The organism is Streptomyces sp. NRRL S-350 (assembly GCF_000719705.1).
Classification (GTDB): domain Bacteria; phylum Actinomycetota; class Actinomycetes; order Streptomycetales; family Streptomycetaceae; genus Kitasatospora.
In genome coordinates, this window is sequence record NZ_JOHO01000043.1 from 1 (window position 1) to 57,671 (window position 57,671).

Annotated in this window: 40 protein-coding genes, 2 pseudogenes and 1 riboswitch (1 of these 43 running past the window's edge); of the genes and pseudogenes, 8 read left to right on the forward strand and 34 right to left on the reverse strand. The window is 73.1% G+C overall.

The features are described from left to right. Positions 1-115 (forward strand): annotated as a pseudogene (locus IF30_RS0128830) (ATP-binding protein); the annotation flags it as partial. Positions 116-271: 156 nt separating this feature from the next. Here the strand turns inward: IF30_RS0128830 and cimA are convergent. The 4 genes and pseudogenes from cimA to IF30_RS0128855 all read right to left on the reverse strand — a co-directional run. Next, on the reverse strand, positions 272-1,891 hold the full coding sequence (cimA, locus tag IF30_RS0128840) for a citramalate synthase (RefSeq protein WP_030243896.1): 1,620 nt from the start codon (positions 1,889-1,891) through the stop codon (positions 272-274). 474 nt (positions 1,892-2,365) lie between these two features. Then, positions 2,366-3,478 (reverse strand): branched-chain amino acid aminotransferase, encoded by a 1,113-nt coding sequence (locus IF30_RS0128845; protein WP_030243898.1) that lies wholly within the window; start codon positions 3,476-3,478, stop codon positions 2,366-2,368. Between the two features lie 247 nt (positions 3,479-3,725). Next, positions 3,726-4,763 (reverse strand): 3-isopropylmalate dehydrogenase, encoded by a 1,038-nt coding sequence (locus tag IF30_RS0128850; RefSeq protein WP_030243900.1) that lies wholly within the window; start codon positions 4,761-4,763, stop codon positions 3,726-3,728. A 104-nt stretch (positions 4,764-4,867) separates the two neighbouring features. Then, a pseudogene (locus IF30_RS0128855) lies at positions 4,868-5,140 on the reverse strand (Uma2 family endonuclease); the annotation flags it as partial. Between the two features lie 174 nt (positions 5,141-5,314). Between IF30_RS0128855 and IF30_RS0128860 the strand changes: the two are divergent. After that, the gene (locus IF30_RS0128860) at positions 5,315-7,891 is read left to right on the forward strand and encodes a YfhO family protein (RefSeq protein ID WP_158835543.1); all 2,577 of its coding nucleotides are present in this window, start codon (positions 5,315-5,317) and stop codon (positions 7,889-7,891) included. Between the two features lie 60 nt (positions 7,892-7,951). Here IF30_RS0128860 and IF30_RS50370 read toward each other — a convergent pair whose 3' ends face one another. The 22 genes from IF30_RS50370 to IF30_RS0128970 all read right to left on the reverse strand — a co-directional run bounded on the left by IF30_RS50370 (position 7,952) and on the right by IF30_RS0128970 (position 41,899). Continuing rightward, positions 7,952-11,293 carry a S8 family serine peptidase gene (locus IF30_RS50370; protein WP_051711447.1) on the reverse strand — a complete coding sequence of 1,114 codons (3,342 nt, stop codon included), beginning with the start codon at positions 11,291-11,293 and terminating at the stop codon, positions 7,952-7,954. 315 nt (positions 11,294-11,608) lie between these two features. After that, positions 11,609-11,770 (reverse strand): hypothetical protein, encoded by a 162-nt coding sequence (locus IF30_RS48130; RefSeq protein ID WP_158835546.1) that lies wholly within the window; start codon positions 11,768-11,770, stop codon positions 11,609-11,611. 329 nt (positions 11,771-12,099) lie between these two features. Further along, complete coding sequence (gene serA, locus IF30_RS0128875; protein WP_030243907.1) at positions 12,100-13,680, reverse strand: phosphoglycerate dehydrogenase; 1,581 nt, start codon at positions 13,678-13,680, stop codon at positions 12,100-12,102. A 246-nt stretch (positions 13,681-13,926) separates the two neighbouring features. Next, on the reverse strand, positions 13,927-14,925 hold the full coding sequence (gene ilvC, locus IF30_RS0128880; protein WP_030243908.1) for a ketol-acid reductoisomerase: 999 nt from the start codon (positions 14,923-14,925) through the stop codon (positions 13,927-13,929). Between the two features lie 115 nt (positions 14,926-15,040). After that, a complete protein-coding gene (ilvN, locus tag IF30_RS0128885) occupies positions 15,041-15,565 on the reverse strand; it encodes an acetolactate synthase small subunit (protein WP_030057405.1) in 525 nt (174 codons plus the stop codon). Between the two features lie 85 nt (positions 15,566-15,650). Then, the gene (locus tag IF30_RS0128890) at positions 15,651-17,504 is read right to left on the reverse strand and encodes an acetolactate synthase large subunit (RefSeq protein ID WP_030243910.1); all 1,854 of its coding nucleotides are present in this window, start codon (positions 17,502-17,504) and stop codon (positions 15,651-15,653) included. Positions 17,505-17,833: 329 nt separating this feature from the next. Continuing rightward, positions 17,834-20,752, reverse strand: coding sequence for a putative bifunctional diguanylate cyclase/phosphodiesterase (locus IF30_RS0128895; RefSeq protein WP_051711455.1), 2,919 nt, complete (start codon positions 20,750-20,752; stop codon positions 17,834-17,836). A 516-nt stretch (positions 20,753-21,268) separates the two neighbouring features. Next, positions 21,269-24,316 (reverse strand): helix-turn-helix transcriptional regulator, encoded by a 3,048-nt coding sequence (locus tag IF30_RS0128900; RefSeq protein WP_234322879.1) that lies wholly within the window; start codon positions 24,314-24,316, stop codon positions 21,269-21,271. 134 nt (positions 24,317-24,450) lie between these two features. Further along, positions 24,451-24,609, reverse strand: coding sequence for a hypothetical protein (locus tag IF30_RS48135; protein WP_158835549.1), 159 nt, complete (start codon positions 24,607-24,609; stop codon positions 24,451-24,453). Positions 24,610-24,883: 274 nt separating this feature from the next. Next, entirely contained in the window at positions 24,884-26,395 is a 1,512-nt protein-coding gene (gene gatB, locus IF30_RS0128910) for an Asp-tRNA(Asn)/Glu-tRNA(Gln) amidotransferase subunit GatB (protein WP_030243915.1), read from the reverse strand. Positions 26,396-26,477: 82 nt separating this feature from the next. Next, a complete protein-coding gene (locus IF30_RS0128915; RefSeq protein ID WP_030243916.1) occupies positions 26,478-26,738 on the reverse strand; it encodes a hypothetical protein in 261 nt (86 codons plus the stop codon). After that, positions 26,735-28,243: an Asp-tRNA(Asn)/Glu-tRNA(Gln) amidotransferase subunit GatA gene (gene gatA, locus IF30_RS0128920; RefSeq protein ID WP_030243917.1), complete on the reverse strand. Its 1,509-nt coding sequence runs from the start codon at positions 28,241-28,243 to the stop codon at positions 26,735-26,737. The genes IF30_RS0128915 and gatA overlap by 4 nt, the downstream gene beginning before the upstream one ends. 5 nt (positions 28,244-28,248) lie before the next feature. Beyond that, positions 28,249-28,545: an Asp-tRNA(Asn)/Glu-tRNA(Gln) amidotransferase subunit GatC gene (gene gatC, locus IF30_RS0128925; protein WP_030057414.1), complete on the reverse strand. Its 297-nt coding sequence runs from the start codon at positions 28,543-28,545 to the stop codon at positions 28,249-28,251. Between the two features lie 278 nt (positions 28,546-28,823). Further along, on the reverse strand, positions 28,824-30,629 hold the full coding sequence (locus IF30_RS0128930) for a bifunctional diguanylate cyclase/phosphodiesterase (protein WP_107054546.1): 1,806 nt from the start codon (positions 30,627-30,629) through the stop codon (positions 28,824-28,826). Between the two features lie 333 nt (positions 30,630-30,962). Further along, complete coding sequence (gene ligA / locus IF30_RS0128935) at positions 30,963-33,251, reverse strand: NAD-dependent DNA ligase LigA (RefSeq protein WP_030243919.1); 2,289 nt, start codon at positions 33,249-33,251, stop codon at positions 30,963-30,965. Positions 33,252-33,270: 19 nt separating this feature from the next. Beyond that, positions 33,271-34,281, reverse strand: coding sequence for a methionine synthase (locus IF30_RS0128940; protein WP_234322880.1), 1,011 nt, complete (start codon positions 34,279-34,281; stop codon positions 33,271-33,273). A 147-nt stretch (positions 34,282-34,428) separates the two neighbouring features. Next, positions 34,429-36,687 carry a right-handed parallel beta-helix repeat-containing protein gene (locus IF30_RS45690; protein ID WP_078891802.1) on the reverse strand — a complete coding sequence of 753 codons (2,259 nt, stop codon included), beginning with the start codon at positions 36,685-36,687 and terminating at the stop codon, positions 34,429-34,431. A gap of 261 nt (positions 36,688-36,948) precedes the next feature. Next, positions 36,949-37,638, reverse strand: coding sequence for an SDR family oxidoreductase (locus tag IF30_RS0128950; protein WP_030243922.1), 690 nt, complete (start codon positions 37,636-37,638; stop codon positions 36,949-36,951). A 13-nt stretch (positions 37,639-37,651) separates the two neighbouring features. Beyond that, a complete protein-coding gene (locus tag IF30_RS0128955) occupies positions 37,652-38,176 on the reverse strand; it encodes a TIGR00730 family Rossman fold protein (RefSeq protein ID WP_030243924.1) in 525 nt (174 codons plus the stop codon). Positions 38,177-38,214: 38 nt separating this feature from the next. Then, positions 38,215-39,384, reverse strand: coding sequence for an alpha/beta hydrolase family protein (locus IF30_RS0128960; RefSeq protein WP_234322881.1), 1,170 nt, complete (start codon positions 39,382-39,384; stop codon positions 38,215-38,217). 149 nt (positions 39,385-39,533) lie between these two features. Continuing rightward, complete coding sequence (gene mnmA, locus IF30_RS0128965; RefSeq protein ID WP_030243926.1) at positions 39,534-40,670, reverse strand: tRNA 2-thiouridine(34) synthase MnmA; 1,137 nt, start codon at positions 40,668-40,670, stop codon at positions 39,534-39,536. Between the two features lie 47 nt (positions 40,671-40,717). After that, positions 40,718-41,899 (reverse strand): cysteine desulfurase family protein, encoded by a 1,182-nt coding sequence (locus IF30_RS0128970; RefSeq protein WP_030243929.1) that lies wholly within the window; start codon positions 41,897-41,899, stop codon positions 40,718-40,720. 253 nt (positions 41,900-42,152) lie between these two features. Between IF30_RS0128970 and IF30_RS0128975 the strand changes: the two genes are divergently transcribed. After that, on the forward strand, positions 42,153-42,950 hold the full coding sequence (locus tag IF30_RS0128975) for an IclR family transcriptional regulator (RefSeq protein WP_030243930.1): 798 nt from the start codon (positions 42,153-42,155) through the stop codon (positions 42,948-42,950). On the opposite strand, the gene IF30_RS0128980 is transcribed toward IF30_RS0128975, so the two are convergent. Then, on the reverse strand, positions 42,856-43,515 hold the full coding sequence (locus IF30_RS0128980; protein WP_030243933.1) for a trimeric intracellular cation channel family protein: 660 nt from the start codon (positions 43,513-43,515) through the stop codon (positions 42,856-42,858). The genes IF30_RS0128975 and IF30_RS0128980 overlap by 95 nt on opposite strands. 130 nt (positions 43,516-43,645) lie before the next feature. On the opposite strand from IF30_RS0128980, the gene IF30_RS0128985 reads away from it, so the two are divergent. Continuing rightward, positions 43,646-44,932: an acyltransferase family protein gene (locus IF30_RS0128985; RefSeq protein WP_051711450.1), complete on the forward strand. Its 1,287-nt coding sequence runs from the start codon at positions 43,646-43,648 to the stop codon at positions 44,930-44,932. Next, entirely contained in the window at positions 44,929-46,350 is a 1,422-nt protein-coding gene (locus tag IF30_RS0128990; protein ID WP_051711452.1) for an acyltransferase family protein, read from the forward strand. The genes IF30_RS0128985 and IF30_RS0128990 overlap by 4 nt, the downstream gene beginning before the upstream one ends. A 91-nt stretch (positions 46,351-46,441) precedes the next feature. Here IF30_RS0128990 and IF30_RS0128995 read toward each other — a convergent pair whose 3' ends face one another. The 7 genes from IF30_RS0128995 to IF30_RS0129025 form a co-directional block, all read right to left on the reverse strand. After that, positions 46,442-47,506, reverse strand: coding sequence for an ABC transporter ATP-binding protein (locus IF30_RS0128995; protein ID WP_030243938.1), 1,065 nt, complete (start codon positions 47,504-47,506; stop codon positions 46,442-46,444). 34 nt (positions 47,507-47,540) lie between these two features. After that, complete coding sequence (locus IF30_RS0129000; protein ID WP_030243940.1) at positions 47,541-48,611, reverse strand: ABC transporter ATP-binding protein; 1,071 nt, start codon at positions 48,609-48,611, stop codon at positions 47,541-47,543. Continuing rightward, positions 48,608-49,618, reverse strand: a complete 1,011-nt coding sequence (locus tag IF30_RS0129005) for an ABC transporter permease (RefSeq protein ID WP_030243942.1) — start codon at positions 49,616-49,618, stop codon at positions 48,608-48,610. Before IF30_RS0129005 ends, IF30_RS0129000 begins: the two co-directional genes overlap by 4 nt. Before the next feature lie 98 nt (positions 49,619-49,716). Beyond that, positions 49,717-51,480, reverse strand: a complete 1,764-nt coding sequence (locus IF30_RS0129010; RefSeq protein ID WP_030243944.1) for an ABC transporter substrate-binding protein — start codon at positions 51,478-51,480, stop codon at positions 49,717-49,719. Positions 51,481-51,536: 56 nt separating this feature from the next. Beyond that, on the reverse strand, positions 51,537-52,526 hold the full coding sequence (locus IF30_RS0129015) for an ABC transporter permease (protein ID WP_030243946.1): 990 nt from the start codon (positions 52,524-52,526) through the stop codon (positions 51,537-51,539). A gap of 445 nt (positions 52,527-52,971) precedes the next feature. Beyond that, complete coding sequence (locus IF30_RS0129020) at positions 52,972-53,907, reverse strand: enhanced serine sensitivity protein SseB C-terminal domain-containing protein (RefSeq protein ID WP_051711453.1); 936 nt, start codon at positions 53,905-53,907, stop codon at positions 52,972-52,974. Between the two features lie 116 nt (positions 53,908-54,023). Then, positions 54,024-54,833 carry an enhanced serine sensitivity protein SseB C-terminal domain-containing protein gene (locus IF30_RS0129025; protein WP_030243952.1) on the reverse strand — a complete coding sequence of 270 codons (810 nt, stop codon included), beginning with the start codon at positions 54,831-54,833 and terminating at the stop codon, positions 54,024-54,026. Between the two features lie 256 nt (positions 54,834-55,089). Beyond that, positions 55,090-55,193, forward strand: a riboswitch (glycine riboswitch). 230 nt (positions 55,194-55,423) lie between these two features. On the opposite strand from IF30_RS0129025, the gene gcvT reads away from it, so the two are divergent. The 3 genes from gcvT to glyA all read left to right on the forward strand — a co-directional run. Beyond that, the gene (gene gcvT, locus IF30_RS0129030; protein ID WP_030243955.1) at positions 55,424-56,545 is read left to right on the forward strand and encodes a glycine cleavage system aminomethyltransferase GcvT; all 1,122 of its coding nucleotides are present in this window, start codon (positions 55,424-55,426) and stop codon (positions 56,543-56,545) included. A 121-nt stretch (positions 56,546-56,666) separates the two neighbouring features. Beyond that, positions 56,667-57,044 (forward strand): glycine cleavage system protein GcvH, encoded by a 378-nt coding sequence (gene gcvH / locus IF30_RS0129035; RefSeq protein WP_030243956.1) that lies wholly within the window; start codon positions 56,667-56,669, stop codon positions 57,042-57,044. 81 nt (positions 57,045-57,125) lie between these two features. Beyond that, positions 57,126-57,671 carry the beginning of a serine hydroxymethyltransferase gene (gene glyA / locus IF30_RS0129040; protein WP_030243958.1) on the forward strand. Its footprint extends 735 nt past the window's final position, so the window shows 546 of its 1,281 coding nt (coding positions 1-546); the start codon lies at positions 57,126-57,128; its stop codon lies off the right edge, out of view.

A 57,671-nucleotide genomic window follows, 5' to 3' on the forward strand; every position in this document is an offset into this window, starting at 1 on the left:
CCTCCAACTCGGCGCCGACACCCCCGTCATCACCCTCGACGCCCGCCGCCGCGACAGCGCCAAGAGCGCCCTCATCACCCTCGTCGAACACGCCCTGCTGGCGCGACTGCGATGACCGCGCGGCCCCGCGGCCCACGGGACCTGGTACGAAGTCCGGTGGGCCGCGGGCGGGTCGGGCTGGTCGGGCTGGTCGGGCTGGTCGGGCTGGTCGGGCTGACCAGGCTCTGAGGCGCCCGGCGCTGACCCCAGTGAGGGAGCGGGTTCCGGCCGGCTACTCGGTGGGCTCCAGCCCGGCGCGGAGCAGCCCGTAGGTGTACGCGTCCTCCAGGGCCAGCCAGGAGGCGGCGACCACGTTGTCGGCCACGCCCACGGTGAACCAGGTGGTGCTGCCGTCGGTGGACTCGATCAGCACCCGGGTCTTGGAACCGGTGCCGTGCTGGCCCTCCAGGATGCGCACCTTGTAGTCCACCAGCTCGAACGTGGCCAGCGGCGGGTAGATCCCCTCCAGCGCGGTGCGCAGCGCCTGGTCCAGCGCGTTCACCGGGCCGTTGCCCTCGCCCACCGCGATCCGGCGCTCGCCCTTGGCCCACAGCTTGACGGTCGCCTCGTTGCCGGAGACGCCGTGCGGGCCCTGCTCGCTGATGGTCCGCCAGGACTCCAGCGTGTAGAAGCGGTCCCGGCTGCCGCGCACCTCGTCGCGCAGCAACAGCTCGAACGAGGCGTCGGCGGACTCGTAGGTGTAGCCGAGGTTCTCCTGCTCCTTCACCTTGGCCACCACCCGCCCGGCCAGGTCCCGGTCGGTGGAGAGGTCGTAGCCCAGTTCCTTGCCCTTGAGCTCGACCGAGGCCCGGCCGGCCATGTCGGAGACCAGCATCCGCATGGTGTTGCCGACCCGCTCCGGGTCGATGTGCTGGTACAGGTCCGGGTCGACCTTGATCGCGGAGGCGTGCAGTCCCGCCTTGTGGGCGAAGGCCGAGTAGCCGACGTACGGCTGGTGGGTGGAGGGGGTCAGGTTGACCAGCTCGGCGATCGCGTGCGAGATCCGGGTCATCTCCGCCAGCCGGCCCTCGGGCAGGACCCGGCGGTCGTACTTGATCTCCAGCGCGCCGACCACCGGGAACAGGTTGGCGTTGCCGACCCGCTCGCCGTAGCCGTTGGCGGTGCACTGCACGTGGGTCGCGCCGGCGTCCACCGCGGCCAGGGTGTTGGCGACCGCGCAGCCGGTGTCGTCCTGGGCGTGGATGCCGAGCCGGGCGCCGGGCTGGTAGGCGTCGCAGTGGCCGAGCACGTCGGCGACGATCTCCCGGACGTCGGCGGGCAGCATCCCGCCGTTGGTGTCGCAGAGCACCACCACGTCCGCCCCGGCCTGGTGCGCGGTGCGGACCACCGCGAGGGCGTACTCGCGGTTGGCCCGGTAGCCGTCGAAGAAGTGCTCGCAGTCGATGAACACCCGGCGGCCGCGGGAGCGCAGGAACTCGACGCTGTCCCGGACCATCTCCAGGTTCTCGTCCAGCGTGGTGCGCAGCGCCAGCTCCACGTGCCGGTCGTGCGACTTGGCAACCAGGGTGACGACGGGGGCGCCGGAGTTGACGAGAGCGGCCAGCTGCGGGTCGTCCGCGGCCCTGCCGCCGGGCCTGCGGGTGGCGCCGAAGGCGACCAGCTGGGCGTTGGCCAGCTCCAGCTCGGCGGCGGCGCGGGCGAAGAACTCGGTGTCGCGCGGGTTCGCCCCGGGCCAGCCGCCCTCGATGAAGCCGACCCCGAAGTCGTCCAGGTGCCGGGCGATGGCCAGCTTGTCCGCCACCGTCAGGTTGATGCCCTCACGCTGGGCGCCGTCGCGCAGCGTGGTGTCGAACACGTGGAAACTGTCGTCGGTACGGCTGACCTCGGTCATGACCCCTGGTTCTCCGTTCGGGGAGGTTCGTACTGCTCTGGCCGGGTTCCGGTCCGGCTCCACTTCCAGGATCGCGCGCGCGGCCCGGTGTCCCCGAGCCCTTCGTGGGGGCTCCCGGCCGGTCCGGGGTGTGCTCGATGGGGCGGTGCCCAAAAAGCGAAAAGACCCCTCGCGGGTGCGAGAGGTCTGCGCGCGGGTCTGGACGCTGGTGGTCGCTCCGCGTCGGGCCTTGCGGAAGCGGTCACTGCGGACCGGCGCGCCTGCTGCTAATCATCAGCGAAAGCGAGGACACGTCGGCAGTCTGGCACAGGCCCCGGGTTCCGGCCCGCCCGTCTCGCGATGCGGAACGGGCGGGCCGGGGGCGGTCCCGGGGGTCGGCCGGCGCGCGGGCCGGTCGGAGTGCAGGCCGGCCGGAGCGCGGGCGGGCCGGAGTGCGGCGGGCCAGAGTCGCGGGCGGGCCGGAGCGCGGGCCGATCAGACGATCTTGTGCAGCCAGTTGTGGGTGTCGGGGCTCTGGCCGCCCTGGATCGACAGCAGCGCCTTGCGCAGCTCCATGGTGACCGGGCCCGGCTCGCCGGTGCCGACCGTCCAGTCGGCGGCGGCGGACTTCACCGAGCCGACCGGGGTGATCACGGCGGCGGTGCCGCAGGCGAAGACCTCGGTGAGGGTGCCGTCGGCGTTGGCCTGCTGCCACTCGTCGGTGGAGATCCTCCGCTCCTCGACGGCGTAGCCGAGGTCGGTGGCGAGCTGGAGCAGCGAGTCACGGGTGATGCCGGGCAGCAGCGCCCCGGACAGCTCCGGGGTGACGATCCGCGCGTCCTTGCCCTCGCCGAAGACGAAGTACAGGTTCATGCCGCCCATCTCCTCGACCCACCGGTGCTCGGCGGCGTCGAGCCAGACCACCTGGTCGCAGCCCTTCTCGGCGGCCTGGGCCTGGGCGACCAGCGAGGCCGCGTAGTTGCCCGCGCACTTGGCGGCGCCGGTGCCGCCGGGCGCGGCCCGGACGTACTCCTTGGACAGCCAGACCGAGACCGGCTTGATGCCGCCCTGGAAGTAGGCGCCGGCCGGCGAGGCGATGATCATGAAGAGGTACGAGTTGGCCGGGCGGACACCCAGGCCGACCTCGGTGGCGAACATGAACGGGCGCAGGTAGAGGCTCTGCTCCGGCTCGTTCGGAACCCACCCCTGCTCCTGCTGGACCAGCAGCTCGACGGCCTCGACGAAGGTCTCGACGGGCAGCTCCGGCATCGCCAGGCGGCGGGCGGAGGCCTGGAAGCGGGCGGCGTTGGCCTCCGGGCGGAAGGTGGCGATGGAGCCGTCGGCCTGGCGGTAGGCCTTCAGGCCCTCGAAGATCGCCTGGCCGTAGTGCAGCGTCATGTTCGCCGGGTCGATCTCCAGCGGCGCGTACGGGGCGAGCTGGGCGTCGTGCCAGCCCACGCCCTCGGTCCAGCGGATGGTGACCATGTGGTCGGTGAAGACCCGGCCGAAGCCGGGGTTGGCCAGCCGGGCCTCCCGCTCCGCTGCGGGCAGCGGGTGGGCGGAGGGCTTGAGGTCGAACGTGATGGGCGCCTGGGTGGGCGTGCTCATGGCTGTTTCCTTCACCGTGGGGTTGGTCCGGGCCGCCACCGCCGGCGTCACGCTCCGGCGATCGAACGCCGGGATGAACGCACAGCGGCACGGCCCACTGTCGATACTCGCATCCAGAGGGCCGTGCCGAACAGCTGTCCGCTCCTTTGGGAGCTGCAAGCTGCGGTTATGCGGTCCGGCCCACCTGGCCGGAAACCTTGTCGGGTCCGGCCTGTCCGGCCGGAACCCCGCTGTCGGATCCGGCCCGCTACCCGGATACTCGACCGGCGAGCGCGTCGCCGACCTGGGAGGTGCTGCGGGTGCCGGAGCGCTCGGTCAGGTCCGCCGCGACGGCGGCCTCGACCTTGGCGGCCTCGGCGGCGAAGCCGAGGTGCTCCAGCAGCATGGCGACCGACAGCACGGTGGCGGTCGGGTCGGCCTTGCCCTGGCCGGCGATGTCCGGCGCCGAACCGTGCACCGGCTCGAACATGGACGGGAACTCGCCGCTCGGGTTGATGTTGCCGCTCGCGGCCAGGCCGATCCCGCCGGTGACGGCGGCGGCGAGGTCGGTCAGGATGTCGCCGAACAGGTTGTCGGTGACGATGACGTCGAAGCGCTCGGGCTGGGTGACGAAGAAGATGGTCGCCGCGTCGACGTGCAGGTAGTCGGTGGTGACCTCGGGGAACTCCTTGCCGACCTCGGTGAAGATCCGCGTCCACAGGTGCCCGGCGTGCACCAGCACGTTGTTCTTGTGCACCAGGGTGAGCTTCTTGCGCGGCCGCGCCTGGGCCCGGCGGTACGCGTCGCGCACCACGCGCTCGATGCCGTACGCCGTGTTCAGGCTGACCTCGGTGGCCACCTCGTGCGGCGTCCCGGTGCGCAGCGAGCCGCCGTTGCCGACGTACGGGCCCTCGGTGCCCTCGCGGACGACCACGAAGTCGATGTCCGGCTCGCCCGCCAGCGGGGACTTCACGCCGGGGAAGAGGCGGCCCGGACGCAGGTTGATGTGGTGGTCGAAGGCGAACCGCAGCTTGAGCAGCAGCCCGCGCTCCAGCACCCCCGACGGCACGCGCGGGTCGCCGATGGCGCCCAGCAGGATCGCGTCGTGCGACTTCAGCTCCGCCAGCACGTCGTCCGGCAGCGTCTCCCCCGTCCGGTGGTAGCGCCGGGCCCCGAGGTCGTACTCGGTGGTCTCCAGCTTCACGTCGGAGGGAAGCACGGCGCCGAGGACCTTGAGGCCTTCGGCCACCACTTCCTGGCCGATGCCGTCACCCGGGACAACTGCGAGACGAATGGTGCGAGACATGCTCGGACCCTACTCCGCCGTCCCAGGGGCTGACACCTGACGTCCACCATGCGGACGGCCAGGGCGGGGACCGGTCAGATCCGCTCGGGTCCGGTCAGGTCAGGTCAGGCCAGGTCGATCTCGACCGGGAACGGCCGGTCGGCCGTCAACTGCTTGTGGTAGCTGCCGGTCAGGCCATAGGCCCTGGTGGCGGGGTCCAGTTCGTGCACGTATGCGACCGGGCGGCCCTCGTCATCGCTCTCCACTCGCCAGAAGTGCGGGATGCCGGCCGCAGCGTACTTCCGGGGCTTGGTGTCGCGATCCCGCTCCTGCGACTCCCGCGATACCACCTCCACGGCCGGCAGCACGTCCCCCGCCTCGCACATCGTCCGCCGGGGTACGGATCGATGCTCATGGTTCCTTCCGTACGGGCCTCCTGACGGCGCTCTCAGGCCACTCGGCGGAGCCTTCTCGCACGCCACTCCTTCGAGGGGGCGCGGGTGATCAGAGCTGCGCCGGGGGCGCGCTTAGGGTGGCGAGGTTCGGGGTCACCGGCAGAACGGGGCGCGTGGGTGAGGGGCGAGCGACGGCGGGAGGCGCTGGTCTGCGGGGGCGCGGCCGGGCTGGCGATGGGCGGGTACGCGCTGGCGGCCGGGCTGCGCGGGCAGTGGGCCGCCGGGGCGGACGCGGTCGCCGTCCCGTACCACGCCCACCTGTGGGACCTGCTGCACGGGCAGGCCGCCGGGGACCTGCTGTTCGACTGGAACAGCGGGTACGGCGTCCCGTTCCTGGCGGACTTCTTCGCCTACCTGATGAACCCGTTCTCCTGGGCCGCCGCGCTCCTCCCCCGCGACCGCGGCGAACTCGCCGTCGTCCTGGTCACCCTCGCCACCATCGGCCTCGGCACCGCCCTGATGGCCCGGCTGCTCGGCCGCCTCCACCCCGGCCCGCGCCGGCTGCGGGCGCTCGCCGCCGTCGGGTACGGGCTGTGCGCCTGGGTGCTGGACGTCGGCGGCGCCGCGCCGATGTGGCTCTGGGGCCTGGTGTCGCTGCCGCTGCTCGGCCTCGTGGCCGACTGGTGCCTGCACGAGCGGCGCTGGGTGGCCGGCTCGCTGTGCGTCGCCGTCGCCTGGGCCGGCAACCTGTACACCGCCGCCCTGGCCACCCTGATCGCCGGACTCCTGTTCGCCGTGCGGCTGTTCGCCGCCCGGCGGCCGCTGCGCCTCCGGGTCCGGGCCACCGGGAGGGCCGTCACCGCGGTGGCCGCCGGGGTGCTGCTGGCCTCGCCGGTGCTGTTCGTCGCGGTCCGGGCCGCGCGGGGAGCCCAGCCGGAGTCGCCGGTGCAGCCGCTCGGCCCGTCCGGCGTCGGCGGCCACCTCGCCCAGTTGCTGCCCGCCACGCACGGCGGGCCGGCGCTGCCGGACGTGGCGATCGGCCTGTTCGGGCTGCTGCTGGTGTGCGGGCTGCCGTTCAACCGGCGGGTCCGGGCCCGGGAGCGGGCGGTGTGGTGCGCGGCGCTGGTGCTGGTGGTGCTCGTCTTCGTCTGGACGCCGACCGTCCTGGTCTGGCACGGCCTGGCGATCCCGGCGGGCGGCCCGTACCGGGTGGCGTTCGTGCTCAGCGGGCTGCTGGTGCTGGCCGGCTGGGTGTCGCTGGCGCACCGGCCGGACGCCGTCACGCTGCTGGGCGGCGCCGCCGTCGTCGCGGTGATCGCCGCCGTGGCGGCGAGCCGGCACTCGGTGCGCCCCGCCACCTGGGTGCTGCTGACCGTCGGCGGCGCCGTCCTGCTCACCGCGCTGTGGATCCTGGACCGCCGGCACCCCGACCGGCGGGCGAACGCCCTCGCGACCTGGGTGATCGGCGCCGCGGTGCTCGGCAACGCCGTCTGGTCCGGGTACGCGGCGCTCGGCGCGGCGCCCTCCGACGGCGCCCCCTCGGCGGCCGTGCGGGCCGGCCACGCGGCGGTCCGCGAGGCCGACGACTGGCCGCGCGGCCGCAGCGACCCCGGCCCGCACGCCTTCACCCCCAACGACCCGCTGCTGCTGAACGGCCAGGGCGGCGGCTACTTCAGCAGCTACCTGCCGACCGTCACCGCCCTGCTGCTGCACGACCTCGGCGCGGGCTGGACGGCCGGCGGCCGGCAGACCGCGAGCGTCGCCGACCTGGTCGGGCAGGCCCTGTTCGGCGTGCACGCGCACCTGGCGGACGGTCCGCCGCCGGACGGCTTCACGCCCGGCCGGGCCGCCGCACCGCCGCTGGTCACCGTGCTGCCGCCGGACGCTCACCCGGACACCACCTCGGTCTGGTCCCGGCAGGAGTCGCTGCTCGGCAGCCAGGTGTACGACGCCCCGCTGCCCGTCCCGGCCGGCGGCCCCGCGCCCACCCTGCACGGCACGAGCGGCTGGTCGGTGCCGCCCGGCGGGGAGGGCACCGTCCTCACCGCCGCGTGCACGCCCGGCTCGACGGCGTACTTCCACGGCGTCTGGTACCACGGCACGGTCAGCGGTCTCGGCACCGGCTACCGCAGCGACGGCGAGCAGCCCACCACGGCGGTGGCGGTCCACCGGCTGGGCACCGTCCCGGCGGACGGCGTGGTCCGGGTGACGCTGCGGTCCGACACGGTGAGCCAGGTACCCGCGCGCCCGATCGGCTGCCTGCGGGCCGGCGCCCTGGACACCGCCGTCGCCCGGCTCACCGCCACCGGCGCCACCCGCGTCGAGGCCGGCGGGCACAGCCTGGCCGCGACCCTCCCGGCGGGCTCCTCCGGTACGGCCCTGCTCTCGGTCTCCGCCGCCGAGGGCTGGACCTGCGCCGTCGACGGCGGCCGGTACACCGCTCCCACCCCGGTGCTGGGCATGATCGGCGTGCCGCTCGGCCCGGGGGCCTCCCGCGTCGCCTGCGTCTTCCGGCCGCCCGGCCTCACCGAAGGGCTGACCGTCGCCTCCGCGACGGCCGCCGCCCTCGTCCTGGTCGCCGGGTTCGCCTTCCTCCACCGCCGCCGCCCCGCCCACACGCCCCGCCGCGAGCGCCGCCGGTCCGCCGCCGGACGCCCGGCCGACGGCCCGGACGGGCACCCCGGTGACGGCCCGGACGGACGCCCCGCGGACGGCCCGGACGGGCACCCCGGCGGGGCTTCCGGCCGGGCGTAGCGGAACGCGAAGGGCGGCCCGCGGTGGTCGCCGGGCCGCCCTCGTCCACGCTGCCGGGGGTCAGGGCAGGGTCAGCACCTGGGCCCGCCGCCCGCCCGGGTTGAGGTGGTGCACCAGCAGCAGCTTGGTGGCGTCACCTGCGGCACGGTGCACGGCGAGGACGTCGCCGGGGCCGACCGGGGCCAGCACCGCCGGGGGGCCGGTGGGGCCGGCCTGGGCGGCGACGGCCGGGTGCAGGACGTCCAGCGGGACGGCCGGGCGGGTGCCGCGCAGGCCGATGGCGGAGAAGGCCTCGGCCGCGTCCGGGGTGCCTGGGGCGGGGGTGCCGGTCCAGACGCCGTAGTGCACGGTGCTGTGCCCGGGCCCGACGCCGGGCAGGGCGCTCAGCCGGACGGGCAGGACGAGCACGTCGCTGTCCAGCAGCGCGGTGTCGGTGTCACCCCAGCGGGCGTTCAACGGCTGGACGTCGAGTTCGTCCCCGGTCCGGGCGTCGACGGCGCGGGAGACCAGGACGTCGCTGCCGCGCAGCCGGTCGGCCTTGAGGAAGACGTCGGTGGTGCCGTCCCCGTCGGTGTCCAGCGAGACCCGCACGCCGTACAGCCCGACCGGGCTCGCGGCGGGCGCCCACAGCTGCGCGCCCACGTACAGCAGGTCGGAGTCGACGGCCGCGCCGACCGCCCGCAGGTCGGCGGACCGCTCACCGGGGTGCTCGACGCAGACGTCCTGCGCCGGGTCGCCGCCCTCCCCCGCGTCCTCGGGCCGGATGCCCGCGCCCGGCCCGACGGCGGCGCCGCTGCCGACCGGGCAGTCGGCCCAGCGGGCGCCTTCGCCGCCGAGGGCGAGGGCGGTGACCAGTCCGGGTGTCGCGCCGGGCGCGGCGCTGCCGCCGAGCGTGACGAGCGTGCCGTCCCGCGCGGTCCGGACGGAGGCCGTCGCCGCGAGGTCGCTCGCCGGCCGGGGGGCCGCGAACACCGGGACGCGCAGTTGCGGCAGGGTGTCGTCCGCGGCCGGGGTGAGCAGCACCCGCCCGGAGAGTTCGCCCCGGTAGCTGCGCGCCTTGCCGCCCTGCAGGGTGTCGATGGTCGGGTCGGGCGCGCGCCCCAGCTGCCCGGGGACGGACAGCGTCACCCGGACCCGGGCGGCGCCGCCCGCGGGGACGTCGACCCGGGCCGGGGAGACCGCGAACGCGGCGCCGGGCAGTTCGGTGGCCGCCGCGTAGCCGGTGCGGTAGCTCAGCGGCGCGTCGGAGTGGTTGCGGACCTCGATGTCCCGTCCGAGCGAGGTCGGCCCGCCGACCTCGACCGGCCCGAAGGAGACCCCGACGGCGCCTTCCTCGGCGCCGTCCCCCGCCGCGTAGGCGACGGCGGGCGTGCGGACGGCCAGGTCGACCCGGACCCGCCCGGCCCCGGTGCGCTCGGGCCCGTAGACCGGGCCGCCGTGGTCGTCGCCGAGGTGGGTGTCCGCGGTGGTGTTCATCAGTGCGGCCTTGAGCTGCTCGACCGGCCAGTCCGGGTGCGCGGCGCGGACCAGCGCGGCGAGCCCGGCGACGTGCGGGGTGGCCATCGAGGTGCCGCTCTCGCGCTGGCCGCCGGCGCCGCTGCCGACCAGGGCGGACCAGATGCTCTCGCCGGGGGCGGCGAGGTCGGGTTTGACGACCCCGGGCACGCCGAGGCCGCGGGAGGTGAAGTCGGTGAGGGTGTCGGCCCGGGCCGGCTGGTCCTGTGCGACGGAGCCGTGCAGCGGGTTGCCGGGTGCGGCGAGCCGGACCCGCACCGGCCCGGCGGCCGCGGCCCGGCGCAGCCGCTCGCCGTCGGCGCGGGCCAGCAGCGCGGCCGGGATCCGGTCGTCGCCCGCGATCTCGGCGAGGTGGTCGGTGTCGGCGGCGTAGAGCGCGCCGATCGCGCCGGCGTCGGCGGCGTGGTCGGCGCGCGGGCCGGAGTTGCAGGGCCGGTCGGCCTCGGCGGTCTTCCAGGCGAGCACGGCGATCCGGCCGGCCAGTCGCTGCCGGTCGGCGTCGCTGAAGGCGGTGCAGCCGTCCGACTGGTCGGCGGGCAGGGCGAGTTCGCCGGTGACGTCGGCGGTGGACCAGCCCTGGTAGCGCTCGCTCCAGTGTGCCGGGACGACCCCGGCGAGGTCGGCGGGGGCGAGGACGGTGAGGCCGTCCACGTCGGCGTGCCCGTGGACGGAGGCGGCGACGGTGATCGCCCGGGCGGCGGTGCCTGGGCTGCCGCCGATGCCGTACACGTCGCCGTCGTTGCCCGCGGCCGCGACCACGACGGTGCCCAGCGCGGCGAGCCGGTCGACGGCCAGCGCGTCGGTGTCGTCGGTGCTGCCGAAGCGGCTGCCGAGCGAGAGGTTGACGACGTCGAGCCGGTCGGCGAGGTCGCCGTCGCCGTTCGGGTCGGCGGCCAGGTCGAGGGCCTGGGCGAGCCGGTCAGTGGAGCCGTCGCAGCCGAACACCCGGATCGCGTACAGCTGGGCGCCGGGGGCCGCGCCGGGGCCGACCTTGAAGGCGGCCGGGTCAAGCCCGGGCCCGTACGGGCCGGTGTACGGGCGGCCGTCGGCGGTGACGCCGTACCCGGCGGCGGTGCCGGCGACGTGCGTGCCGTGGCCGTTGCGCACACAGTCGAGCGGGTTGTCGCCGGGGTGCGGCACGGGCTGGTGGTGCGGGGAGGCCGGGTCCGGGTCGTAGTCGTCACCGACCAGGTCCTTGCCGCCGACGACCTTGGCGTTGGGGAACAGGGCGGGCGGTGCCGGCTTGCCGCGCTCGACCGAGCGGAAGGCCTCCTCGGTGCCGGGGCCGCCGAAGTCGGCGTGGGTGTAGTCGATGCCGCTGTCGATGATCCCGATCCGCACGCCCTTCCCGGTGTTGCCGCCGGGCGCGGAGCCGCCGGCCCAGACCTGCGGGGCGCCGGTCAGCGGGACGGAGTGGGCGTTGTCCCGCCGCTTGTCGACGATCGGGTGGACGGCCCGGACGCCGGGCAGGGCCCGCAGGGCGGGCAGTCGGTCGGCGGGTGCGCTGACGGCGAGGCCGGTGAGCAGGGTCTGGGTGCGGTAGAGCTCGCGGGCGGCGGGGGCCGCCCGCCGGACGGCGCCGGCGAGCCGGTCGAGCGCGTCCCCGGTCCGGGCCCGCTGGGCGGCGCCGGCCCGGGCGGCCTCCCGGCGGACGGTCTCCGGGGAGCGCTCGGCGCGCCGGGCGCTGTCGGCGGCGCGCTGCCAGGCGGGGCCGGCCGCCTCGGTGGTGAGTTCGAGCAGGACGGAGGCCGTTCGGCCGGCTCCGGGCGCCGGGGCGGACGGCGCCCCTGCGGCGGACGGCCCGGCGGCGAGGGCGACGCTCCCGGCCAGCAGGGCCAGGGTGAGGCCGATCCGGGCGATGGGTCGGCGGACGGGTGGCAGGCGCACTGGGCCCTTTCCCCCGGCAGGGGGGACTGATCCGCACTCCGTGTCGCTGGCGCCCGCCCGCGCGGCCGCCGATCACCCTTCCGGGGGCCCCAAATTAGGATGATCGCGACAGCGGGGGCGAGCAACTTCCCTCGAACGGAACGCGGTTGCACTCTACGGAGTGACGTACCGTCAGCCCGTTCGGAGCAGTAGCCCGATGAACGCCACCCGCGGCGCCGCTCAGCGGCGGCCGCCCGCCAATGGTCGTTCAGCGCCGACTGTTCAGCGCCGACCGTTCAGCGGTGGCCGTTCAGCGGCGACCGCCCAGCGGCGGCCTCAGCGGTGGCCGGTCACGCCGCCGTTGTCCCGGCGGTCCAGCGCGCGCTGGAGGGCGGCGGCCGCGAAGGGGGGCCGCTCGGCGGCCCGGCGGCGGCGCGGGGCGCGGACGGGGGCGGCGGAGGGGGTGGCAGTGGCGTGGCGGTCGGCGGTGGAGGGCATACCGGGCTCCTTGGAAGCGGGCTGCGGAGCAGCGCGGGAGGGAGAAGGAGGTGCCGTGCGCGGCGCGCCCCGAGGGGGCCGGCTGTGCGCGGCGGGGTACGCGCTGGGCAGGGGTCGCCTGCCCGTGACGGCGCACGCGCACACGGGCCGCGCGCCCTGGCTACAGGGGCGGCTCACCGTATGGCCCTTCCACGGTACGACCAGGTCGGGACCGTGTCTGCACGAATACTTGGATTTCCTACTATCTGAGACGGGAGCCTCCCCGGTGAACGCAGCGGGGCCCGGACCGCCGTTCGAAACGGCGGTCCGGGCCCCGCGGGGCGTCAGGTTCAGCCCAGGTCGACCGAGCGCGCGAAGCGGGCGCCGATCTCGGCGGCGATCGCCGTCAGCACCTCGCCCGGGATCTCGCTGTCCACGGTGAGGGAGGCCAGGGCGCCGCCGCCGTCGCGGGCGACCTGCATGCCGGCGATGTTGATGCCCGCGTCGCCGAGGTGGCGGCCGAGCACGCCGACCACGCCGGGGCGGTCCTCGTACTTGAAGAAGGCCATGTGGTCGGTGAGCGCCACGTCCACGTCGAAGGCGTCCACGCCGACGATCTTCTGGATCTGCTTGGGGCCGGCCAGCGTGCCGGAGATGGCGATCTCCTCGCCGTTGCCGAGCGTGCCGCGCACGGTGATCACGTTGCGGTGCTCGGGGCTCTCGCTGGAGGTGGTCAGGCGGACCTCGACGCCGCGCTCCTGGGCGAACAGCGGGGCGTTGACGTAGGACACCGTCTCCGCCACGACGTCCTCGAACACGCCCTTCAGGGCCGACAGTTCGAGCACCTTCACGTCGTGCTGGGTGATCTCGCCGCGGACCTCGACATCGAGCCGGACGGCGACCTCGCCGGCCAGCGCGGTGAAGATCCGGCCGAGCTTCTCGGCCAGCGGCAGGCCCGGGCGGACGTCCTCGGCGATCACGCCGCCCTGGACGTTCACGGCGTCCGGCACGAGCTCGCCGGCCAGCGCGAGGCGCACCGACTTCGCCACCGCGATGCCGGCCTTCTCCTGCGCCTCGTCGGTGGAGGCGCCCAGGTGCGGGGTGGCGACCACGTTGTCGAACGCGAACAGCGGGGAGTCGGTGCACGGCTCCTTGGCGTACACGTCGAGGCCGGCGCCGGCCACCCGGCCCTCGCGCAGGGCGCTCGCCAGCGCCTCCTCGTCCACGATGCCGCCGCGGGCGGCGTTCACGATGCGCACGGTCGGCTTGACCTTGTGCAGCGCCTCGTCGCCGATCAGGCCGATGGTCTCGGGGGTCTTCGGGAGGTGGACGGTGATGAAGTCCGAGACCTCCAGCAGCTCCTCCAGGGTGACCAGCTTGACGCCCATCTGCGCGGCGCGGGCAGCCTGGATGTAGGGGTCGTACGCGACGATCTTCATCCCGAACGCGGACATCCGCTGGGCGACCAGCACGCCGATCCGGCCGAGGCCGACGACGCCGAGGGTCTTCTCGCTCAGTTCGACGCCGGTGTACTTGTTGCGCTTCCACTCGCCCTGCTTGAGCGCGGCGTTGGCCGGCGCGATGTTGCGGGCGACGGAGATCAGCAGGCCGCAGGCGAGTTCGGCGGCGGTGACGATGTTGGAGGTCGGTGCGTTGACGACCATCACGCCGGCCTTGGTGGCGGCGGCCACGTCGACGTTGTCCAGGCCGACGCCGGCCCGGGCGACCACCTTGAGCTTGCGGGCGACGGCCAGCGCCTCGGCGTCGACCTTGGTGGCGGAGCGGATCAGGATCGCGTCGACGTCGGCGATCGCGGTCAGCAGTTCGTTGCGGTCGGCGCCGTTGCAGTGGCGGATCTCGAAGTCGGGGCCGAGGGCGTCGACGGTGGCGGGCGACAGCTCTTCGGCGATCAGTACGACGCCGGCTTTCACAGTGGTCGCAGTGCTCACGACAGTGTTGTCCTTAACTGTCCGGTTCCCCCGGCACGTGGGTGGCGTGGAAGGGAGGGGGAAGGTGGCATGCCGCGTAGGTAGACGCACGACGCTGTGGGCCTGACGCGCACTCGGAAGTGTATCGACGGGCTGGGTGCCAGGCTGCTCCCGTCCGGCGAAATCACCCGGACGAGAGCAGCCTACTTGTACAAGGGAGTTACGGTGCCGAGTCGGCGGGGAAGGCGGTCAGGCCTTCTCGTTGACCCAGCTCATCAGCGAGCGCAGCTTCTTGCCGGTGGTCTCCAGCAGGTGGTCCTCGTCGGCCTTCTTGTACTCGTTGTACTTGGGCAGGCCGGCCTTGTACTCGGCGATCCAGGTGTTGGCGAAGGTGCCGTCCTGGATCTCGGCGAGGACCTTCTTCATCTCGGCCTTGGTGGCGTCGGTGATGATCCGCGGGCCGGTGACGTAGTCGCCCCACTCGGCGGTCTCGGAGACCGACCAGCGCATCTTCTCCAGGCCGCCCTCGTACATCAGGTCGACGATGAGCTTCAGCTCGTGCAGGCACTCGAAGTAGGCGATCTCCGGCTGGTAGCCGGCCTCGACCAGGGTCTCGAACCCGGCCTTCACCAGGGCGGCGGTGCCACCGCAGAGGACGGCCTGCTCGCCGAACAGGTCGGTCTCGGTCTCCTCGGTGAAGGTGGTCTTGATGACGCCGGCCTTGGTGGCGCCCAGGCCCTTGGCGTACGACAGCGCCAGGGCGAAGGCGTTGCCGGTGGCGTCCTGCTCGACGGCGACGATCGCGGGGACGCCGCGGCCCTCCTCGTACTGGCGGCGGACCAGGTGGCCCGGGCCCTTCGGGGCGACCATGCAGACGTCGACGTCCGCCGGGGGCTTGATGAAGCCGAAGCGGATGTTCAGGCCGTGCCCGAAGAACAGGGCGTCGCCGGCCTTCAGGTGCGGGGCGATGTCGGCCTCGTACACGTCGGCCTGGATCGGGTCCGGGACCAGGATCATGATGACGTCGGCCTCGGCCGCCGCCTCGGCCGGGGTGACGACGCGCAGGCCCGCCTCCTCCGCCTTGGCGCGGGACTTGGACTCCGGCTTCAGGCCGACGCGGACGTCGGCGCCGGAGTCGCGCAGGGACAGCGCGTGGGCGTGGCCCTGGCTTCCGTAGCCGATGACCGCGACCTTGCGGCCCTGGATGATGGACAGGTCGGCGTCGTCTTCGTAGAACAGCTCGGCCACGGGGGCACATCTCCTTGCGTGATGGGTGCCGGGTACGCGGTGCCTACCGTATGCGCACCCGGCGGGGGTGTGGGTCTTTGCTTCAGAGGGTGAGACGGTCGTCGTCTCGTGCGGTCTACGCGCTGCGGTCGAGGGCGCGCAGCGACCGGTCCGTGATCGAACGGGCGCCGCGGCCGATGGCGACCAGGCCGGACTGGACCAACTCCTTGATGCCGTACGGCTCCAGCATCCGGAGCATGGCCTCCAGCTTGTCCGAGCTGCCGGTGGCCTCGATGGTCACCGCTTCCGGCGACACGTCGACGGTCTTGGCACGGAACAGCTGGACGATCTCGACGATCTGCGACCGGGTCTCGTTGTCGGCGCGGACCTTCACCAGGACCAGTTCCCGCTGGATCGCAGCGGCCTGGTCGAGTTCGACGATCTTTATCACGTTCACGAGCTTGTTGAGCTGCTTGGTGACCTGTTCCAGCGGGAGGTCCTCGACGTTGACCACGATCGTCATCCGGGACACGTCCGGGTGCTCGGTCGGGCCGACCGCGAGGGAGTCGATGTTGAAGCCCCGACGGGAGAACAGCGAGGCGATGCGGGCGAGCACGCCGGGCTTGTTCTCGACCAGGACGGAGAGGGTGTGCTTGGACATGTGGTTCCTCAGTCGCGCGAGGGGGGCCAGGCGTAGCCGGTCCCGAGCAGGGTGGCGGTGGGCGACGGGCGGGTGGGGGGCGGGGTCACTCCGAGTCGTCCCCGAAGTCGGGGCGCACGCCCTTGGCGAACTGGATCTCGTCGTTGCTGGTCCCGGCGGCGACCATCGGCCAGACCATGGCGTCCTGGTGGACGATGAAGTCGATGACGACGGGGCGGTCGTTGATCGCCATCGCCTGCTGGATGACCGCGTCGAGGTCCTCGGGGCGCTCGCAGCGCAGACCGACGCAGCCCATCGCCTCGGACAGCAGGACGAAGTCGGGGATCCGGGTGCCCTGCGCCGGCGGCTCGATGCCGTCGTGGCCGGGGCCGGAGTGCAGCACGGTGTTGGAGTAGCGCTGGTTGTAGAACAGCGTCTGCCACTGCCGGACCATGCCCAGCGAGCCGTTGTTGATGACCGCGACCTTGATCGGGATGTCGTTCAGGGCGCAGGTGACCAGCTCCTGGTTGGTCATCTGGAAGCAGCCGTCGCCGTCGATGGCCCAGACCGGGGTCTGCGGGCGGCCGGCCTTGGCGCCCATCGCCGCGGGGACGGCGTAGCCCATGGTCCCGGCGCCGCCGGAGTTGAGCCAGGTGCCCGGCTTCTCGAACCGGATGAACTGCGAGCTCCACATCTGGTGCTGGCCCACGCCCGCGGCGTAGATCGCCTCGGGGCCGACCAGCCGGCCGATGCGCTCGATGACCTGCTGCGGCGAGAGACGGCCGTCGGGGGCGGGCTCGTAGCCGAGCGGGTAGGTCCTCTTCCACTCGTCGAGCTTCTCCCACCACTCGGTGTAGTCGCCCTTGTGGCCGGCGTCGAACTCGGCCTGGACGGCGACGATCAGGTCGGCGAGCACCTCGCGGGCGTCGCCGACGATCGGCACGTCCGCCGGGCGGTTCTTGCCGATCTCGGCCGGGTCGATGTCGGCGTGGACGACCTTGGCGTACGGGGCGAAGCCGTCCAGCTTGCCGGTGACCCGGTCGTCGAAGCGGGCGCCGAGGGTGAACAGCAGGTCGGCCTTCTGCAGGGCGGTGACGGCCGGGACGGAGCCGTGCATGCCGGGCATGCCCAGGTGCTGCGGGTGGCTGTCGGGGAAGGCGCCGAGCGCCATCAGGGTGGTGACCACCGGGGCGCCGGTCAGCTCGGCGAGGATCCGCAGTTCGGCGGTGGCCTGCGCCTTGATCACGCCGCCGCCGACGTACAGCACCGGGCGCTTGGCGCCGACCAGCATCTTCGCGGCCTCGCGGATCTGCTTGGCGTGCGGCTTGGTGACCGGGCGGTAGCCGGGCAGTGCGGCCTCGACCGGCCAGCGGAAGGTGGTGGTGGCCTGCAGCGCGTCCTTGGCGATGTCGACCAGGACGGGGCCGGGGCGCCCGGTGGCGGCGATGTGGAAGGCCTCGGCGATCACCCGGGGGATCTCGGCCGGGTCGGTGACCAGGTAGTTGTGCTTGGTGATCGGCATCGTGATGCCGCAGATGTCCGCCTCCTGGAAGGCGTCGGTGCCGATCGCCTTGGAGGAGACCTGGCCGGTGATCGCGACGATCGGCACGGAGTCCATGTAGGCGTCGGCGATCGGGGTGACCAGGTTGGTCGCGCCCGGGCCGGAGGTGGCCATGCAGACCCCGACCCTGCCGGTGGCCTGGGCGTAGCCGGTGGCGGCGTGGCCGGCGCCCTGCTCGTGCCGGACCAGGATGTGGCGCACCTTGGCGGAGTCCATCAGCGGGTCGTACGCGGGAAGGATGGCCCCGCCCGGGATGCCGAAGACGGTGTCCGCGCCGACGGCCTCCAGCGAGCGGATGAGCGACTGGGCGCCGGTCATGGTCTCGACGACGTGCTGGGGAGCGGGAGCGTTGGCGGCCGGGTTGTCCCCGCGGCGGGGGGATGCGGCGTGCTCAGTCATCTGCCTGTCTCTTCTCGGGTTTTGCCGACCCGGTGCTGCGGGCCCCGTGCTGCGAGGGTGGGGTCCCGGTCCGGGCCGATCGCCGGCTCTGCCTCTATCGTCCCGCTCGGTCCGACGGATCGGACGTCCCGGGCGGTCGAGGCCAGGGGTCTTGCGTGGGTGGAACAGCGTCAGTGCAACAAAAAACCCCTCGTGCCCAAGGGCATGCGAGGGGTGGCGCGTCGGTCTGTCACGAGCAGGGCTTGCGAGCCCTGTCAGCCGACGCGCCCGCCAAGTACGAGAATTCGGGTGCGCATGGCAACGACCATCCTCCGGTCCGGGGTGGCGTGTCAAGCAGGTGGGATGACCGTCTCGCCATGCGGACCTCCGCCCGGACCAGTGGCGGCACGGCGTTCGGGCAGGTCAGAGCCGCCGTGGTGACGTACGACACGTCCCGGCGCGGCGTCCGGGCGGCCACTCGTCCGGGTGTCGGGGGCCGGGTGCGCGTGCCGGGCGGCGAACGAGCCGAGCGGCTTGGGCAGCGGGTAGCCGCGGCGGGCCAGCGCCCGGCGCAGCCGGGGTTCGTCCAGCGGCGGGGCGAAGGCGGAGCCCTGGGCCTGTCCGCAGTCGAGTTGCTGCAACGCGGCGACCTGCCGGGGCAGGTCCACCCCCTCGGCGGCGGTGGCCATCCCGAGGTCGTGGCCGAGCCGCAGGGCGTGCCCGGCGAGCGTGCGGGCGAGCGAGGACTCGCCGAGGTCCTGCACCAGCGTGCGGTCCAGCTTGAGGCCGTCGAGGGGCAGCCGGGCGAGGGCGCCGAGCGAGCCTCCGCCGGCGCCGTAGCCGGCCAGCCAGACGCCCACGCCGAGGCGGCGCAACGCGGCCAGTCGGCGGCCGAGTTCGTCGGCGAGCGAGTCCGGCCCCGTCCGGGCGACCTCGATCACCAGCTCGCCGGCCGGCAGCCCGCTGTCGCGCAGCGCGGCGGCCACCGTCTCGTACAGGCCGGGCGAGCAGAGGCGCTCGGCGGAGAGCCGTACGGCCACCGGGACGGGCTCCGGGGCGCCGCGGCCGCGGCCGGTCAGGCCGCGCCGGTCGACGGCCGCGAGGACGGCCTCGCGGACCAGCCAGCGGGAGAACCGGGTGGCCGCGTCGCCGTGTTCGGCGGAGCGCAGGAACTCGGCCGGGGTGAGCAGCAGGCCGCCCGCCGAGCACCAGCGGGGCTGCGCCTGCACGCCGGTCACCGCGCCGGTGGCGAGGTCCACGACGGGCTGGTGGAGCAGGGTGAAGCCGCCCTCCCGGACGGCCAGTCTCAGTCGTTCCTCCAGTTCGGTGCGGCGCTCCAGGTCGGCCCGCATGGCGGGGGTGTAGAGCACCACCCGGCCCTTGCCCTCGGACTTGGCGCGGTACATCGCGAGGTCGGCGTTGCGCATCAGCTCGTCGGCGGCGGTCCTGGGGTCGGCGGCGGGGCCGCGTTCGGGGGTGCCGAAGGCGATGCCGATGCTGGCGGCGACGCTGAGTTCGGCGCCGCCGATCCAGTACGGCGCGGAGAGGGCGACGCGCAGCCGCTCGGCCAGCTCCTGGACCTGCAGGCGGCCGAGCGGTCCGCAGACCAGCGCCGCGAACTCGTCGCCGCCGAACCGGGCGACGGTGTCCCCGGAGCGGACGGCGCCCTGCAGCCGGCGGGCGGCCTGCACCAGCAGTTCGTCGCCGACCTGGTGGCCGGCGCTGTCGTTGACCGCCTTGAAGCCGTCCAGGTCGAGGAAGAGCACCGCGATCCCGGCGCCGGCCGCCGGGCCGGTCCCGCCCTGCTGGCCGCGGGCGCCGAGGGCGCCGCGCAGCCGCTGGGTGAACAGCGCCCGGTTGGGCAGGTCGGTGAGCGGGTCGTGGAAGGCGTTGTGCTGCAACTGGGCCTGGAGCATGACGCGTTCGGTGACGTCGCGGCTGTTCAGCAGCAGGCCGTCGCGGTGCCGGCTGACGGTGGACTCGACGTGCAGCCACTCGCCGCCGCCCGAGCTGATCCGGCACTCCACCCGGGCCGAGGGCTCGGCGGTGCCGGGGACGCGGTGGGCGGTGAGCCGGACCCTGGCCAGGTAGCGGCGGACCTCGGAGAGCACCCGGTCCACGTCCTCGGGGTGGACGAGGTCCAGCAGGTTGCCGCCGACCAGTTCCTCCGGATCCCGGCCGTAGACGCCGAGCGCGGCCGGGGAGACGTAGGACAGCACGCCGTTGGCGCCGGCGATCATGATGACGTCGCTGGAGCCCTGGACGAGGGAGCGGAAGTGCGCCTCCTTGTGGGCGAGTTCCTGGGCCAGCGACAGGTTGTCGAGCAGCATCACGCCCTGCCTGAGGATCAGCGCCAGCCCGACGGTGCAGGCGGCCGCGGCCACCACGCGGTCCAACGCGCGCCCGCCGAGGGCGTTGTAGAGGATGCCGGCGGTGCAGACCGCGGCGGCCGCGTACGGGGTGAGCGCGCTGAAGGTGGTGGCCACCCGGCGGCGCGGCAGGCCCCCGGCCGAGGGGTGTTCGCGCAGCGGGCGGCGCCGGCGCGGCGACCACGGGGCCCAGGCCAGCAGCAGGCTGCCGGAGAACCAGCCGGCGTCCAGCAGTTCGCCGGAGTGGTAGCTGCTGCGCAGCTGCGGGGAGGTGAACAGGGCATCGCACAGCACGGTGACGGCGAGCGCCAGCATGGCGGTGTGCACGGCCGCCCGGTTGCCGTCCCGGCCGCCGAAGCGCAGCCCGACGACCAGGCTGACCAGCAGGATGTCCAGTACCGGATAGCCCAGGTTGAGGGCCAGGCGCAGCGGGGAGCCGTCCTCGCCGGCGGCGATCCGGCCCAGTGCCAGGCTCCAGCTGAGGGTGAACAGCGAGCCGGCGATCAGCCAGCCGTCGAGGAGCAGGCAGAGCCAGCCGGCCGCCGAGCGCGGGCGCTGGGCGAGCACCAGGACGCCGGTGATGGCGAGCGGGGCGAACAGCAGGAAGGCGTACTCGGCGAGCGAGTCCCGCGGCAGCGGGGTGCGCACGACCAGTTCGTACCAGCCCCAGGTGCCGTTGCCGAAGGCGACCATCAGCGAGGAGAGGCCGAACAGCAGCCAGGCCGGGCGGGTGTGGCCGCCGACCGTGCAGCCGTACACCAGGCAGGACAGGGCGGCCGCGAGGGCCGCCGCGGCCAGTCCGAAGTCTCCCATGAAGATGGACAGTTGTCGGGATCCCCAGCCGGTGGCGGCGCCGGTGGCGTAGGCCAGGCAGAGGGCGCCCAGGGCGAGGCCGGGCAGGGCGCGGCTCTCCTGGAGCCGGCCCCACCGGCCGGGGTCGGCGGGCGGGGGCGCGTCGGCGGCGGGCGTGCCGGCGGCGGACGTGTCGGCGGGCGGCGGGCCCGGGCGTCCGGCTCCGGGCAGCACCGTATCGGTGGAGCTCACTCGGCCTCTCCCCCTCCGGCCCGGGGCCTCGCGCCCCGGCCACGGGCCACCGGCCGCGCACCTCTCGGCCGTACGCGGTGGCCTGGTGCCCCGTCAGGACGGCGGCCCAGGGGGTGGGCGGCCTTCCGGCCACCGCACCGCACCGATGCTCCCGAGCTGGACCCTACACCAATTCCGTCACTCAATGACACGCACATTGAACTTAGAGTAATGGCGGAAGGGTGGGGGAATGCCCCCGATTCCGATGGATCGGCCCGGTTGGCGGCGGCGCGCGGGCAGGGGCTCACGCGGCGCGCACGGGAGCACGCGACAGCGCCCCGCCGCCGGATCCGGCCCCGTCGACGGCGGTCCGGCCCGGCGGCGGGGGTGCGTTCAGCGGCCGGACAGGGCCTGATCGTCCGGGAACAGCCGCAGGCGGTGCGCCAGCGCGCCCGCCTCGCCCCGGCCGCCGACCGCGAGCTTGCCCAGGATGTTGGACACGTGCACGCTTGCGGTCTTCGGAGAGATGTACAGCTCCTCGGCGATCTGCCGGTTGGTCCAGCCGCGCGAGAGCAACCGGAGCACGTCCCGCTCACGGGGGGTGAGGTTGAAGGAGTCCCCGGCGGCAGCGGCCGGAGCGGCCGCGGCGGCCGCCCGCTCACGGGGGGCGAGGTTCAGCCCGGCCCGCTCGGCCAGGCCCGCGATCTGCGCCGCCAGCGGCCGGTCGTCCCGTACGGCCGCCAGTTCGGCCGCCTCGCGCAGCAGTTCGGCCGCGGCCTCGCGGCGCCCGGCCCGCACCTCGGCCTCGCCGGCCCGCAGCAGGGCGAGCGCCAGCGGGTACGGCAGGCCGGGCGGCCGCAGCGCCTCGATCGCCGCGGCCCACTGAGCGGGGGTGTCGGCCCCCTCGGCCCGGGCCAGTTCGGCCTCCAGCAGCCGGGCCCAGCCGTGGTGCAGCGGCGCCCGGGGCCGCAGCTCGGCGGCCGCCGCGGCGATCGCGGCCAGCGCCCCGGGGCGGCCCGCCTCGGCCTCCGGCAGGCCGCGGCTGTCCGCCTCCACCGCGGCGGCCTCGACCAGCAGCGGGTAGACGTCGGACTCGTGGCTGAGCCGGCCGTCCTCGGCGAGCGCGGCGAGCAGTTCGGCCCGGGCCTCCAGCGGCCGCCCGGCGACCGCGGCGAGCCGCACCGCGAGCCGGCTGATCGGCACGCTGTGCTGGACCTGGCCGACCCGGTTGGCCGCCCTGGCCTGCGCCAGCATGGTCGCCGCGCCGGGCAGGTCCCCCTTGAGCAGGGTGAGTTCGCCCCGCATCCGGTCCAGGAACTCGGCGTGGGTGCCGCTCAGGCTGGTCAGCTCGCTGGCGGCGAGCACCTCCTCCGCCTCCCGGACCCGCCCGAGGTCGATCAGCGCCTCGACCAGGTTGCCGGTCAGGATGGTGCCGATGTTGCGCAGCAGGCCGCTGCCGTCGGCGAACTCCAGGCCCTCGCGGGCCAGTTTCACGGCGTCCGCGGCCCGGCCCAGCCCGCGCTGCAGGCTGGCGAGGTTGTTGATGCCGCGCAGCAGCAGGTCGGGCACGCCCAGCCGGCGGGCGCGCTCGACCGCGCCGACCAGTTCGGCCAGGCCGCCCTCCGCGTCGCCCTGGACGTCGTAGCGCAGGCCGCCGAGGGTCATCCGGGCGTGCACCTCGACCGAGTGCGCGCCGACCTGCTGGGCGATCCGGATCGCCCGCTCGGCGAGTTCGAGGTGCTCGGGCCCGGGCTTCTTGAGCATCGCCGAGCCGGCGCCGAGCGCGAGCACCTCGGCCTGCACGGCGGACGGCGGCAGGTGCTCCACCAGTCGCAGCGCGTGGGCGATCTCCTCCTCGTCCCCGGAGCGGCGCAGGCTGCCCAGCATCCGGGCCCGGTTGATCCGGAACCAGGCCGCGCGCACCGGGTGCACCGTCTCGTCGACCAGCCGCAGCCCGCGCTTGGCCAGGCTCAGCCCGCGCTCGCGGTCGCCGCAGCGCCGGGCCGCGACCACCGCCTCGGCCAGCACGTCCTCCAGCTGGATCCGGTCGCAGTCCTCGTCGGCGGCCTTGTGGTCGCAGGAGCCGGGCGGGTAGGTCTCGGCCCAGTCGTACGGGCGCAGGGTGTGCGCCAGCACGTCCTCGGTGACCATGTCCCACAGCTCCAGGGCCCGCTCCAGCATGCCCAGCTGCTCGGCGAAGGCGTTGCGGCGCCGGGCGGCGCGGGCGGCGTTCAGGGCGGTCGGCAGGGCGCGGGCCGGATCGTGCGCGTGGTACCAGTAGTTGGCCAGCCGGGCGGGCAGCGCGTCGCCGGGGACGAGCTGCGGCTGCGCCTCCACGGCGAGCGCGAACTTGCGGTTGATCCGGTGCCGTTCGCCGGGCAGCAGGTCGTCCGAGACCGCCTCGCGGACCAGCGCGTGCCGGAACCGGTAGCCCTCGCCCTCGGAGTCCGGGCGCAGGATGTTGGCGCCGACGGCCGAGCGCAGCGCCTCGATCAGCGACTCCTCGTCGTCGTCCAGGACGGCGGCCAGCAGGGCGTGTTCGACGTGCGAGCCGCCCTCGGCGGCGATCCGCACCACCCGCTGGGCCTCCTCGTCCAGGCCCTCGACCCGCACCAGCAGGATGTCCCGCAGGGAGTCGGTCAGGCCGGCGCCGCAGCCGTCGTCGAAGGCGGTGGCCAGCTCCTCGACGAAGAAGGGGTTCCCCTCGGAGCGGCGGTGGATCCGGTCCACCAGCTGGCGCTCGGGGACGGCGGTGCCGAGGATGCCGGCCAGCTGGGCGGCCACCTCGCGGCGGTCGAACCGGGCGAGCTCCAACCGCTGGACGGTGCGCAGCCGGTCGAGTTCGGCGAGGAAGGGGCGCAGCGGGTGCCGGCGGTGCAGGTCGTCGCTGCGGTAGGTGGCGACCAGCAGCACCCGGGAGCTGTGCAGGGTGCGCACCAGGAAGGCGAGCAGTTCGCGGGTGGAGCGGTCGGACCAGTGCAGGTCCTCGACGGCGAGGACGAGGGTACGGTCCGTGCCGAGTCGTTCGAACAGCCTCGCGGTGTGCTCGAACAGCCGGGCCCGGCTGTACTCGTCGTTCGGTTCGCCGTCCGCCTCGCCCAACTCGGAGAGCAGCCGGGACAGATGGCCTTCGCTGCCGGCCGCGGCGGCCTCCAGTTCGGCGCCCATCGAGCGGTGCAGCCGGCGCAGCGCGGCGGCCAGCGGTGCGTACGGGAGGCCTTCGGCGCCCACCTCCAGACAGCTGCCGAGCGAGGTGACCGCTCCCCGGTCGGCGGCCCGCTGCAGGAACTCCTCCAGCAGCCGGGTCTTGCCGACGCCGGCCTCGCCGCCGATCAGGATGGCCTGGGGGCTGCCGGTGCCCGCCCGGCGCAGCGCGTCGGTCAGTTCGGTGATCTCGCTGCCACGGCCGACGAAGACGGGGCTGACCGATATCTGCTGCATGGAGGCGAGCATGCCATAACCGGTGGTGACCGGCCGAGAGGATATCTCCGCGGGCGAACGCCCGGAGGGGGAGACGCCCACTCGCAGCGTCTCCCCCTCCGGGACTCCGTCGGCACCGCCCTGGTGCCGCACCGTCAGCATTCGGTCTGGCGGACGGGCCGGCGCTGGAAGCGGGCCGCCACCGGACGGCGCTGCAGTCGGCGCGCCTCCTTGGCCTCGTGCACCAGCCGCTCGTGCTCGGCGCGGGCGGCGAGCTCGTGGGCCTGTCGCTGGAAGGTCTGGTACTCGATCATTTCGGTTCCCCCTGCGGTTCTCACTGCGTTTCGCTGTCGAGTAAGACTTTCCTCTCCCAGTGGGGGGTGGGGCATCGGGAGCGTGCCGGATCTTCCGGGGCCCGGATGCCTTAGATGGGGTGCCGGAAAAAGTTTGAGGCCCGGTCTCACCCCATTGCAGAGGTGAGACCGGGCCTTAGGCCTTACTTAGAGGGCCTTAGATGCCTTAGGAGCCTTAGGAAGACAGGCGCGGCGAAGGCTGTGCCTACGGGCTGTGCCTGCGCAGCGGCGGTGCCTACTGTCCTTCCACGCCCAGCTTCGCCAGGATCAGGTCCTTCACGCGGGCGGCGTCGGCCTGGCCGCGGGTGGCCTTCATGACCGCGCCGACCAGTGCGCCCACCGCGGCGACCTTGCCGTCGCGGATCTTGGCGGCGATCGCCTCGTTCCCGGCGATGGCCTGGTCGACGGCGGCGCCGAGCGCCGAGTCGTCCGAGACCACGGCCAGACCGCGCTTCTCGACGATCTCGTCCGGCTCGCCCTCGCCGGCCAGCACGCCTTCGATGACCTGGCGGGCCAGCTTGTCGTTCAGCTTGCCCTCGGCGACCAGCGCGGCGACCCGGGCGACCTGCGCCGGGGTGATCGGCTGCTCGCTCAGCTCGGTGCCGGTCTCGTTGGCGCGGCGGGCCAGCTCGCCCAGCCACCACTTGCGGGCCTGGTCGGCCGGGGCGCCGGCCGCGATGGTCTCCTGGATCGGCTCCACCGCACCGGCGTTGAGGACGGCCTGCATGTCCTTGTCGGTCAGGCCCCACTCGGCCTGCAGCCGGGCGCGGCGCACCCGCGGCAGCTCGGGCAGGGCGGCGCGCAGCTCCTCGACCCACTCGCGGGAGGGGGCCACCGGCACCAGGTCCGGCTCGGGGAAGTAGCGGTAGTCCTCGGCGTTGTCCTTGATCCGGCCCGAGGTGGTGGTGCCGTTGTCCTCGTGGAAGTGGCGGGTCTCCTGGACGATGGTGCCGCCGTCGCCGAGCACGGTGGCGTGCCGCTGGACCTCGAACCGGGCGGCCCGCTCCACGCTGCGCAGCGAGTTGACGTTCTTCGTCTCCGAGCGGGTGCCGAACTTCTCGGTGCCGTTCGGACGCAGCGACAGGTTGACGTCGCAGCGCATCTGGCCCTTGTCCATCCGGGCCTCGGAGACGCCCAGCGAGCGGATCACCTCGCGCAGCTCGGCGACGTACGCCTTGGCGACCTCGGGGGCGCGCTCGCCGGCACCGACGATCGGCTTGGTGACGATCTCGATCAGCGGGATGCCGGCCCGGTTGTAGTCGAGCAGCGAGTGGGTGGCGCCGTGGATGCGGCCGGTGGCGCCGCCGACGTGGCTGGACTTGCCGGTGTCCTCCTCCATGTGGGCGCGCTCGATCTCCACGCGGAAGGTCGAACCGTCCTCCAGCTGCACGTCGAGGTAGCCGTCGAAGGCGATCGGCTCGTCGTACTGCGAGGTCTGGAAGTTCTTGGGCATGTCCGGGTAGAAGTAGTTCTTCCGCGCGAACCGGCACCACTCGGCGATCTCGCAGTTCAGCGCGAGGCCGATCTTGACGGCCGACTCCACGCCGACCGCGTTGACCACCGGCAGCGAGCCCGGCAGGCCCAGGCAGGTCGGGCAGGTCTGGCTGTTCGGCTCGGCGCCCAGCTCGGTCGAGCAACCGCAGAACATCTTGGTCTTGGTACCCAGCTCGACGTGGACCTCAAGGCCCATCACCGGGTCGTACGACGCGAGAGCGTCCTCGTAGGAGACCAGGTTCATGACGCTCACAGCGTCCCTTCACTCAAAAGACTTCGGAGGTACGGGCCCGGCCGCCGCTCGCGCGGGGCCGGGCCTGGGCGCTCAGCTCAGCTCAGCCCAGCAGCACGTCGTCGGAGCCCAGCTGACGCAGCTCGCGCACCAGCAGGGCGGTGCCGGTGACCAGCGCGGCGGCGCCGACCAGGGCGTTGACCAGCTTCAGGGTGTCGTTCTCGGCGCGGGCCTTGCGGACGTCCTTGGCGATGGTGACGGCGCCGAAGGCGCTGGTGCCGATGGACAGCCACAGGCCGGGCTTCGAGTGCTTCCACCCCTTGAGCGAAGCGGACTGGGCCTTCGCCTTCTCGATCTTGCTCACAGTGCCGGTGCCTCCTCCAGCAGGGTGTGCCCCCACTTGTCGTTGAGTGCGGCCTCCACGGCGCCGCCCACGCGGTACAGGCGGTCGTCCGCCATCGCGGGTGCGATGATCTGCAGGCCGACCGGGAGATTGTCCTCCGGGGCCAGGCCGACGGGCAGCGACATGGCCGCGTTGCCCGCGAGGTTCGACGGAATCGTGCACAGGTCCGCCAGGTACATCGCCATCGGGTCGTCGGCGCGCTCGCCGATCGGGAAGGCGGTGGTCGGCGTGGTCGGCGAGACCAGCACGTCCACACCGGCGAAGGCCGCGTCGAAGTCGCGCGAGATGAGCGTGCGGACCTTCTGGGCCGAGCCGTAGTAGGCGTCGTAGTAACCCGAGGACAGCGCGTAGGTGCCCAGGATGATGCGGCGCTTGACCTCGTCGCCGAAGCCGGCCTCGCGGGTCAGCGCGGTGACCTCCTCCGCCGAGCGGCTGCCGTCGTCGCCGACCCGCAGGCCGTAGCGCATCGCGTCGAAGCGGGCCAGGTTGGAGGAGCACTCGCTGGGCGCGATCAGGTAGTACGCCGGCAGTGCCAGGGTGAACGACGGGCAGGAGACCTCGACGACCTCGGCGCCCAGCCCGCGCAGCAGCTGCACCGACTCCTCGAAGCGCTGCATCACGCCGGCCTGGTAGCCCTCGCCGGAGAACTCCTTGACCACGCCGATCCGCATGCCGCGCACGTCGCGGCGCTTCGCGGCCTCGACCACGGCCGGAACCGGGGCGTCGATCGAGGTGGAGTCCAGCGGGTCGTGTCCGGCGATCGCCTCGTGCAGCAGCGCCGCGTCCAGCACGGTGCGGGCGCACGGGCCGCCCTGGTCCAGGCTGCTGGAGAACGCCACCAGGCCGTAGCGGGACACCGAGCCGTAGGTCGGCTTGACGCCGACGGTGCCGGTGACGGCTCCGGGCTGGCGGATCGAGCCGCCGGTGTCGGTGCCGATCGCCAGCGGGGCCTCGAAGGCGGCCAGCGCGGCGGCCGAACCGCCGCCGGAGCCGCCGGGGATGCGGGTGAGGTCCCACGGGTTGCCGGTCGGGCCGTAGGCGGAGTTCTCGGTGGAGGAGCCCATCGCGAACTCGTCCATGTTGGTCTTGCCGAGGATGACCACGTCCGCGCCCTTGAGACGGGTCGTCAGCGTGGCGTCGTACGGCGGGATCCAGCCTTCGAGCATCTTGGAGCCGCAGGTGGTGGGGACGCCCTTGGTGGTGAAGACGTCCTTCAGGGCGAGCGGGACGCCGGCCAGCGGGCCCAGCTCCTCGCCCTTGGCGCGCTTGGCGTCGACGGCCTTCGCGGCCGCCAGCGCACCCTCGGTGTCGACGTGCAGGAAGGCGTTGACCTTCTTGTCGACGGCCTCGATGCGGTCCAGGTGGGCCTGCGCGACCTCGACGGCGGACACCTCGCCCTTGGCGATGGCGCCCGCGGTCTCGGCGGCGCTCCACTTGATGATGGGGGTACGGATCGGCTCGGTCATCTCGGTCAGTCCTCCCCGAGGATCTGCGGCACACGGAAACGCTGCTCCTCGGCGGCGGGGGCGCCGGACAGCGCCTGCTCCGGGGTGAGCGAGGGCCGCACCTCGTCCGCGCGCATGACGTTGGTCAGCGGCAGCGGGTGGGAGGTCGGCGGGACGTCCTGTCCGGCGACCTCGGAAACGCGGGCGACCGCGCCGATGATCACGTCGAGCTGCTCGGCGAAGTGGTCCAGTTCTTCGGGCTTCAGCTCAAGACGCGACAGCCGGGCGAGGTGGGCGACCTCCTCGCGCGTGATGCCAGGCATGCAGCGATCCTCAGGGTGAGTTCTGGTGAGGCCCGGCGGTGCCTTGCGGGCGGTGCCGGGCCCGGGCAGGAGCAGCCGGGTTCGGCGCTCCGTCCTCATGGTCTTTGGACCCATCCTATGGGGCCCGGCCCGGCCCCCGGCCAACGAGTGAGCCGAGGCGGCCGTCACCGCGGCCCGCCCGGCGTCTTCCGCCGGTCCGCTGCGGCGGTTCCCCCGGTGCCTCCCGCCGCGTTTCCCGGCACGGTCGCCCCGCGACGCGCCCGCGGCCCCCGCGCCTCCTACTGCGGCCGGGTGCGGGCCCAGTCCTGGGCGCCGGGCGCCTGGATCTCCAACTGCGCGGCCTGCACCGCCTGGACCACGGGCGGCAGCACCGGCGGCAGCACGGGCGGGATGACCGGCGGCAGGACGGGCGGGAGCGCCGGCGGGAGCGCGGGCTGGACGATCGGCTTGCCGCCCTGGACCGGCTGGAACCCGGCGTGCAGCTGGGGCGGCGCCCCCAGCCGCTCCACCGGCGGCGCGCCGGTGCGGTGCACCCGCAGCCAGGCGGTGGCCTGCTCGGCGGGCAGCGCCGCCGACACCAGCCAGCCCTGGACGGCGTCCACGCCCATGCAGTGCAGCCGCTCCCAGGTCTCGTCGTCCTCCACGCCCTCGGCGACCACGGTCAGGCCCAGCGAGTGGGCGAGCTCGACCGAGCAGCGGACCACCGCCGCGTCGTGGTCGTCGATGACCATCCGGGAGACGAAGGAGCGGTCGATCTTCAGCTCGCCGACCGGCAGGCTGCGCAGCCGCACCAGCGAGGAGTGCCCGGTGCCGAAGTCGTCCAGGGACATCCCGACGCCGTAACCGCGCAGCTCGGCGAGGGTGTCGGCGGCCCGCCGGGAGTCGTCCAGCAGCAGCCGCTCGGTGATCTCCAGCTGGAGGGCGTGGGCCGGCACCTGGTGGCGCACGAGGTGGCCGGCGACGCGCTGGGCGAAACCGGGGTTGAGCACGTCGCGCGGCGAGACGTTCACCGCGACCTGCACCTGCAGCCCCTGCTCGCGCCAGCACGCGAGCTGGCCGACGGCCGCCTCCAGGACGTAGTCGGTGAGCCGGGGCATCAGGCCGCTGGACTCGGCGAGCCCCACGAACTCGTCCGGCGAGACCTTGCCCTGCCCGGGCCGCTCCCAGCGCAGCAGCGCCTCCAGGCCGACCACCCGGCCGTCGAAGGCCACCTTCGGCTGGTAGTGCAGCTGCACCTCGCCGGTCTCCAGCGCCCGCCGCAGGTCCCCGAGCAGCCCGATCCGGTACGGGGTGTCGGCGTCCTGGGTCTCGTCGTACTGGGCGACGCCGCTGCAGCCGCGCTGGGCGTGGCCCATCGCGACGTCGGCCCGGCGCAGCAGCGACTCGGCGTCCTGGGCGTGTTGCGGGTAGACGCAGACGCCGCCGCTGGCCTCCAGGACGAGCAGGAGCCCGTCCAGCCGGATCGGGGCGGCGAGCTCGGTGATGAGGGCCTTGGCGACCCGTTCCAGGCTGTCCGGGCAGTTGATGCCGGGCAGCAGGACGGCGAACTCGTCGCCGCCCATCCGGGCCACCATCGGACGGCCGCGGCGGTAGTGCCGGGGCAGTCCGGCGAAGACGTCGTCGATGGACTCCCGGGTGGCGCTGCCGGCCGGGCCGCCGGAGCGCAGTGCCCGGTGCAGCCGGCGGGCGATGTGAACCAGTAACCGGTCACCGGCCGTATGACCGAGTGTGTCGTTGAGTGACCGGAACCGGTCGAGGTCGAGCAGGATGAGACCGACGCTGTGGCCCTGGTCGCACTCGGCGATCGCCTCCTGCGCGGCCAGCAGCAGGGCCTGACGGTTGGGCAGGTCCGTCAGGGGGTCGGTCAGTTGGTCGCGGGCGCGGTCCCGGGCGATCCGCCAGGCCGCGACCAGCACGGCCAGGGGCACCGCGAACAGCGGCAGCAGCTCGGGTTCGTACCGGTAGACCAGGACGGCCAGCGGGATGAGCGGCGCGGCTCCGGCCAGCAGCACGCCGAGCAGCAGGACCGCACCTGCCACCCCCTGCGGCGGGCGTGTGGGCGCACCGCCGGTCGTACGATCCATAAGCCCTGTCCTCCGTCGGGCCCGCCCCGTCAGGCCGCCTTACGGTGAGGCACCGTGCCGGTACCGACAGCTGCCGGGCATGGAGCGACCCCGAGGAGCCCCGGCTCAGCCGGTGCCCCCACCCCTGCTGACATTCTGTTGCGCTCCAGGGTATGCCGGGGTCCACCCGGTGGGCAGACTTTCGGACAACCGGGAACGCGTCCCCGCGCCCGGGTGCCGCGCAGTGACACAATGCCCGCTTTCACTGCACGGCACCCGGTGACGTTGCATCAGGACGATAACAACCCGGATTCGGCCACCCGCCGCTCGGGTCGGCTCCGGAGCGGCTCGGGGTCAGCCCTCGGCGGGCGCCTCCTGGGCTTCGGCGGCCTGCTCCGGCTCCGGAAGTCCCAGGTGGGCCCGGGCGGCGGCCGGTCCGCCGGCCAGCAGCGCGGCGAAGCCGGCGTCGTCCAGGACGGGCAGGCCGAGCTGAACCGCCTTGTCGTACTTGGATCCTGGGTTGTCACCGGCGACCACGAAATCGGTCTTCTTCGAAACCGAACCGGTCACCTTTGCTCCGCGCGAGGTCAGCGCCTCCTTGGCGCCGTCCCGGGTGTGGCCGGACAGCGTCCCGGTGACGACCACCGTCAGGCCCTCCAGCGGACGCTCCGCCTCCTCCTCGTCCGCGAACTCCTCGGTGAACCGGACGCCCGCGGCCCGCCACTTCTCCAGGATCCCCCGGTGCCAGTCCTCCTGGTACCACTCGACCACGGACCGGGCGATGATCGGCCCGACCCCCTCGACGGCGGCCAACTCCTCCTCGGTGGCCGAGAAGATCCGGTCCAGGTCCCGGAACTCCCGGGCCAGCTCCTGCGCCGCGACCGGCCCGACGTGCCGGATCGAGAGCCCGTTGAGGAAGCGCCAGAGCGGACGCTCCTTCACCTTCTGCAGGTTCTCCAGCAGCAGTTCGGTGTTCTTCTTCGGCTGCCCCTTGAGGTTCGCGAAGAAGAACACCTCCTTCTCCTCCCCGGTGACGTCGTCCAGCCTGGGCATGCTCGTCTTCGGATCGCGCACCAGCACCTTGATCGGCAGCAGTTGCTCCATCGTCAGCCCGAAGATGTCGCCCTCGTCCTTCACCGGCGCCTCCGTCGGCTCCAGCGGCTGGGTCAGCGCGGTGGCCGCGACGTAGCCCAGCCCCTCGACGTCCAGCGAGGAGCGCCCGCCCAGGAAGGCGATCCGCTCGCGGATCTGGGCCGGGCAGAACTGGGCGTTGGGGCAGCGCAGATCGATGTCCCCCTCCGACATCGGGCGCAGCTCGGCCCCGCACTCGTGGCAGTGCGAGGGCATCACGAACTCCCGCTCGGTGCCGTCCCGCAGGTCCTCCACCGGCCCGAGGATCTCCGGGATGACGTCACCGGCCTTGCGCAGCACGATCGTGTCGCCGAGCAGCACGCCCTTGGCCTTGACGACCTCCTGGTTGTGCAGCGTCGCGTACTGCACCATCGAGCCGGCCACCTTGACCGGCTCCGCCAGCACCGCGTACGGGGTGGCCCGGCCGGTGCGGCCGATGCCGACCTTGATCTCCGCCAGCTTGCCGGTGACCTCCTCCGGCGGGTACTTCCAGGCGATCGCCCAGCGCGGGGACTTGGAGGTGGCGCCGAGCCGGCCCTGCAGGGCGATCTCGTCCACCTTGACCACGACGCCGTCGATCTCGTGCTCGACCGAGTGCCGCTGCTCGCCGAAGTGGCGGATGAACTCCCGCACCTCGTCGAGCGTCCCGACCACCCGGTTGTGCCTGGCGGTGGGCAGGCCCCAGTCGTGCAGCAGCCGGTAGGCGTGCGACTGGTTGTCGATGTCGAAGCCGACCCGGGCGCCGATGCCGTGCACCACCATGTGCAGCGGACGGGAGGCGGTGATGTGCGGGTCCTTCTGGCGCAGCGAACCGGCGGCGGCGTTGCGGGGGTTCATGAACAGCCGGATCATCGCCCGGGGCCGCTTGCCCTCCTTCGCGCGCTCCTCGTTCTCCAGGCGGCGGCGTTCGTTCTCCGCCACGAACGAGGCGTTGAGCGCCTCGAAGGCCTCGGTCGGGAAGTAGACCTCGCCCCGGATCTCCACCAGTTCGGGGAGGTCGTCGCCCTTGAGGCGGTGCGGGATCTCCTTGATGGTGCGGACGTTGGCGGTGATGTCCTCGCCGACCCGGCCGTCGCCGCGTGTCGCCGCCTGCACCAACTGACCGTTCTCGTACGTGAGGTTGACGGCCAGGCCGTCCACCTTGAGCTCGCACAGGTAGTGGTAGTCGATGCCGTGCAGTTCGGTGGCGACGCGCTCGGCCCAGGCCGCCAACTCCGCGTCGTCCATGGCGTTGTCGAGGCTGAGCAGCCGCTCGCGGTGCTCGACCTCGGCGAACAGCCCGGTCGGGGCGCCGCCGACCTTCTGCGTCGGCGAGTCCGGGGTGGCCAGGGCCGGGTGCTCGGCCTCCAGCGCCTCGAGTTCGCGCATCAGGGCGTCGAACTCGGAGTCGCTGATGACCGGCGCGTCCTGCTCGTAGTACCGGGCGCGGTGGTCGGTGATCTCCTGCGCCAGCTCGGCGTGCCGCCGACGCACCTCCGCCGGGACGTCCTCCCAGCCCTCGACAGCCGTCACCGCAAGCCCTCCTACGTTCTCATTCCGGGTTGTCCACCAGGCTCCGCGCCGCCCGTGCCGCGAGCGACAGCGCCTTGCGGGCGTACGCCGGGGAGACCCCGGCCAGCCCGCAGGTCGGCGTCACCAGCACGCGACGGCCCAGCAGCTCCGGGGCGAACCCGAGCCTGCGCCACAAGGTCCTGACACCCTGGACACTACCGGCCGGGTCGGACACTGCCTGGTCAGTGGCGGGGACGACACCGGCGAGGATCGCCGTGCCCCCTTCGACCGCCTCGCCGAGGTCGTCGTCCGAGCGCTCGGTCAGCAGCGAGAAGTCCAGCGAGATCCCGGCCACCCCGGCGCGGCGCAGCAGCGGGATCGGGACGTCCGGCGCGCAGCTGTGCACGACCACCGGCGCGTCCAGGCTCCCGATCACGCCGCGCAGCACCTCTTCGGCGACCTGCCGGTCCACGGCGCGCAGCCGCTGGAAGCCGCTGGCGGTCTTCACCGAGCCGGTCAGCACGGCGGACAGCGAGGGCTCGTCCAGTTGGAGGACGACGTCGGCGCCCGGGACGCGCTTGCGGACGTCGGCGAGGTGGCGTCGCAGCCCCTCGGTGAGCGAGCCGGCGATGTCCCGGCAGGCGCCGGGGTCGGAGAGCGCCTTCTCGCCGTGCTTCAGCTCGATGCTGCCCGCCAGCGTCCACGGGCCGACGGCCTGGACCTTGAGGGCGCCCCGGTAGCCCTGGGTGAACTCCTCCAGCGCGTCCAGGTCCTCGCCGAGCCACGAGTGGGCGCGCCGGGTGTCCCGGCCGGGGCGGTCGGTGAACCGCCAGCCGCTGGGCTCGGTCTGGGCGAACAGCTCGACCAGGAAGCCGGCCCCGCGCCCGATCATGTCGGCGCCCGGCCCGCGCGCGGGCAGTTCGGGCAGGAACGGCAGGTGCTCAAGGGCTCCGGTGGAGGTCTTGGCGGCCTCCCGGGCGTCGGTACCGGGCAGCGAGCCGACGCCGGTGGCGGCGCCGCGCAGGTCGGGGAAGGGATGTGGGGTGCTCACCCGCCCGAGCCTACTCACGACGACGGCCCCGGTGCCGAGCGCGGGGGCTCGGCACCGGGGCCGGTCGTGCGGGACGGGCTCGGGGCGTCCTGACCGGGGCGCCCCGGTCAGGACGCCCCGGTCAGGACGCCTGGTCAGTACGCCTGGTCAGTACGCCTGGTAGCCGAACTCGTCGACCACGAGGTGCACGGGGGCGCCGCTCGCGTTGTAGAACGAGACCATGCCGTCCTTGACCGGGACGACCACCTGGTTGGGGATGGTCTCGCCGGGCAGGAAGTTGAGGTTCGACGCGTCGGGCGCCGCGTCACCGTGCGGGTAGACGGTGAGGTGGCCCTCGGCGCCCGGCTCGGTGACGGTCACGTTCAGGGTCACCGCGGCGACGTTGGGGATGTCGCCGACCGGGACGTCCACCGTGCCCCACGCCGGGACGGTGCCCGCGGGGCGCGGTCCGGCCTCCCAGTAGGTGTCCTGGCGCGTGTCGAGGATCCGGTACGGCCCGGCCGGGCGGTAGCTGACCTTGCCCTCGGTGGCGTAGTAGCCGGCGAGGTCGGCGATCAGGTGCACGGTGCCGCCGGAGGCGTTGTAGAACGACACCTTGCCGTCCTTGACCGGGACGGTCACCAGGTTCGGGATCGTCCGCCCGGCGGTCCAGTTGAGGTTGGAGGCGTCCGGCGCCTTGTCGCCGTGCGGGTAGACGGTCAGGTGGCCGTCGGCCTGCGGCTCGGTCACCGTCACGTTCATCGTCACGGCCGTCACCCCGGTCGCCGGGACACCGGCCTTGCCGGCCACCGGCAGGTCGACGGTGCCGTACGCCGGAACCGCCTGCGCCGCCGGCACGCCGATCGGCTGCCGGGTGTCCAGCAGACGCGTCGGGCCCTGGGCGTGGAACAGCGAGCCCTTCGGGCTGTAGTAGCCCTCCAGGTCGGCGATCAGGTGCACGGTGCCGGCGGAGGCGTTGTAGAACGACACCTTGCCGTCCTTGACCGGGACGGTCACCAGGTTCGGGATCGTCCGTCCGGCCGGCCAGTTGAGGTTGGAGGCGTCCGGCGCCGCGTCGCCGTGCGGGTAGACGGTCAGGTGGCCGTCGGCCTGCGGCTCGGTCACCGTCACGTTCATCGTCACGGCCGTCACCCCGGAGCCCGGGACACCGGCCACACCGGTCACCGGCAGGTCGACGGTGCCGTACGCCGGAACCGCCTGCGCCACCGGCACGCCGATCGGCTGCCGGGTGTCCAGCAGACGCGTCGGACCGGCCGGGGTGAACGCGCTGCCCACGTCCAGGGACTCGTAGGCACCGCGGTCGCGGATGCCGCTGCCCGTACCGGTGTTGACCACCGTCACGTCGTCCACCGGGGCCCAGCCGCCGCGGTCGGTCGCCAGCATGCCCGGGGCCGACTCGTCCGCCGAGTCGATCCGGTGGTCGACGGGGGCGTCCGGGCCCTTCGGCACGTACGTCAGGGCGACGAAGTCGTGCGCGCCCTGGCCGGTGTTCGCGGTGAGCTGCGCCTGGGTGGTGAGGGCCGCGCCGGCCCAGTCGTAGGCCGCACCGCCGCTGCGCGGGTCGATCAGGTTGTAGTCGACCTTGGTGCCCGCGGTGGCGTTCGCACCGACGCTGATCCCGGTGGCGCCGGCGGGGCTGTCGCAGGCCGCGTTCTGGTTCTTCGCGGTGTTCACCACGTTGTTCTCGACCACCGCGCCGGTCGAGGTGCCGTCCAGCACGATCCCGGCGAAGCAGGGCGAGCTGATGCTGTTGGCCACGACGACGGTGTTCGGGGCGTCCTTGACCAGGATGCCCGTCATGTTGTCGGCGCTGTTGGGCTGGACCATGTTGGTGGTCAGGACCGTCCCGGTGGAGCCGCCGTCGACCTGCAGGAGCGGGCCGGGCGCGTAGCTGAAGGAGCCGCGGGCCCACGTCACCTTGTCGGAGGCGCCGGTGATCCGGACCCCGCCGCCCGAGGCCGCGATGTTGGTGAACGAGACGTCGTGCCCGCCGTCGACCACGACGGCCGGCCGCTGGTTGCCCGCGAGCGCGAGGTTCTCGAACCTGAGGTGGTCGGCGCCCTTGACCACGATGGCGCTGTCCGGGTAGTTCGGCGCGCCGCCGTTGAGCCAGGCGGCACCGCCCGGCGAGTTCGGCTGGGACTGGCTGCGGAAGGTGATCGGGGCGTCGGCGGTGCCGGAGCGGGTGACGGTCACCGCGGTGTCGTTGTAGGCGCCGGCCGCGATCTCGACGGTCTGCCCCGGCTGGACGACCGCCGCGGCAGCCGCGACGTGGCAGAACGGCGCCGACTGGGCGCCGGTACCGCTGTCGGTGCAGTTGGCACTCGCGGCGTTGTTGACGTAGAGCGTGCTGCCGGCTGCGGCCGCGCTGCCCGCGCTGACGGCCGGCAGACCGACCGTTCCCACGAGCAGGGCGCCGACGGTCAGCGCCGTACGAGTTCTGGAAATGGAAGTCCCCCTGGGCACTGTGAAGCGCGATGGCGCTTTCCTACTCCCCCGTGTCCGAATCCGATCGGCCGGAGGGCGGAGCGGATCATCGCACAGCCATGGGGACGGCGCCAACGGGGATTCCCGGGGCGGTCGGACCGTGCGCGAACGGCCCCGCAGCCGAGCGCGGGGGCTCGGCTGCGGGGCCGCTTCCACGGGCGCCCGGGGTCTGCTGCGCCGCTACCGCCCGGGGCGGACGGTGATGTCGGTGATCTCCGCGTCCCGGGAGGCGTCCAGCGCGGCGAGGACCGCCTTGGCGACGGACTCGGGCTCGATCCAGCGGTCGGCGTCGTACTCCTTGCCCTCCTGCTGGTGCACCTTGGCCTGCATCGCCGTGGCGGTGCGGCCGGGGTAGACGGAGGTGACCCGGACACCGCCCGGGTGCTCCTCCTGGCGCAGCGCGTCGGCGAGCGCCTTGAGGCCGTGCTTGCTCGCCGCGTACGCCGACCACTCGGCGTGGGCGTTGAGGCCGGCGCCGGAGTTGACGAACACCACGTGGCCCTTGGCCTGGCGCAGGGACGGCAGCATCAGACGGGTCAGCTCGGCGGGGGCGACCAGGTTGACGTTCAGCGTCTCCTGCCAGGCCTTCACCGGCAGGTCGCCGACCGTGCCCAGCTCGACCACGCCCGCGACGTGGAGGAGCGAGTCCAGCGTGACGGGAAGCGCCTGGTGCCCGAACGCCCAGGAGAGCTTCGCCGGGTCGCCGAGGTCCCCGACGAGGGTGCGCGCCCCGGGGAAGCGCTCGCGCAGTTCGGCGGCGCGCCGGGCGTCACGGGCCAGCAGCCAGAGCTCGTCGCCGCGTTCGGCGAGGCGTTCGGTCAGGACGGCGCCGATGCCGGAGCCCGCGCCGGTGATCAGATGTGCAGCCATGGCCCCGATCCTCTCAGGCCTTGAGCTGCGCAAACACCTCGGCGGGCGTGTCGGCGAAGGTGACCAGGTCGGCGAGCGGCCGGGGCAGGAAGCCCTCGGCGTCCATCCGCTCCAGCTGGGTGCGCAGGCCCGTGTAGAAGCCCTCGGTGTCCAGGACGACCACCGGCTTCTCGAACATCCCGTGCTTCTTCAGCTCCAGCACCTCGGTGAACTCGTCCATCGTGCCCATTCCGCCGACCAGGACGACGATCGCGTCCGCCCGGGACACCAGCTCCGCCTTCCGCTCGGCCAGGTCCCGGGCGACGACCAGCTCGTCGGCGCCGACGTACCCCTTGTGCCGCAGCATCTCGACCAGGATGCCGACCAGCTTGCCGCCCGCCGCCTTCACCCCGTCGGCGAGCAGGCCCATCAGCCCGGCGTCCGAACCGCCCCACACCAGGGTGTGGCCGCCCTCCCCGAGGAGCCGCGCGAACTCGGCGGCGGGGGCGGAGTAGCGGTCGTCGAGCGAGTACGCGGAGCAGAAGACGCAGATGTTCATAGTGCTCACTGGTCTATCACGGCGGAGGCGCCCAGCGGTCACGGCTGTTGGAGGAGCACCTCCGGGTTCGCCGCCGACGGGCCGTCGAGCAGCGGCTGGTGGATCCCCTTCAGGGTCCGGTCGAGGAAGGCGCCGACGTACTCCCGGGTCAGCTGCATCCCGCGCTCCGGTGAGGTGGTCGACCCCGGGGGGAGCGGCAGGCCGGCCTCGGCGGCCAGGACCGGGACGTCCGTGAAGCTTGCGTGGTTGGTGCCCGCGACGGCGAGCCAGGGCTTGTAGCCGGCCCAGCCCGCCCACGTCCGCCCCCAGGACGTGTCCCCGCCGCCGGCGGTGTGGTCGCTCTGCTTCCCGAGCAGGAGGAACGAGCGCCCGTCGAGCCTGTCCGCCGGCACCGGCGGGTAGAACGTCCCGTCCATGTTCACCCCGGCCAGGATCCGCTGGTCCTCGGCCATCGCGGTCAGTGCCGACGCGCCGCCGATCGAGTGCCCGGCCATGCCGATGCGGTCGCGGTCGATCAGGTGCGCCGGCTGCCAGGCCGGGTGCGGCCCGGTCAGCCGGTCCAGGACGAACGACACGTCCTTCGCCCGGCTGTCGGGGAGCGTGTCCGGTGCGCCGCCCTCGCACAGCGCGCAGCCCGGGGTGCTGCCGTCGGCGAGCGTCTCGCCGGAGTCCTCGTGGGTGTGGCCGACCAGGGCCACGACGTAGCCGCGGCCGGCGAGGTCGGTCGCCAGGCCGGTGAGGGTGGCGCGGGGGTTCTCGAAGCCGGGTGAGAGGACCACCAGCGGGAACTTCCCGTTCACGGCCTTCGCACCGGTGTAGGCGTGGGTCCCGGTGGCCGCGAGGTCCTGCGGCCGGATCCCGGCGCCCGCCGGTACCCGCGTCGCCACGAAGCCCTGCGCCTCGCCGAGGGTCATGTAGGGGGCCGGCGCGCCGGTGTCGTGCCGGGCGGGGTAGAACATCGTCACCGCCAGCTCCCGGGGCCCGGCCGCGGGGACCCAGGGGTCGGTGCGGCTCCGGTCGGTCAGGTGCAGCACTTCCTCGCCCGCCGCGTAACGGCCGGTCGGGCGGGGCAGTTCGCCGTGGAAGGCGGCAGGGGTCGAGGCACGGGTGGCGGCGGTCGCAGCCCCCGCCACCGGAACGGGCAGGGCGAGGACGAGGGCTGCGACGGCCGCGATGCGGCGGGACCGGTTCATGGCCTTGGGGTTCATGGCCATGACGTTAGGTTCGGGGCCGGGGCCGCCGCGTCAGCCGGATTGATGCAGTGTCCGCCGGTGGTCATCCGGGAGGATCAGCGGCGTCATCCCCGGGGATGACCGCCCTGCCGCGGGCCCGGTCGCCGTCAACGCCGCCGGGGCGCTCAGGCGTTGACGGCCGGGCGCTCCGTCGTCGCGATGGTGGCGGAGCCGACGACGCGGGTGCCGTCGTAGAGGACGACCGCCTGGCCGGGGGCGATGCCGCGCACCGGGGTGTCGAGCCGGACGTGCAGTTCGCCGTCGGCCACCGATGCGGAGACCGGTACCTCCTCGCCGTGCGCCCGGAGTTGGGCGGTGTAGCGGCCGTCCGCCAACGGCTCGGTGCCGCACCAGCGGGGGCGGATGGCGGTGAGGGCGGTGACGTCGAGGCCTTCGACGGGGCCGACGGTCACGGTGTTGTCGACCGGGGAGATGTCGAGCACGTAGCGCGGCTTGCCGTCGGCGGCCGGGCGGCCGATGCGCAGGCCCTTGCGCTGGCCGATGGTGAAGCCGTACGCGCCGTCGTGTTCGCCGAGCTTGGTGCCGTCGGCGTCGAGGATGTCACCGGTGGCGGTGCCGAGGTGCCGGGCGAGGAAGCCCTGGGTGTCGCCGTCGGCGATGAAGCAGATGTCGTGGCTGTCGGGCTTCTTCGCCACGGCGAGGCCCCGGCGCTCGGCCTCCGCCCGGATCTCCTCCTTGGTGGTGTCGCCGAGCGGGAAGAGGGAGTGGGCGAGCTGGTCGGCGTCGAGCACGCCCAGCACGTAGGACTGGTCCTTGGCCCCGTCGACCGCCCGGTGCAGTTCGCGGGAGCCGTCGGGCAGGTCGACGATGCGGGCGTAGTGGCCGGTGCAGACGGCGTCGAAGCCGAGCGCGACGGCCTTGTCCAGCAGCGCGGCGAACTTGATCTTCTCGTTGCAGCGCAGGCACGGGTTCGGGGTCCGCCCGGCGGCGTACTCGGCGACGAAGTCGTCGATGACGTCCTCGCGGAAGCGCTCGGCGAGGTCCCACACGTAGAACGGGATGCCGATCACGTCGGCCGCGCGCCGGGCGTCCCGGGAGTCCTCGATGGTGCAGCAGCCGCGCGCACCCGTCCGGAAGGACTGCGGGTTGGCGGACAGCGCCAGGTGGACGCCGGTCACCTCGTGCCCCGCCTCGACGGCGCGGGCGGCGGCGACGGCGGAGTCGACGCCGCCGGACATCGCCGCGAGCACGCGCAGGCGGCCGGTGGACGCAGTGGTGGGGGCACCCGGGAAGTCAGTCATGGTGACTACAAGAGTACGGGGCCACCGGACATGCCCGGCTCGGAGAACTACCGCCGCACCGACGCGGGCCCGGCGTTGCGCGCCCGCTGGACGACGGGGCCGATGGCGTCGGTGAGCGCCGTGACGTCCTCCCGCACCGACGTGTGCCCGAGCGAGAACCGCAGCGAGGCGCGGGCGAGCAGCGGGTCGACGCCCATCGCGAGCAGGACGTGGCTGGGCTGCGGCACGCCGGCCGTGCAGGCCGAGCCCGTCGAGCACTCGATGCCGGCCGCGTCCAGCAGCATCAGCAACGCGTCGCCCTCGCAGCCGGGGAAGGAGAAGTGGGCGTTGGCCGGCAGTCGGCCCTCGGCCGCCGGGTCACCGTTGAGGACGGCGCCCGGGACGGTGTCGAGGACGCCGGCCACCAGTTCGTCCCGCAGGGCGCCGAGCGCCACCGCGTGTTCGGCCCGGTGTGCCACGGCCCACGACGCGGCGGCGGCGAACCCGGCGGCGCCGGGGGCGTCCAGGGTGCCGGAGCGCACGTCGCGTTCCTGACCGCCGCCGTGCAGCAGCGGGACGGGCGTGGCGCCCCGGGAGAGCAGCAGGGCGCCGATGCCGAACGGGCCGCCGATCTTGTGCCCGGTCACGGTGAGCGCGGTGAGCCCGGATTCGGCGAAGGAGACCGGGACCTGGCCGAGCGCCTGCACCGCGTCGGCGTGCATCGGGATGCCGTACTCGGCCGCCACCGCGGCGAGTTCGCGCACCGGCTGGATCGTGCCGACCTCGTTGTTGGCCCACATCACGGTGACCAGCGCCACGGAGGCCGGATCGCGTTCGATCGACGAGCGCAGCGCCTCCGGGTGCACCCGGCCGTACCCGTCGACCGGCAGGTACTCGACCTTGGCGTCCTCGTGCTCGGAGAGCCAGTGCACGGCGTCGAGCACCGCGTGGTGCTCGACGGGGCTGCACAGCACCCGGGTGCGGGCCGGGTCGGCGTCCCGGCGGGCCCAGTACAGGCCCTTGACCGCCAGGTTGTCGGACTCGGTGCCGCCGCCGGTGAGCACGATCTCGCTCGGGCGGGCACCCAGTGACTCGGCCAGCGATTCGCGGGCTTCCTCGACCACCCGGCGGGCGCGGCGACCGGCCGCGTGCAGGGACGAGGCGTTGCCGACCACCCCCAGGTGGGCCGTCATCGCGGCGATCGCCTCGGGCAGCATCGGCGTGGTCGCCGCATGGTCCAGGTATGGCATAACCCTCCGATTGTAGAGGGCCGCGCCGTGCGGCTCTCCAGGGCTGCGCACCGTTCCGGCCATCGCGCGTGCGGGCCGCCGGCGAAGGGCCCCGTCGGACGCACCGCCGGGCACCGCCGGGCACCGCGCGACGGTCCCCGGTCCGCCGGTGCGCACCGGGACCGGACGGCCGCGTTCGGCACTGGTTTGTACCACTGTGCCCCCCAGCGGTTAGCCTGACGGACACTTCTCCAGCCTGATCCACGGGGGCGTCATGTCGCAGTCGGTCGACCGCGCGCTGAGTCTGCTCGACGCGCTCGGCGACGCGCCGCTCTCCCTGGAGCAGGCCGCGAGCACCCTCGGGGTGCACAAGTCCACCGCGCTGCGGCTGCTGCGCACCCTGGAGGAGCACGGCTTCGCCCGCCGCCAGCCCGACCTGCGCTACCGGGTCGGCGGCCGGGTGCTCTCGCTGGCGCACCGCGCACTGGAGGACTTCGACGTCCGGCAGGTCGCCGCGCCGTACCTGGCCGCGCTCAACGCCCGCTGCGGCTTCACCGTCCGGCTCGCCGTGCTGCACGAGGGCGAGGTGCTCTACCTGGACGAGGTGGCCGGGCGCCGGGCGGCCGGGCCGCCCCGGATCGGGCGCCGGGCCCCGGTGACGGGCACGGCGGTGGGGCGGGTGCTGCTGGCCGGGCTGCCCGTGGACGGGCCGGACGCGCAGGGGCCGGCCACGGGCGGGCCGGGTGAGGGGGCCGAGTTGGCGGCGGTGCGCCGCCGGGGCTGGGCGGCCGAGTCGTCCGAGCACGGTGAGCCGGTGACCTGCGTGGCCGCGCCGGTCGCGGGCAGCGGCGGGCGGACGGTCGCGGCCTGCGCGGTGAGCGCCCCGGCCGGCGAGGTGGCGCCGGGCGAACTGGCCCGGATGGTGCCGGAGCTGCTGTGCACGGCCGAGGCGATCTCGCTCGCGTACGGCGGCTCGCCTACTCCTCGCTGGTGCGAGAACCGTTGCGGTGCCAGGCCCGCGGGGCGCGCCAGCCGTACTTCAGGGCGAGCATCCGCAGCCCGAAGGCGGTGAGCGCGGCGGCGGTGCCGGTCAGGCCGGTGAGCCGGTCCACGCCGATCAGCAGCGCGACGAGCGCGGCGCCGACGAGCGCCGGGACGGCGTAGATCTCCCGGTCCCAGCGCAGCAGCGAGGGGATCTCCCCGGCCAGTACGTCGCGGATCACACCGCCGCCGGCCGCGGTGACCATGCCGAGCGCGATGGCCGCGACCGCGCCGAGCCCGTAGTCGTGCGCCTTGGCGGTGCCGGTGACGCAGAACAGTCCGAGGCCGAGGGCGTCCAGGGTCTGCACCGCCCGGTTGATCCGCTCGACCTCCGGGTGCAGGAAGAACACCACCAGCGCGGCGGCGAGCGGGGTCACGAAGTAGCCGAGGTTGGTGAAGGCGGCGACCGGGGTCGCCCCGATCACGAGGTCGCGCATCACCCCGCCGCCCAGCGCGGTGACTTCGGCCAGCACGCAGATCCCGAAGATGTCCATGTTCTTGCGGACGGCGAGCAGGCCCCCGGAGAGGGCGAAGACGAAGATGCCGACGAGGTCCAGCGACTGCTGCACGTCGGACGGGAAGATCTGCGAGGTCACCGTCCATGTGTACCCGATGCGTTCGTATGTCCGGACCGGCGGTCACGTTTGGTGACCGTCGGGCACTTTCGGTCACCGGGCGGAGGCGGCCCGCGCCCGTCCGTCCGGCCCGGCGGCTAGCCTCCCGGCTGTGAAGCTGCAATCCCCCGCCCGACCCCGGCTCGGCTGGCTCGACGCGCTGCGCGGACTGGCCGCCCTGGCCGTCGCGCTGCACCACTTCGGCCTCCTCGACAAGATCCCGCACGGGTCGAAGGTGCCGAAGTACCTGGATCTCGGCTTCTTCGGCGTGATGCTGTTCTTCCTGGTCAGCGGCTACGTCATCCCGGCCTCGCTGGAACGGCGCGGCGACGTGCGGGCGTTCTGGCTGGGCCGGTTCTTCCGCATCCACCCGGCGGTGGTCGTCACCGTGGGGGCGAGCCTGCTGGTCCTGCCGCGCAGCTCGACCGCCGTCCAGGACTTCTCCTTCGACCACCCGCTGCTGTCGACCGCGGCGAACGGGCTGATGCTGCAGGACCTGATGGGGGTGCCGAGCAGCATCGGGGTGATGTGGTCGCTCACCTACGAGATGGTCTTCTACTACTTCGTGACGGCGCTGTTCGTCCTCGGGTGGCACCGGCACAGCGCACCGGTCACGGTCGGTTTCGCGGCCGTCGCCCTGGTGCTCGGCGCATGGCTGCCGCTGGGCGCCATCACCGTGGACCTCGCCTCGACCAGGCACCTGGTGACCGCCGGCGCGGTCCTCGTGGTGACGGCGATGGCCTGCATCGCCACCGGCCGCCCGGAGCCGACCCGTTGGGGTTCCCTGCTGCTCGGCGGTCTGGGCCTGGCCCTCGTCACGCTGAACAGCCGCGCCGCCGGGTTCGAGACCATGATGATCTTCGCGACCATGTTCGCCGGAACGGTGCTGTACCGGCTGGAACACGGCCGGATCGACCGGCTCCCGGCCCTGCTCTGCTGCTCCTTCGTCGTCGTCTGCGGCGTCGCGGTGGGCTACCTGTACGACCACGGCACGGCCCTGTGGCACACCTGGACCGCGTCGTGGACGGCGTTCTCCCTGACCTACCTCGCCGCCTGGGCCGTCTTCGCCGGCGGCATGCTGCTGCGACACCGGCGTTTCCCGCGCTGGCTCAGCGGGCTCGGCACGATCAGCTTCTCGGTCTACCTGCTGCACGGCCCGCTGATGCACCTCATCGGCTGGAAGCTGCGGGGCCACTCCCCGATCGTCGGCTGGAAGGGCCAGGCGGCCCTCACGGCCGGCTTCCTGGCGGCGCTGGTCGTCCTGGGCTACCTCGGCTACCGCCTGGTGGAGATCCCGTTCCAGAACCTCGGCCGCAGGGCGGCCAAGGCGCTCGACCGCCGCTTTCCGGCGACCGCCGCGGTACCCGCGGAGCGGATTCCGCTAGCCTCCCGCGTGTGAAGCTCATCGAACGCGCGCCATGGCGCCGCAACAACGCCCGTACCGCGGCGGGCGGCCCGGCCACCGCCTCGGCGCGGCTGGGCTGGCTCGACGCCCTGCGCGGCATAGCCGCGCTCTCCGTGGCGGTCTACCACCTGGCCCTGCCGTTCGTCTGGCTCCATGCCGACCACGTGCCGCGCTACCTGGACCCGGGCATCTTCGGCGTGATGCTGTTCTTCCTGGTCAGCGGCTACATCATCCCGGCCTCGCTGGAACGGCGCGGCGACGTGCGGGCGTTTTGGGCGGGCCGGTACTTCCGGATCTACCCGGTGGTGATCGTCGCGGTGGTGGCGAGCCTGCTGGTCCTGCCCCGCAGCCACACGGTCGTCCAGGGCTGGGCGTTCGACCACCCGCTGCTGACGCTGGCGGGCAACGGCCTGATGGTCCAGGACATGATGGGCGTCACGAACGTCATCGGGGTGATGTGGACGCTCACCTACGAGATGGTCTTCTACTACTTCGTGACGACCCTCTTCGTCACCGGCCGGCACCGGCAGAGCGCCCCGATCGCGATCGGCTTCGCGGCCGGCGCGCTGGTCCTCGGCGGCTGGCTGCCGCTCGGCTCGATCACGGCCGACGGGCTGCCCGCCGTCCGGAACCTGGTGCTGGCCGCCGGGATCGTCGTGGTCGCCGCGATGGCCTGCATCTTCACCGGCCGCGCCGACCTGACCCGCTGGGGCGGGACGATGCTCGGCGGGCTGGGCCTGGTGCTGGTCCTGCTGAACAGCCGGTCCGCCGCCTTCGAGAGCCTGATGGTCTTCGCGACCATGTTCGCCGGGACGGTGCTGTACCGGCTGGAGCACGGCCAGATCGACCGCACCCCGGCGGTCCTGTGCTGCGCCTTCGTCCTCACGGCGGGCTTCCTGTCCGGCTTCATGTACAACCACGACCAGGCCCTGTGGCGCACCTGGAGCGAGACCTGGAAGTCCTTCTCCTTCGCGTACCTGGCCGCCTGGGTCGTCTTCGTGCTCGGCATGCTGCTGCGCCGGCGGCGGTTCCCGCGGGCGCTCGCCTGGCTGGGCACGATCAGCTACTCGGTGTACCTGCTGCACAACCCGCTCATCCACGGGATGGAGTGGCTGCTGGAGGACCGCAAGCCCTTCGTCTCCTGGCAGGGCCGCAGCGTGCAGTTCGTCGCCTTCATGGCCGCCCTGCTGCTGGTCAGCTACCTCAGCTACCGGCTGATCGAGATCCCGTTCCAGAACCTCGGCCGCCGGGCGGTCAAGGCGCTGAACCGCCGCTTCCCGGCCGAGGCGCTGCCGGCCCGTCCGGCCGGCCGTGCTCCGGGCGGACCGCTGCCGGCGGACGCTCCGCGGGCGGCGGCCGCCTCCGTGCCGGAGGCCCGGGAGTCGGCGCCCGTGACGACCGGCCGCCCCTGACGGTTCCGGCCCGGACGACGGAAGGCCGCCCGCCCCCTGGCCGGGGGTGGGCGGCCTTCCGCATGGGCGGCCTTGCGCGTCGGGCCGGAGCTCAGGAGGCAGTGGCCTCCGGCGCGCCCGCGGGCGCGTTCTCCGGGAAGTGGCAGGCCACCTGGTGTCCGGTCGCCAGTGCGGTGAGCGGCGGCTCCTGGGTGGCGCAGACGTCCTGCGCCTTCCAGCAGCGGGTGCGGAAGCGGCAGCCGCTGGGCGGGTTGATCGGGGAGGGGACGTCGCCGGTGAGCAGGATCCGTTCGCGGCCGGCGCGCTGGCGGCGGCGCGGGTCGGGGACGGGCACGGCGGACATCAGCGCGTTGGTGTACGGGTGCATCGGGCTGCGGTAGAGCGCGTCCCGGTCGGCGATCTCCACGATCTTGCCGAGGTACATCACCGCGACCCGGTCGGAGACGTGCCGGACCACCGAGAGGTCGTGCGCGATGATCAGGTAGGTCAGTCCGAGTTCCTGCTGGAGGTCGTCCAGCAGGTTGACCACCTGGGCCTGGATGGAGACGTCCAGGGCGGAGACCGGCTCGTCCGCGATGATCATCTTCGGCTTCAGGGCGAGCGCCCGGGCGATGCCGATGCGCTGGCGCTGGCCGCCGGAGAATTCGTGCGGGTAGCGGTTGTAGTGCTCGGGGCTGAGGCCGCACAGCTCCAGCAGCTCCTGGACGGCCTTCTTGACGCCGCCCTCGGGCTGGACCCCCTGGAGCCTGAAGGGCGCGCCGACGATGGTGCCGACGGTGTGCCGGGGGTTCAGCGAGGAGTACGGGTCCTGGAAGATCATCTGGATGTCGCGGCGCAGCGGCCGCATCGCCCCGACGCTCAGGTGGGTGATGTCGGTGCCCTCGAACTCGATCTTGCCGCCGGTCGGTTCGTCGAGCCGGGTGACCAGTCGGCCCATGGTCGACTTGCCGCAGCCGGACTCCCCGACGACGCCCAGCGTCTCGCCGGCGTTGACCGAGAAGTCGATGCCGTCGACGGCCCGCACCGCGCCGGTCTGACGGCGGAGCAGCCCGCCGCGGATCGGGAAGTGCCGGGTCAGGCCGGTCACCTTCAGCAGCGGCTCGCGGTCGGAGGCGGGCGCCGGCCCCGGGATCGTGGCCGCCTGAGTGTCCGTCATCGGTTCTCTCCAGAAAGGTGGTACGAGGCCGGGCTCACAGCCGGGGCGCGATCTCTTCGGCGAAGATGCGGTGCCGCTCGCCGACCGGCAGGTGGCAGGCCGCGTAGTGGCCGGGTGCGGCTTCGGCCAGCACCGGGACCTCGCTCGTGGAGCGCCCGTCGGTCAGGTCGGCGTACGGGCAGCGCGGGTGGAAGGCGCAGCCCGTCGGCACGTTGATCAGGCTGGGCGGGGTGCCCTTGACCGGGACGAGCCGGTCCTGCAGTTCCCGGTCCAGGCGCGGCATCGAGCCCAGCAGGCCCCAGGTGTAGGGGTGTTCGGGCGCGTCGAAGAGGGTTTCGGCCGGTCCGCGCTCGATGCACTTGCCGCCGTACATGACCAGGATGTCGTCGGCCAGTTCGGCGACCACCCCGAGGTCGTGGGTGATGATGATGACGGCGGAGCCGAACTCGTCCTGGAGGTCGCGGATGAGGTCCAGGATCTGCGCCTGGACGGTGACGTCCAGGGCGGTGGTGGGCTCGTCGGCGATCAGCAGGGCGGGGTCGTTGACGAGCGCCATGGCGATCATCGCGCGTTGGCGCATGCCGCCGGAGAACTGGTGCGGGTAGTCGTCGACCCGGCGGTCGGGCTGCGGGATGCCGACCCGGTCGAGCATCTCGATCGCCCGGGTGCGGGCCTGCTTCTTGGTGGCCTGCGGGTGGTGCACCCGGTACGCCTCGACGATCTGCTGCCCCACCGTGTAGTAGGGGTGCATCGCGGTCAGCGGGTCCTGGAAGATCATCGCCAGTTCGCGGCCGCGCAGTTGGCGTACGCGGTCCGGTCCGGCGGCGATCAGGTCCTCGCCGTCGAGCAGGATCTCGCCGCTGATCCGGGCCCGCTTGGAGCGGTGCAGGCCCATGATGCCGAGCGAGGTGACGGACTTCCCGGAGCCGGACTCGCCGACGATGCCGAGGGTGCGGCCCTTGTGCAGGTCGAAGCTGACCCCGTCGACCGAGCGGACCAGGCCGTCGTCGGTGTCGAAGTGGATCCGCAGGTCGCGCACGGAGAGGAAGGGGTCACCGGACGGGGCCTGCGCGGTGGCTTCCGTGGTCTTCTGGAGCTCGGTCACGAGAGCCTCACCCGGGGGTCGACGAGGGCGTACAGGAGGTCGACCACGAGGTTGCAGGCGACGATGAAGAAGGCGGCGAGGAGGGTGACGCCGAGGATCTTGGGCAGGTCGTTGTCGGAGATCGCCTGGACGGCGAACTGGCCGACGCCCTGGAGCGAGAAGACCTGCTCGGTGATCAGGGCGCCGCCGAGGAGCAGCCCGAGGTCCATGCCGAAGATGGTGACGATCGGGGTGAGCGCGGCGCGCAGCCCGTGCCGGGTGACGACCTTGCGCTCGACCAGGCCCTTGGCCCGGGCGGTGCGGATGTAGTCCTCGCTCATGGTCTCCAGCATTCCGGCGCGGGTGAGCCGGGCGTAGAGCGCGGAGTAGAGGAAGGCCAGCGAGATCCAGGGGAGGATCAGGTTGCGGGCCCACATCAGCGGGTTGTCCGTGAAGTCGACGTAGTGCAGGTTGTCCAGGATCGGCCACTCGTAGCTGAACAGCGTGAGCAGCAGCGCGCCGGTGAAGAAGACCGGCAGCGAGACGCCGGCGAGGGCGACGCCCATCGAGAGCCGGTCGAAGATCGACTTCGGCTTGAGGGCGGAGACGACGCCGGTGGCGACGCCGGAGACCAGCCAGAGCACGGCCGCGCCGGCGGCGAGCGACATGGTGACCGGGATCCGCTTGGACAGCTCGGGCCAGACCTCCAGGTGGTTCTTGAAGGAGTAGCCGAAGCAGGGCACGTGGCAGGTGGCCGGTTCCGGCCCGAACTTGTACTCGGCGCCGCTGACCAGCGCCTTGAGGAAGTTCCAGTACTGGACGTACAGCGGCTGGTCGAAGCCGAGGTTCTGCTTGACCGCGGCGATCGCGTCGGGTGAGGGGTTCTTCCCGATGTACTGGGCGGCCAGTTGGTCGGCCGTCTCGCCGGCGACGCGCGGGAGCAGGAAGAAGATCGCGAAGGTGACCGCGCTGACGACCAGCAGCAGCAGCACCGCCGCGAAGATCCTGCGGATGATGTAGGCAAACACAGTTGGGCGGCTCCGGCGGCCCGCCGTCGTCCGGGATCCTCCGGACGACGGCGGGCGCCGCTGCCTTCACCTGCCTTCAGGGATGCGGAGCCAGGCTCTTACTTGGTGGTGCCGATGTTCAGGTAGTCGTACTCACCCGAGAACGCCGGGGTGGAGGCGATGTTGGTGGCGTTGTCCGGGCGGTACAGGAAGACCTTGAAGTAGGTCAGCGGGACGATGACCGCCTGCTCCATGACCTTCTTGTCGATGTCGCCGTAGAGCTTCTCGCGGGCGCCCTTGTCCGTGTTGACGGCCGCGTCGTCGATCATCTTGTTGACGGACGGGTCGTTCAGCTGCGACAGGTTGCTGTTGCCGGAGGCCTTGATCGCGCGGCCGTCGACGATCTGCTGCAGGAAGCCGTACCCGGTCGGCCAGTCGGCGCCCCACTGCATCATCATCAGGCCGATGTTGTGGTCCTTGGTGAACTGCGGGGCACCGGCGCTGTCGGTCAGGTACTTGCCCTGCGGGAACTGCTGGATCTCGGCGTTGATGCCGACCTTCTTCAGCGCGGCCTGGATCGAGGTGGCGGCGGCGACCTCGGTGGCGCGCTCGGTGCGGGCCGAGATCACGGTGTTGATGCTGTCCTTGCCACAGGCCTTCAGGGCGTCCTTGGCCTTGGCCTCGTCACCCTTGTTGTCCTTGGTCTCGAACTGGTTGAAGTCCTGGTGGCCCGGGATGTCCGGCGGGAGCACCGTGTTGGCGATCTGGCCGCGGATCGGGCCGCCCTCGGCGGTCTGCACCGAGACCTTGTCGATCGCGAACTGGACGGCCTTGCGGCAGTCCACGTTGTCGAACGGCGCGACCTGGGAGTTGATCGCCAGGTAGACCAGGCGGCCGCCGTAGGCGTTGTCGGTGCTGGCCTTGAGCTTCGGGTTCTGCAGGATCTGCGCCTGGGTCTGCGGGTCGACACCGCCGCCCACCAGGTCGACCTGGGCGTTGCCGGCCAGCAGGTCCTTGTCGATGGTGGCCTGGTCGATGTTCATCTTGAGCACGATCTTGTCCGGCAGCTGCTTCCGGATCGGGTCGGTGCTCTTGTCCCAGTTGGTGTTCGGCACCAGGACGGCCTGCTTGCCGTCCTCGTAGGACTCGAACTTGAAGGAGCCCGAGGACACGATGTGCTTGACGTAGTCGGCACCGGTGTCCTTGGCCTGCGGGACCGGCGCGGTCTGCGGGGCGCTGACCAGGTAGTCGAAGTCCGCGAACGGGTGCTTCAGGTGGAAGACGACCGTGGTGTCGTCCGGCGTCTCGATCGAGTGCAGGTCGCCGGTCTTGTCCTTGTACGGGCCCGCGTACGGCGTGTCGTTGTCGACCAGCAGGTCGTGGAAGTAGGTCGGGCCGTTGGAGTTCACGTCCGGCGCGAAGTTGGAGCGCTCGACGGCGTACTTGACGTCCTTCGAGGTGATCGGGGTGCCGTCGTCGTACTTCAGGCCCGCGCGCAGCTTGTAGGTCCAGGTCAGGCCGTCCGCACTGGGCTGGCCCATGGACTCGGCGAGGTCCGGGACGAGCTTGTTGCCGTCCTCGCCCGCGGCCGGGTTGAAGGTGGTGAGCGGGCGGGCGTACAGGCGCGAGAAGTTGTAGATGTACGCGTAGTACGTGTTGCCCGGGTCGAGCGAGTCCGGGGTGCCCTTCATCTCGAAGGTGACCGTCCCACCCTTCTTGTCCGAGGCGTTGACGATGTTCTTGGTGGCCGCGTTGGCTCCGCCGCCCGAGGCGGAGGACGACGAGGACGAGTCACCGCTCTTCGACGAGCTGGAACAGCCGGTGACGACCAGGACCGCGGCGGCGGCCGCCGCGGTCAGGGCGACGGTACGGGACCTGCGCATGGGTGAGATCAACCCCTTGAGGATGTGGAGGCGGTGGAGGGTTCCGACGCTGGGTGTCAGTTGCTCTTGGGATCGAGGGCGTCACGCAGCCCGTCGCCGAGCAGGTTGAAGGCGAGCACGGTGATGAAGATCGCCAGCCCGGGGACCACCATGTACTGGGGGTCCACCTGGTAGTACCGGATCGCGTCCTGGAGCATGCCGCCCCAGGAGGCCTGCGGGGGCTGGATGCCGACACCGAGGAAGCTCAGCCCGGCCTCGAAGAGGATGTTGGTCGGGATCAGCAGGGTCGAGTAGACCAGGATCGGACCGACCAGGTTGGGCAGCAGTTCCTTGAACAGGATGAACGGGCCGCGGGCCCCCAGGCTGCGCGCCGCGTGGACGAACTCCCGCTCGCGCAGGGAGAGCGTCTGTCCGCGCACGATCCGGCCCATGTAGGGCCAGTTGAAGAAGCCGATCACGAAGATCAGGACCAGCATGTGCAGCGGAAGGCCGTGCAGGCCGAACGCGCCGCCCTGCAGCGAGGTCGAGATCGCGATGGCGAAGAGCAGCAGCGGGAACGCCAGGAAGACGTCCATCACGCGGCTGATCAGGGTGTCCACCCAGCCGCCGTAGTAGCCGGCCATGATGCCGAGCACGGTGCCGATGGTGTTGGACAGCAGGGTCGCGCCGAAGGCGACCAGCAGGGAGACCCAGGAACCCTCGATGACGCGGGTGAGCAGGTCGCGGCCCTGCAGCGGGTCGACGCCGAGCAGGTGGTCCCCGCTCATGCCGCCCCAGTCGCCGAACGGCAGACCGCCGAGGTCGGCGTCCAGCAGGTCCTGGTGGAGGGCGTCGGGGTCGAGGCCGAACACCGACTCGATCGGCTTGGCCAGCACGGCGAGCAGGATCAGCAGGATCACCACGACGCCGCCGGCGACGGCGGCCTTGTCCCGCTTGAAGCGGGTCCAGGCGATCCGACCGAGGGAGCGGCCCTCGATCGTCTTGGCCGGGCTCGCGGCGGCGGCTGCCTCCGGCTCGTTCCCGGCGGTGGTCACGGATGCGGTCATGGTCAGTTGGTCCCCTCGCCGACGGTGGCCGGCCCACGGGTGCCGGTCGCCGGCTTCGGCGGTGCGGCTGCGGACGTGCGAAAGGTGCTAGGAGGAACGGGTGTTCGCGGCAGTGCGTCGTGCACAGGCACTGCCGTCACGCGGGATGGGCGTCGCGTGGGCTGGCGGTCGGCACGCGCGCTCACCTTTGTGGGGTTCCAGTACGCGCGGTGCGTTGCGCAGAACTCTCTGCCATGCGAACTGGCTTACGCCAGACCTGACAACCGAGAGATGCCCAACTGTGATCTGCAGGCATGCATCCCCCCGGCCTGCGGCATATCCCTCTTCACATGCCTGTAACAGGCATGTCAAGGCGATCGTGGCCCGCGAACCGGAAATTCGTCCGGAAAGCATCGAAGCCGACTTGATGGTCGATCAAGTCGGCTTCGCGGAAAAGGCCTGCCGGTCAGCGCCCCGGATATCCGGGCCACGGCCGCTGCGGCGGCTGCTGCTGCCAGCCCTGCGCGGGCGGCTGCGTCCCGTAGGACCACCCCGGCGTCGGCTGCCCCGGCATGGACTGCCCCGGGTACGGGGGCGGCGGCACCGGCGGGTACGGCCCGGTCGCCGGGCGGCCCGCCTCCCGGTCGAAGAACGGGCGCGAGTTGGCGCGCATCCACAGCGCCACCGGGTCGTACTCGTCCGACATCGCCACCGTGGACACCGCCAGCCCCTCGGGGGCCACCGCGATCGCCCGCTGCATCAGCGCGCGCACCGCCTCCACCGCCGGCGGCGAACTCTCGTACAGGTCCAGGCCGATCGCCAGGTACGGCTCCCCCACCGCCGGCTGCACCCAGGCCCGGCGCAGCGCCCGCACCGCGCGCACCTCGCCGGCCTGCCGCTCCAGCAGCGCGAAGAACTGCTGGGCGTTGACCTGCGGCTCGCTCAGCTTCAGCGGACCGGCCGGCAGCCGGTCCAGGCCCGCGGCGACCCGCCGCAGGTCCGCCCAGGGCACGCCGACGCCGCCGCCGGGCGCGTGCGGGTTGAGCCACAGGCCCCAGCGGGTGCGGTACAGCGACGCGGCGATCTCCCGGCCGGAGATGACCTCGTGGGCCCGGGCCCACCCGGAGGCGGCCAGTTGCTCGGGCGAGGTGACGGCGGGCGCGTAGCCGTGGCCGCTGATCTCCATGTTCCCGTACTGCGCGTCCGGGCTGCCGGGCGTGCCGTGCCAGAGCAGCATCCAGACCCGGCCGTCGGCCAGCGCGTGCAGCAGCCGCTCGTACGCGTCGTAGCGCTCCGGCGCGACCTCGCGCAGGGCGTGCTCCAGCACGCCCGGATCCGCTCCCGGGCGCCCGGCCGGGCCCCAGGGCCCTGGCACCCCGCCCGCTCCCGTTCCCGCACTCATGCGCCCACCTCGCCGCGCCTCTTTCCTCGAACCGCCGGCCCGTCAGCCGTCTGCACGCACCCTATGGCGCGGCACCGGCCACCGCCACGGCGACGTGCCTGTGATACGAACCCCGCTCACGCCCGCGCGTAGAAGGGCATGACCTGGGTGAGCAGCCACTCGACCACCGGGTCGTCGGCGAGGTCGAGCAGTACGAGGTGGACGCCGCCCGGCAGCGGCGCGGTTCCCAGCGCCCGGCCGAGCGCCTCGTTCACCGCGGCCGGGTCGGCCGGGGCCGCCGGGTCCAGTTGGACGCCCACGAACATCACCGTCGGCTCGCCCTCGATGCTGGCCAGCGCCCGGCGGGCGGTCAACACTCCGGGCAGTGCGGACAGTTCGGCCCGGCAGGCGGCCAGGAAGTGCTCCGGGTCCTCGCCCGGCACCGGTTCGCGCAGCGCCACCCGGCCGCCGGTCGGCGCCGCCGGGTCGGCGCCTTCCACGCCCTCCCAACGGTCCTGCCGGGGCCCGCGGCGCAACTCGGCCACGCCCTGCGGCGGCACCGGGATGCCCACCGCCGCCTCCGGGTTCACCGCGATGCCCACGCCCAGCGGCAGCCCGCGGGCGAACTCCCAGACCGGCGCGACGGCGAAGGCCATCCCCGGCGCCTGCTGCAGGAACACCTCCTGCGAGGAGAACACCGGCACGTACGGGTCGCCGGCCAGCTCGATGGTCGGCAGGTCCAGCGCCTGCCCCTGCGGGTCGGCCCCGGCCGGCAGCGGCACCCACACCTGGCTGCGGGCCAGCACCTCGATCACCCGCGGCGTCGCGCCCGGGTCGCCCAGGGCCGCGGTCAGCACCTGCTCCAGCTCGTTGGCCGGCCACGTGCCGCCCGCCGGCGCCTGCTCCGGACCGCCCCACCCCTGCTGCTGCTCCACCGGGTACTCCATGCGCCGCCGATTCCGCCCTCTGCCGGTCGGCCGCCCACTGCTGCGCCGACGCGCAGAAGTCTAGGGCCCCGGGGCGCTCCTCTTAGGGCTCCTGTTCGGTACGCCGCCCCGGGCTGCCGCGCGGTGCGACGCCCCGGCCTGCCGCGCGGTGCGCCGCCCCGTGCCGGGCCCCTCTCCCCTCCTCGTCCCGGACGTGCCATGATGTGCGCGTCCGACGGCATGCGCCGCGGGCCCCCACAACTCCATACCGGCCGCTCGAACCCGCGCGGGAGAGCCCGGAGTGCCGCACGACGGCACAGCCGGCGCCGAAGGAGCAAGTCCTCCCCGGAATCTCTCAGGCCCCCCTACCGCACGGGTTAGGCACATCTGGAAAGCGGCGCACGGCCCTGTCGCGCGCCCACCCACGGTGCAAGCCGCCATGCTGTGCCCGATGCTGGAAACAGCTGCGGGCCGCTCGGCGGTGAAGCTCTCAGGTTCGACGACAGATGGGGAGACCCACGCCGCCGCATGCCCGCGCGCAGGGGTCGGTCCCCAGCGGGTCCGGTCCGGCGCGTGCACCCCTGAGTGCCCCGACCGAGGAGTTCCTGGCCATGTCGTCCCTCCGCCTGACCGCGCTCGACGCGCTGCACCGCGCCCTCGGCGCGACCATGACCGACTTCGCCGGCTGGGACATGCCGCTGCGCTACGGGAGCGAGCGCGAGGAGCACCTCGCCGTCCGCACCAAGGCCGGTCTGTTCGACCTCTCGCACATGGGCGAGATCACCGTCACCGGCCCGCAGGCCGGCGAGATGCTGGACCACGCGCTGGTCGGCTTCGTCTCCGCGCTGGGCGTGCTGCGCGCCCGCTACACCATGATCTGCGCCGAGGACGGCGGCATCCTGGACGACCTGATCGTCTACCGCCTGCGCGAGGACGCCTTCCTGGTCGTCGCCAACGCCTCCAACGCCCAGCTGGTCCTCGACGAGCTGATCGCCCGCGCCAAGGGCTTCGACGCCGTCGTCACCGACGACCGCGACACCTACGCGCTGATCGCCGTCCAGGGCCCGGAGGCCACCGCGATCCTCGCCGGGACCACCGACGCCGACCTGCCCGGCCTGAAGTACTACGCGATCCTCCCGGCGCAGGTGGCCGGCCGCGAGGTGCTGCTCGCCCGCACCGGCTACACCGGCGAGGACGGCTTCGAGATCTTCTGCCGGCCGGCCGACGCCGAGGAGATCTGGCAGGCGCTGACCGCCGCCGGCGAGGGCCGCGGCCTGATCCCGTGCGGCCTGTCGTGCCGCGACACGCTGCGCCTGGAGGCGGGCATGCCGCTGTACGGGCACGAGCTGTCCACCGACCTCACCCCGTTCGACGCGGGCCTGGGCCGGGTCGTCCGCTTCGACAAGACCACCAACGACGGCGCCTTCGTCGGCCGCAAGGCGCTGGAGCAGGCCGCCGCGGCGGCGGAGAGCAACCCGCCGAAGGTGCTGGTCGGCCTCGTCTCCGACGGCAAGCGGGTGCCGCGCGCCGAGTACACGGTGGTCTCCGCCGACGGCGCCCCGATCGGCCGGATCACCTCCGGTGCGCCGTCCCCGACGCTGGGGCAGCCGATCGCGATGGCCTACGTCGACGCGGCCCACGCGGCCCCCGGCACCTCCGTCGCGGTGGACGTGCGCGGCAGGCACGAGCCCGTCCGGGTCGTCGCGCTGCCGTTCTACAAGCGCGCCCGCTGAGGTCCACGAGCGCGCCCGCCGGGCCGCCCGCCCCCCCTGTTTTCCCCATACCCGCACGTCGGAGCCGTCCACGTGGCGGCCCGCTTCGCCGTACCCGCTTCCCATCCTGGAGAATGACGCCATGAGCAACCCCCAGCACCTGCAGTACACCGAGGAGCACGAGTGGCTGACCGCCGCCGACGCCGACGGTGTCTCCACGATCGGCATCACCCAGCACGCCGCCGACGCGCTCGGTGACATCGTCTACGTGCAGCTGCCCGAGGTCGGCGCCGCGGTGACCGCGGGCGAGACCTGTGGCGAGCTGGAGTCCACCAAGTCGGTCAGCGACCTGTACTCCCCGGTCACCGGTGAGGTCACCGAGGTCAACCAGGACGTCGTCGACGACAACGGCCTGGTCAACAGCGCCCCGTTCGAGGGCGGCTGGCTGTTCAAGGTGCGCGTCGAGGCCACCGGCAAGCTGCTCAGCGCGGCCGAGTACGACGCCTTCGTCAAGGCCTGACCCGCTCGTGACCGGGCGGGCCGCGCACGCGTCGGCCCGCCCCACCGTCCCTCCCCTCTCCTCCACCGGGAAGACCACACCATGACGGTTCTCAACCAGTCCCTGCACGCCCTCGACCCGGAGATCGCCGCCGCGGTCGACGCCGAGCTGCACCGCCAGCAGACCACCCTGGAGATGATCGCCTCCGAGAACTTCGCCCCGGTGGCGGTCATGGAGGCCCAGGGGTCGGTGCTCACCAACAAGTACGCGGAGGGCTACCCCGGCCGCCGCTACTACGGCGGCTGCGAGCACGTCGACGTGGTCGAGCAGATCGCGATCGACCGCATCAAGGCCCTGTTCGGCGCCGAGCACGCCAACGTCCAGCCGCACTCGGGCGCGCAGGCCAACGCCGCCGCGATGTTCGCGCTGATCCAGCCGGGCGACACCATCCTGGGCCTGAACCTGGCCCACGGCGGTCACCTGACCCACGGCATGAAGATCAACTTCTCCGGCAAGCTCTACAACGTGGTCGCGTACCACGTCGACGAGAAGACCGGCCAGGTCGACATGGCCGAGGTCGAGCGCCTCGCCAAGGAGCACCAGCCGAAGCTGATCATCGCCGGCTGGTCCGCCTACCCGCGGCAGCTG

Coding starts and splice junctions, on each gene's coding strand:
- IF30_RS0128960 (WP_234322881.1), bottom strand. CDS start 39,384: ATGAACCCCAAGGCCATGAACCGGTCCCGCCGCATCGCGGCCGTCGCA.
- IF30_RS0129015 (WP_030243946.1), bottom strand. CDS start 52,526: ATGACCGCATCCGTGACCACCGCCGGGAACGAGCCGGAGGCAGCCGCC.
- IF30_RS0128850 (WP_030243900.1), bottom strand. CDS start 4,763: ATGTCTCGCACCATTCGTCTCGCAGTTGTCCCGGGTGACGGCATCGGC.
- IF30_RS0129020 (WP_051711453.1), bottom strand. CDS start 53,907: ATGAGTGCGGGAACGGGAGCGGGCGGGGTGCCAGGGCCCTGGGGCCCG.
- gcvT (WP_030243955.1), top strand. CDS start 55,424: ATGTCGTCCCTCCGCCTGACCGCGCTCGACGCGCTGCACCGCGCCCTC.
- ilvN (WP_030057405.1), bottom strand. CDS start 15,565: ATGTCCAAGCACACCCTCTCCGTCCTGGTCGAGAACAAGCCCGGCGTG.
- IF30_RS0128975 (WP_030243930.1), top strand. CDS start 42,153: ATGTCGCAGTCGGTCGACCGCGCGCTGAGTCTGCTCGACGCGCTCGGC.
- IF30_RS0128930 (WP_107054546.1), bottom strand. CDS start 30,629: ATGGATCGTACGACCGGCGGTGCGCCCACACGCCCGCCGCAGGGGGTG.
- gcvH (WP_030243956.1), top strand. CDS start 56,667: ATGAGCAACCCCCAGCACCTGCAGTACACCGAGGAGCACGAGTGGCTG.
- IF30_RS48130 (WP_158835546.1), bottom strand. CDS start 11,770: ATGCCCTCCACCGCCGACCGCCACGCCACTGCCACCCCCTCCGCCGCC.
- IF30_RS0128845 (WP_030243898.1), bottom strand. CDS start 3,478: ATGAGCACGCCCACCCAGGCGCCCATCACGTTCGACCTCAAGCCCTCC.
- gatA (WP_030243917.1), bottom strand. CDS start 28,243: ATGACCGAGCCGATCCGTACCCCCATCATCAAGTGGAGCGCCGCCGAG.
- IF30_RS0128950 (WP_030243922.1), bottom strand. CDS start 37,638: ATGGCTGCACATCTGATCACCGGCGCGGGCTCCGGCATCGGCGCCGTC.
- IF30_RS0129010 (WP_030243944.1), bottom strand. CDS start 51,480: ATGCGCAGGTCCCGTACCGTCGCCCTGACCGCGGCGGCCGCCGCCGCG.
- gatC (WP_030057414.1), bottom strand. CDS start 28,545: ATGCCTGGCATCACGCGCGAGGAGGTCGCCCACCTCGCCCGGCTGTCG.
- IF30_RS48135 (WP_158835549.1), bottom strand. CDS start 24,609: ATGATCGAGTACCAGACCTTCCAGCGACAGGCCCACGAGCTCGCCGCC.
- IF30_RS0128890 (WP_030243910.1), bottom strand. CDS start 17,504: ATGACTGAGCACGCCGCATCCCCCCGCCGCGGGGACAACCCGGCCGCC.
- mnmA (WP_030243926.1), bottom strand. CDS start 40,670: ATGACTGACTTCCCGGGTGCCCCCACCACTGCGTCCACCGGCCGCCTG.
- IF30_RS0128955 (WP_030243924.1), bottom strand. CDS start 38,176: ATGAACATCTGCGTCTTCTGCTCCGCGTACTCGCTCGACGACCGCTAC.
- IF30_RS0129025 (WP_030243952.1), bottom strand. CDS start 54,833: ATGGAGTACCCGGTGGAGCAGCAGCAGGGGTGGGGCGGTCCGGAGCAG.
- cimA (WP_030243896.1), bottom strand. CDS start 1,891: ATGACCGAGGTCAGCCGTACCGACGACAGTTTCCACGTGTTCGACACC.
- IF30_RS0128900 (WP_234322879.1), bottom strand. CDS start 24,316: ATGCAGCAGATATCGGTCAGCCCCGTCTTCGTCGGCCGTGGCAGCGAG.
- IF30_RS0128995 (WP_030243938.1), bottom strand. CDS start 47,506: ATGACGGACACTCAGGCGGCCACGATCCCGGGGCCGGCGCCCGCCTCC.
- IF30_RS0128970 (WP_030243929.1), bottom strand. CDS start 41,899: ATGCCATACCTGGACCATGCGGCGACCACGCCGATGCTGCCCGAGGCG.